Source organism: Aeromicrobium sp. MLTX1 (assembly GCF_046452335.1).
In the GTDB taxonomy this organism is placed as follows: Bacteria; Actinomycetota; Actinomycetes; order Propionibacteriales; family Nocardioidaceae; genus Aeromicrobium.
On sequence record NZ_JBKFDN010000001.1, the window covers coordinates 1,015,137 to 1,071,072 of the forward strand.

The window sequence follows — 55,936 nt, forward strand, 5'->3', positions numbered from 1 at the left end:
AGAAGGCCGTCAACAAGGCCGTCACGAAGTACGTCGGCGACACCGACAAGGCGATCGGCTCGCTGGCCCTCGTCGAGCCCGGCACCGGCAAGGTGCGCGCCATCGGCCAGTCGCGCTCGATGGGCAAGGGCAAGGGCGAGACCTACATCAACTTCTCGGTGCCCCGCCGGTACGGCGACTCGAACGGCTTCCAGGCCGGCTCGACGTTCAAGATGTTCACCGCCGCCGCGGCCCTCGAGGACGGCATCCCCGCGAGCAAGTCCTACAACTCGCCGCAGACGATGAAGATCCCCACGGGCACCTACTTCGACTGCGACGGCAACGGCACCGGCCAGTGGGAGGTCAAGAACTCCACGGGTGCGGGCGGCTTCAACATGGTCACCGGCCTGCGCCGCTCGGTGAACACCTACTTCGCCCAGCTCGAGCGCGACGCCGGCCTGTGCGAGACGGTCAAGATGGCCAAGCGGATGGGCATCCCCACCGCCGAGCCCGACATCGACAAGGGCAGCCCCGGCAGCTACATCCCGTCCTTCACGCTGGGCCCGATCGACGTCAGCCCGCTCGACATGGCGGCCGCCTACGCCACCCCCGCCGCCGGCGGCATGTACTGCGAGCCCGCCCCGGTCGCCGAGATCCTCGACCGCAGCGGCAAGACGATCAAGAAGTACAAGCCCGAGTGCAAGCGCGCGATGAGCAAGAAGACCGCCGCCACGGTGAACGCGATCCTGGTCGGCCTCCAGCAGCCGGGCGGCTTCGGCTACAGCAACGGCACCGGCCTGAGCATCCCGTCGGCCGCCAAGACCGGTACCACCAACGACAGCAAGGCCGTCTGGTACACCGGCTACACCCCCGAGATCTCGGCGGCGTCGATGATCGCGGGCATCAACAAGAAGGGCCAGCCGGCGGGCCTCGTCGGCACCACGCTGCGCGGCACCCCGGTGTCGTTCTCCCAGGCAGGCGGCTCGTCGCTGGCGGGTCCGCAGTGGAAGGCGGCCATGGGCGAGATCGAGAAGTCGCTCACCCCGGCCAAGTTCGACGCGGTGACCCTGCCGTCCGCGCCCCGCGCCACGAAGAAGAGCGGCGGGGACGACGACGATCGCCGGGGCCGCGGGCGCGGCCGCGGCGGGGACGACGACTGAGCGAGGGGCTCAGGCGCCGAGCTGGCGCCTGACCTCGGCGGCCACGGCGCCGCCGTCGGCACGATCCTTGGTCTGCGCCGAGACGGCGCCCATGACCTTGCCCATCGCCTTCATGCCCTCGCCGGCGGCGCCGGTCTGGTCGATGACGCCCGCGACGATCGCGGCGATCTCCTCGTCGCTGAGCGGCTCGGGCAGGTACTCCGCCAGGATCGCGGCCTCGGCGCGCTCCTTCTCGGCGAGCTCGGGGCGGTTGCCCTCGTCGAACGCGGTGGCCGACTCGCGGCGCTTCTTGGCCTCCGACGACAGCACCGTGAGGACGTCGTCGTCGGTCAGCTCGCGCGCCTCCTTGCCGGCGACCTCCGCGTTGGTGATCGCGGCGAGCACCATGCGGATCACCGAGGTGCGCAGGGCGTCACGGGACTTCAGGGCGGTGTTGAGGTCGTCGCGCAGGCGGTCCTTGAGAACTGACATGTCGCCATTCTCCCACCGCCTGCGCGACGAGCGATCTCAGTGCCGCGGCTCCCAGCGGAACAGGCGCTTGGACAGGTCGTACCCGAAGTACGTCCACAGGGCGAGGCCCGCGACGGCCACGCCGACGTTGCCGTAGACGTCCATCTCGTACGCGGCGCGCACGAGCGTCACGAGGGCGCCGCCCGGCGTGAGGTCGAGCCAGCGGTTCTCGGTCATCGGCGAGGCGATCAGCGTGCCGAGCGCGAGGGCCACGTAGGGCATGCTCGAGATCTGCGCGGCGCTGGCGTTCGGCGTCAGCGCCGCGGTCGCGGTGGCTGCCGTGACCGACGAGGCCAGGAGTCCCACGAGCGCCACCAGCAGCCACCACCAGGCCCCCGGCATGCCGTTGCCCAGCGCCACCATGGCGACCAGGACCAGGAGCGTCTGGCCCAGGCACAGCAGGACCGGCGGCACGAGCAGGCCGGTCAGGATGACGAGGTCGGAGGACTCGCCCGAGCGGAGCCGCTTGAGGAAGAGGTCCTGGCGCCGGGTCACGAGGGTCGTCGTGGCGGTGATGTAGACGGTGAACATCACGAAGAACATGACGACCATCGAGACCATGCCGACCGACGCGGTCGTGTCGTCGGACGCCTCCACGGCGGTCTCGCGCTGGACGAACAGGAACGCGGCGAACATCAGCGGCAGCGCGGTGGCGCTGAACAGCACGGCCTTCGAGCGTGCGATGAGCCGGAACTCCGAGCCCGCGATCGCGCGGACGCGGGCGAGGGCGGTCGGCGAGGTGGGGGTGGTCGTGGTGCTCATGAGGCATCCTCCAGACGGTTGCTGCTGTGGCTGACGCGGGTGAAGATCTCGGAGAGGCTGGCCTCCGAGGCGTTGAGCCGCTCGAGTCGGTGGCCGTGCTGGTCGGCCCAGCGCAGCAGGCGGCCCAGCGAGGACTGCAGGTCGGCGACGTCGAGGCGGACGCGGTCGGCGCTGATGCGCAGCGAGACGGGATCGACGACGGTGCGCAGCTCGCGGTCGAGGTCGGCGCCGGCCAGGCCGACGGTGGTGAACTCGATCGCCGCGGGCGCCGTGCCGACGACGTCCGAGAGCGTGCCCTCGGTGGCGACACGGCCCTCGTGCATGATCGCCACGTGGTCGGCGAGCGCCTCGGCCTCCTCCAGGTAGTGCGTGGTCAGCACGACCGTGGTGCCGCCCGCCTTGAGGTCGGCGACGAAGCGCCACGCGGCCTCGCGGGACTCGGGGTCCAGCCCGGCCGACGGCTCGTCGAGGAACAGCACCTCGGGGTTGTTGAGCGTCGCGAGGATGAGGTCGAGCCGGCGACGCTGGCCGCCGGACAGCTGGACCACGCGGGTCCCGGCGCGGTCGGCCAGCCCGAGTCGCTCGAGCGCCTCGTCGGTGCGGCGCGGGTGGGTCGTGAGCGAGGCCCACAGGTCCACGGTCTCGCGCACCGTGAGGTCGCCCGCGAATCCCGACTCCTGGAGCATGATGCCGAGCCGGGGCCGCAGCCGGGCGCGGTCGGCCACGGGGTCGAGGCCCAGGACGCGGACCCTCCCAGCGTCCGCGGCCCGGTGTCCCTCCAGGGTCTCCATCGTGGTGGTCTTGCCCGCGCCGTTCGTGCCCAGCAGGGCGAACAGCTGGCCGCGCCGGACCGTCAGGTCGAGGTCGCGCACGGCGGTGAAGTCGCCGTACGTGCAGGTCAGGCCGCGAACGTCGATCACGGCGTCGTCTGTGGTCTCCATGTCTCCACCCTCGCGGCCGGGGACCGGTGCCCACCAGCGCGTGGAGTCACCAGAACCGATGACATCTGTCATGCGCCTCCTCGGCTACGGTCGGGACCGTGAGCTCGAACCCCGACGGCTTCGTCGCGACCTGGCGCTACACCGCCTCGAGCCTGTGGATCTACGTCGTGTTCGGGACGATCGGACCGGTGGCGCGGGCGACGGGCGACCTGGTGCAGGGCACCGCGGTCGTGCGCAGCGTCCTGCTGCTCGTGGTGATCGCCGGCGTCGTGTGGTTCTCGTGCCGGCCGCTCATCGCGGCCGCACGCACGGGCCTGGGCCACGAGCAGATCGCGTGGTCGCAGCGGGCGACGTACCTCGCCCCGGCCCTGCTGGTCTACCCGCTGGCCTGGCTGCCGCCGACCTTCCCGCCGGGGATCGTGCTGGTGCCGTGGCTCGTCGTCTCGCTGCTGGCGATCGACGTCGCGCCGCGGCGACGCAACACGCTGCTCGTGCTGGCGGTGCCCGTGCTGCTCGGCCTCTACGCCGTCGCGGGCTGGGACCAGCTGCTCGACCTCGACTTCCAGGGCGCGTACGTCATCGGCTTCATGGCGCTCTTCCTGCCGGCCGTGTCGGTGTTCCAGGTCTGGCTGTGGCAGCTCATGCTCCAGGTGCGGTCCGCCGGCGAGGCCGAGGCCGACCTGGCGGCCGTGCGCGAGCGACTGCGGCTCGCGGCCGACCTGCACGACGTCCAGGGCCACCACCTGCAGGTGATCGCGCTCAAGGCCGAGCTCGCCGAGCGCCAGCTCGACCGCGATCCCGCCGCCGCGAGGGCGTCGATGGGCGAGGTCCAGCAGATCGCGCGCGATGCGATGACCGAGACCAAGGAGATCGTGCGCGGCTACCGGCGCACGAGCCTGCGCGAGGAGATGGCCAACGCGGCGGCCGTCCTCGAGGCGGCCGGCGCCGACGTCACCGTGGAGTGCGACGAGGGCCTCGACCAGCCGCTGTTCGCGCTGGCGCTGCGCGAGGCGACGACGAACATCCTGCGCCACAGCGCCGCGACCACCGTGCGCATCGAGGCGTCACCGGAGCGCCTGGCCATCACGAACGACGGCGCCCGCGAGGCCACGGGGTCGCCCGGCTCGGGCCTGGCGTCGCTGACCGAGCGGGTCGCGGCGGGCGGCGGCCGCTTGGCGGTCCGGCGCGAGGACGACCGCTTCACCGTCGAGGTGGTCCTGTGATCCGGGTCGTGGTCGTCGACGACGAGGAGATGATCCGCAGCGCGATCGTGGCCCTGCTCGCCCTGGAGGAGGACCTCGAGGTCGTGGGCGAGGCCGGCAACGGCGCCGACGGGCTCGACCTGGTGCGGACGCACGCGCCCGACGTCGTGCTGCTCGACCTGGAGATGCCGCCGACGGACGGGATCGAGGTCGCGACCCAGATCGACGGGCTCGCGCGGTCGGTCCTCATGACCCGCCACGCGCGCCCCGGGGTGCTCCGCCGTGCGATGGCCGCGGGGATCGCGGGCTTCGTGCCCAAGTCGAGCCCCGTGTCCGCCCTCGCGCAGGTGATCCGCGAGGTCGCGGCGGGACGGCGCTACGTCGACTCCGAGGTCGCCGCGGCCGCGCTGAACGCCGAGGCCTCTCCGCTCTCGGACCGCGAGCTGGACGCGCTGCGGCTCACCCGGCGGCACCTGTCGGTGGCCGAGATCGCGGGCACGCTGCATCTCGCCGAGGGCACGGTCCGCAACTACCTCTCGAGCGCGATGACCAAGACCGACACGTCCTCGCGGTACGAGGCCGCCGAGCACGCGTACGAGCACGGCTGGATCTGACGGCGGTCGGAGCCGGCCACTAGGCTTCCGGCATGCGACTGACCCGGCTGCTGGGAGCGACCACCGCGCTCGGACTGGGCACGCTCGCGTACTCCTACGTCGAGGCCACGCGCCGGTTCGTGGTGCGCGAGTTCACCGCGCCGGTGCTGCCCGCGGGCCATGAGCCCATCCGCGTGCTGCACCTGTCGGACATCCACCTCACGCCTGGCCAGCGCGCGAAGCAGGAGTGGCTCGAGTCCCTCGCCGGCCTGCGTCCCGACCTCGTCGTGGACACCGGCGACAACCTGGCCCATCGCGACTCGGTCGTGCCGCTCGTGACCGCGCTCGCCGACCTGCTGCAGGTGCCCGGGGTGTTCGTGTTCGGGTCCAACGACTACTACTCGCCGCGGCTGAAGAACCCCGCCACCTACCTGTCCGGCGGCACCGGCGTCGACACCGGGGGCGACTGGGAGCGCCCGCGCGACCTGCCCTACGAGGAGCTGCGCGCCGTGCTCTCCCACCAGGGCTGGCGCGACCTCAACAACCGCCGTGACGAGCTCACGGTCAAGGGCACCCGCATCGCCTTCACGGGCGTCGACGACCCGCACCTGCGGTTCGACCGGCTCGACCACCAGCCCTCCGACGCCACGGCCGACCTGCGCATCGGCGTCGCGCACGCGCCCTACCTGCGCGTGCTCGACTCGTTCAACGCCGCCGGCAACGAGCTGATCCTCGCGGGGCACACGCACGGCGGCCAGCTGCAGGTGCCCGGCTTCGGCGCGCTGGTCACGAACTGCGACATCGACCGGGCCCGCGCGAACGGCCTGCACACGCACCGGACCCCGGGTCACGACCCCTCGTGGCTGCACGTCTCGGCGGGCTGCGGAACCTCGCCGTTCACCCCGTTCCGGTTCTCTTGCCGCCCCGAGGCGACAGTCCTCACCCTGACCGGGTAGAATTTCTGAGGTTGCACACGGGGTGTGGCGCAGCTTGGTAGCGCGCGTCGTTCGGGACGACGAGGCCGCAGGTTCAAATCCTGTCACCCCGACCCACTCACGAAGCCCGGACTCCCTCGGAGTCCGGGCTTCGTGCCGTTCCGGGGGTGCGCGCGGCGGTCTTCCTCCGATTGGCGCGTAACTCGCAGTTAGGGCACACTGACCGGGTGCCCGGATCGCTCCGGGCGCTCGGCAGCTCCGGTGAGCGGGTCCACCCGCGTGTGTGCACCGGGGCAGGGAAGCCGAGGAGCCGCCCCGCCCGGTCCTTCACCGAGCGGGGTGCGCCGGCGTGCTGGGGGGCAGGCCGGCGCGAGCGAGGCGGTCGTCGGTCTGGTGGGGAAGCCATGGCCGGCGGCCGCCCCGTGATCCGCGCGGTCCCGGCTCTCGTGCGTCGTGGGTCACACCTAGACTGCCGACATGCCTGCCGACGTCCTCTGGGAACCCGCCCTCTCCGGCACCTCCGCGATCGAGCGCTTCGCCGCCTGGGTCGCTCGCACGAGGGGAGTGGACGTCCCCGACTACGAGGCGCTGTGGCAGTGGTCGGTGGATGATCTCGCCGGGTTCTGGGGCGCCTGGGTGGAGTACCTCGACCTGCCACACGACGGCACCGCCGAGCCCGTGCTGCCCGACGCCTCGATGCCCGGAGCGCGCTGGTTCCCCGAGTTGCGGCTCAACTACGCCGAGGCGATGCTGCGGATCCCGGGGCGCGCCGACGACGACGTCGTGGTGATCGCCCGGTCGCAGAGCCGCGACGAGGTCACGCTGACCGCCGCCGGGCTGCGCGAGCAGGTGGCGCGGGCGCGGCAGGGACTCCTCGCGGCCGGCGTCGGCCCCGGCGACCGTGTGGCGGCCTACGCGCCGAACATCCCCGAGACGCTCGTCCTGCTGCTGGCGTCGGCCAGTCTCGGCGCGATCTTCTCCTCGTGCGCGCCCGAGTTCGGCACGCAGAGCGTCATCGACCGCTGGCAGCAGATCGAGCCCGTCGTGCTGCTCGCCGTCGACGGCTACCGCTACGGCGACAAGGGGATCGACCGGCGCGACCAGGTCGCCACCATCACCGAGGCGCTCCCGTCGCTGCGCCAGGTCGTCTGGCTGCCGTACCTGGACCCCGCGGCGGCCGCTCCCGACGGCGCGACCACGTGGCAGGAGTTCACCGCGGCCACCGGACCGCTCGAGTTCGCCCGGCTGGCGTTCGACGCGCCGCTCTACGTGCTGTTCTCCTCGGGCACCACGGGCCTGCCCAAGCCGATCGTGCACGGCCACGGCGGCATCACGATCGAGCATCTCAAGGCGCTCAGCCTCCAGAGCGACCTCGGCCCCGAGGACCGCTTCTTCTGGTTCTCCACCACCGGCTGGATGATGTGGAACTACCTCGTCTCCGGCATCGGCGCGGGCTCCACCGTGGTGATGTTCGACGGCAACCCGGCCCACCCAGGGCTCGAGGCGCTGTGGCAGCTGGCCGCGGAGGTCGGCGTGACGTACTTCGGCACCAGCGCGCCGTTCCTGCTCCAGTGCCGCAAGGAGGAGCTGCACCCCGCGCAGGTGGCCGACCTGTCGGCGCTGCGTGCGCTCGGGTCCACCGGCGCGCCCCTGCCCGAGGCCGGGTTCCGCTGGGTCTACGACGAGTTCGACTCGCAGGTGCAGCTGGCCTCGGTCTCCGGTGGCACCGACACGTGCGCCGCGTTCGTCGGCGCGGCGCCCACCGTCCCGGTCTACGCGGGCGAGATCTCGTGCCGCTCGCTGGGCTGCGACGTGGACTCCTTCGACGAGCAGGGCCAGCCGGTGCGCGACCAGCTGGGCGAGCTCGTCATCAAGCAGCCGATGCCCTCGATGCCCGTCGGCTTCTGGGGCGACGACGACGGTTCGCGCTACCGCGCGGCCTACTTCGAGGACTTCCCGGGAGTCTGGCGGCACGGCGACTGGATCAACCTGACCTCGTACGGCTCGTGCACGATCACCGGCCGCAGCGACGCCACCCTCAACCGCGGCGGCGTGCGGCTGGGCACCTCGGAGTTCTACTCGGTCGTCGAGTCGATGCCCGAGGTCGCCGACAGCATCGTGGTGCACCTCGAGGACTCCGAGGGCGGCGCCGGCCGGCTGCTGCTGTTCGTGGCGCTCGTCGAGGGCGCCGTGCTCGACGACGACCTCACGAGGCGGATCGCCACCGAGCTGCGCTCGAAGCTGTCGCCGCGCCACGTGCCCGACGAGGTCCACCAGGTCCGCGGCATGCCGCGCACCCTCTCGGGCAAGAAGCTCGAGGTGCCCGTCAAGAAGATCCTGCGCGGCACGCCCGTGGACGACGCGGCGGCCAAGGGCGCGCTGCAGAACCCCGAGGTCCTCGACGACTTCCTCGCCTTCCGCCCCTGACGAGATTTGCTCCCATTTCTACCTTTCAAGCCCTCTGAAAGGTGGCAATGGGAGCAAATCTTGGGCGGGCTGGCAGGTCAGACCAGCAGCTCGGCGATCTGGATCGTGTTGAGCGCGGCACCCTTGCGCAGGTTGTCGCCCGACACGAACAGCACGAGGCCCTGGTTGCCGTCGAGCGACTGGTCCTGGCGGATGCGGCCGACGAGGCTCTCGTCGCGCCCCGCCGCCTCGAGCGGGGTGGGCACGTCGGTGAGCGTCACGCCGGGCGCCGACGCGAGGATCTCCTCGGCCTGCTCGGGTGTGATGTCGCGCGCGAACTCCGCGTGGATCGACAGCGAGTGGCCCGTGAACACCGGGACGCGCACGCACGTGCCCGCGACCCGCAGGTCGGGCAGGCCGAGGATCTTGCGCGACTCGTTGCGGAGCTTCTGCTCCTCGTCGGTCTCGTGCGAGCCGTCGTCGACGATCGAGCCCGCCAGTGCGATCACGTTGAACGCGATCGGCGCGACGTACTTGACCGGCTCGGGGAACTCGAGCGCGCGACCGTCGTGGGTGAGCGCGTCGGCCTTCTCGACCGTGGCGAGGGCCTGCGAGTGCAGCTCCTCGACGCCGGCCAGGCCCGAGCCCGAGACCGCCTGGTAGCTGCTGACGGTGAGCCGGACGAGGCCGGCGGCGTCGTGCAGGGGCTTGAGCACCGGCATCGCGGCCATCGTGGTGCAGTTCGGGTTCGCGATGATGCCGCGGCCGCGGGGACCGTCGCCGGCGGGGATGTCGCCGGGGTTCACCTCGCTGACGACCAGCGGGATGCTCGGGTCCTTGCGCCACGCCGACGAGTTGTCGATGACGGTGACGCCGGCCTCGGCGAAGCGGGGGGCCTGGACCCTGCTCATCGTGGCGCCGGCGCTGAACAGTGCGATGTCGAGGTCGGAGACGTCCGCCGTGGCGGTGTCCTCGACGACGATCTCCTCGCCGCGGAACGGCAGGGTCTTGCCGGCCGAGCGGGCCGAGGCGAAGAAGCGCACGGACTCCGCGGGGAAGCTCCGGTCCTCGAGCAGCTGACGCATGACGGCGCCGACCTGGCCGGTCGCGCCGACGACTCCGATCTTCGTCATCGTCCGGTCCCTCCGTACACGACGGCCTCGGTGTCCTCGCTGCCGAGGCCGAAGGCCTCGTGGGCGGCGTTGACGGCGGCGTCGACCTCGTTCTCGGCCACGACGACCGAGATGCGGATCTCGGAGGTGGAGATCATGCCGATGTTGACGCCGGCCGCGGCCAGCGCCTCGAAGAACGTGGCGGTGATGCCGGGCTGCGAGCGCATGCCGGCGCCGACGATCGAGACCTTGCCGACGCTGTCGTCGTACTGGAGGCGCTCGAAGCCGATCTGGTCCTTGAGGCGGGCCAGCGCGGTCATGGCGGTCTGGCCGTCGTCGCGCGGGAGCGTGAAGGAGATGTCGGTGAGCGCCGTCGCGGCGGCCGAGACGTTCTGGACGATCATGTCGATGTTGATCCGGGCCTCGGCCAGGGCGCGCAGGACGGCGGCGGCGTAGCCCACCTTGTCGGGCACCCCGACGACGGTGATCTTGGCCTCGCTGCGGTCGTGGGCGACCCCGGAGATGATGGCGTGCTCCATCGCCTGTCCTTCTTCCGTGTACTTGCTGACGTCTTCGGCGGCCACGACCCACGTGCCCGTCTTGTCGCTGAACGACGACCGCACGTGGATGGGCATGGTGTTGCGGCGGGCGTACTCGACGCACCGCAGGTGCAGGATCTTGGCGCCGCTGGCGGCCATCTCGAGCGTCTCCTCGTAGGAGATCGCGGGGATGCGCGTGGCCGTGGGGACGATGCGCGGGTCGGCGGTGAAGATGCCGTCGACGTCGGTGTAGATCTCGCACACGTCGGCCTTGAGCGCCGCCGCGAGCGCGACGGCGGTGGTGTCCGAGCCGCCGCGGCCGAGCGTGGTGATGTCCTTGGTGGTCTGCGAGACGCCCTGGAAGCCCGCCACGATGACGATCGCGCCGTCGGCGATCGCCGACTGGAGGCGGCCGGGCGTGACGTCGATGATCTTGGCCTTGCCGTGGACGTCGTCGGTGAGGACGCCGGCCTGCGAGCCGGTGAAGCTGCGCGCCTCCTGGCCCAGGGTCTCGATCGCCATCGCCAGCAACGCCATCGAGATGCGCTCACCGGCGGTGAGGAGCATGTCGAGCTCGCGGCCCGGCGGGAGGGGAGAGACCTGGTTGGCCAGGTCGATCAGCTCGTCGGTCGTGTCGCCCATCGCGGACACGACGACGACCACGTCGTGACCGGCCTTCTTGGTCGCCACGATGCGTTGGGCGACTCGCTTGATGCTGGTGGCGTCCGCCACCGACGAGCCGCCGTACTTCTGCACGACGATGCCCATGGACATTTCCTTGCTCTGGGGGATCTGCTGGCACAGGGAGATGACGCCACGTTGCGCCTCGGCCAGTCTAGCGCCTGCGCTTCCAGCCTCCGGCCCGCCGTCCGGGCGCTGGACCGGGTCCGCGACCGTCAGCCGACGGCGGTGCGGCCCTCGAACGCGCGACCGAGGGTGACCTCGTCGGCGTACTCGAGGTCGCCGCCCACGGGCAGGCCGCTGGCGAGCTTGGTGACCTTCAGGCCGATGGGCACGAGCATCCGCATGAGGTACGTGGCCGTGGCCTCGCCCTCGAGGTTCGGGTCGGTGGCGATGATGACCTCGGTGACGGCGCCGTCCTGCAGGCGGCCGAGCAGCTCCTTGATGCGCAGCTGGTCGGGACCGATGCCGGCGATCGGGCTGATCGCGCCACCCAGCACGTGGTAGCGGCCGCGGAACTCACGGGTGCGCTCGATCGCGATGACGTCCTTGCTCTCCTCGACCACGCACAGGACCGAGTCGTCGCGGCGCGGGTCGGAGCAGATGCGGCACGTGGTGTCGACCGTGACGTTGCCGCAGACCGAGCAGAACAGGACCTTGGTCTTGGCGTCGACGAGGGTCTGCGCGAAGCGCTTGACGTCCTCGGGGTCGGCGTCGAGGAGGTGGAACGCGATCCGCTGGGCGCTCTTCGGGCCGATGCCCGGCAGTCGACCGAGCTCGTCGATGAGGTCCTGGATCACGCTTTCGTACACACCGACAGCGTAGTCGGCCGCGGCCAGCCGGACCGCCTCCGACGAGGCGAGTCCGGCGGCCGCGTGCGTGACTCAGTGCGCGAGCTTGAGGCCGACGACGCAGCCGATCAGCCCGCCGATGAGCAGGAACTTGGTGATCGAGATCGGCTCGGTGCCGGTGTACATGGCCCAGCCGACCGTGGCGGCGGCGCCGATGCCCACCCACACGGCGTAGGCGGTGCCGATCGGCAGGTCCCGCATGGCCCACGCGAGGCCCGCCATCGAGATGGCGCAGGCGACGACGAAGACGATCGAGGGGCCGAGCTTGCTGAAGCCCTCGCTGCGACCCAGGGCGGTGGCCCACACGGCCTCGAACAGACCCGAGACGACCAGAACGATCCACGACATGGCGAACTCCTTCGTGGCCGTCTTGTCGCGCTCCGGGTACGACTCCACTCGTCCGGTGGCCGGGGATCCCGGCTCGGATTCCAGCCTTTCACGTCCGGGGTCGGGGGCCAAATCGGATGCAACGTCGGTGACACCTTCGCGGACTAGCGTCGGTGGTGGAGAGGACGAACCATGACCGACATCCCGCGCACGATGCGCGCCGCCGTCAGCGCCGAGGCCGGCGCCCCCCTGACCATCGACGAGGTGCCGGTGCCGACGCCCGGCCCGGGCCAGGCGCTCGTGCGCCTAATCACCTCCGGCGTGTGTCACACCGACCTGTACGCCGTGAACGGCGACTGGCCCGTGCCGCCGAAGCGCCCGCTCATCCCCGGCCACGAGGGCTTCGGCGAGGTGGTCGCGCTCGGCGAGGGCGTCACGCAGCTCGCGGTCGGCGACCGGGTCGGCAACGCCTGGCTGTGGTCGGCGTGCGGCGCGTGCGAGTACTGCCGCCAAGGCTGGGAGACGCTGTGCGAGCAGCAGCAGAACGGCGGCTACGGCGTCGACGGCTCGTTCGGCGAGTACATGCTCGTGGACGAGCGCTTCGCCGCGCGAGTCCCCGACGGGGTCGACGAGGTCGAGGTCGCGCCCATCCTGTGCGCGGGCGTCACGGTCTACAAGGGCCTCAAGGTCGCGAACACGCACCCGGGGCAGTGGATGGTCATCAGCGGCATCGGCGGCCTCGGCCACATCGCGGTCCAGTACGCGGTGGCGATGGGCATGCGGGTGATCGGCGTGGACGTCGACGACGCGAAGCTCGAGCTGGCGCGCAAGCACGGCGCCGAGCACGTCGTGAACGCGGCGAAGGACGACCCGGTCGCCTTCGTGCAGGAGACGGTGGGAGGGGCGCACGGCGTCCTCGTCACGGCTGTGCACCCCGAGGCCTTCGGCCAGGCCACCGGCATGACCCGGCGCGGCGGCACGATCGTGTTCGTGGGCCTGCCGCCGGGCGACTTCCCGGCCAACATCTTCGACATCGTGCTGCGCGGCCTGACCGTGCGCGGCTCGATCGTGGGCACCCGTCAGGACATGGTGGAGGCGCTCGAGTTCTTCGCGGCGGGGAGGATCCACCCGACCGTGTCGACCCGGTCGCTGGACGAGATCAACGACATCTTCGACGAGATGGAGCACGGCCGGATCGACGGCCGCGTGGTCATGCAGTACTGAGCCGCAGGAAGCTCGCGAGCAGGTCGTGCCCGCGCGAGGTGAGGATCGACTCGGGGTGCACCTGGACCCCCTCGATCGGCAGCTCGCGGTGGCGCAGTCCCATGACGATGCCCGAGCCGGTGCGGGCGGTGACCTCGAGAACCGGAGGGACGTCCTCGACGACGAGGGAGTGGTAGCGCGCGCAGACCAGGGGTGAGGGCAGCCCGGCGAACACGCCTGCCCCGTCGTGGTGGACGAGCGACGACTTCCCGTGCACCACGCGGTCGGCCCGGACGACGCGCGCCCCGAAGACCTCGCCGATCACCTGGTGGCCGAGGCAGACGCCGAGGACGGGCGTGTGGGCGCCGAACCGGCGGACGACCTCAGCGCTGACGCCGGCGTCGGCGGGCGTGCCCGGCCCCGGGGACACGATCACGTGCGTGAAGTCGCCGGCGAGCAGCTCGTCGACCGACGCGGCGTCGTTGCGCACGACCTCGGTGCTGCCGCCGAGCTCGCCCACGTACTGCGCGAGGTTGAACACGAACGAGTCGTAGTTGTCGATGAACAGCACGCGTGGCCGCCCGGAGGGGGACGGATCCTTCGACCTTCGGGTCGCTGGGACGACATCGTGGTACCACGATGCGTCCCCCCGCAGGGCGTCGGCGAGGCGGGCGGTGAGGGGACCCGGGGGCCAGGCGCCGACGCCCTCGCACGAGGTGACCGGGACGATGCCGCGCAGCGCGTTGGTGACGAAGACCTCGGTGGCGGCCGCGAGGTCGGCGGTGGTGAGGCGGTGCTGGAGGACGGGGATGCCGAGTCCGAGCGCCAGCTCCACCACCCGCGCGCGGGTGGTGCCGGGCAGGAGCCGACCGTCGAGGGCCGGCGTGTGGAGCCCGTCGTCGAGGACCACGAAGAGGTTGGCACGCTCGGTCTCCAGCACCGATCCGTCGGCGTCGAGCAGCAGCGGCTCGGCGTCGGCGGGCGCGATCCGCGAGCGGTCGGCCCACTTGTGCTCTCCGAGGCCGCCCGGGAGCACCTGCGGCACGAGCGTCCACGTGGCGGGCGCGTCATCGAGCGGTGACGCGGTCATCGAGACCCGGACGTCGTCGCCGTGCGGCACGGCGTCGAGGCGCAGCCGGTGCCGGTCGCGGAGACCCACGATGCGCCGGTGCACCGCCTCCTCCAGCCCGGCCCGGACCGTGGTGCCGTAGACCGAGCGGACGCTGGCGTCGAGCCGCGCGAGGTGGGCGTCGAGGTCGTCGGCACGGCCGTCCACGACGAGCACGGTCTCGAAGATCCCGCGCGTCGCGTCGACGGCTCGTCCGACGTCGCCGAGGGGTGTGATCGCCTCGTCCGGCGCGCCGACCGGCGAGGCCTCGAGGTCGAGCCGTCCGCCGATCGCCCGGATCAGCGGCCGCGCCTTCACGAGGCACTCGGCGTACTCGTCGTCGGGATCGGAGTCGGCCACGATGCCGCCGCCGACCCCGAGCCAGACCCGCTGCCGGCCCTCGGCGTCGCGCGCGAACTCGAACGTGCGGATGACGACATTGAGCTCCATCCCGGCGGTGGCGCTGACGTGCCCGATCGCGCCGGTGTACGCCTCGCGGCCGGTGGTCTCGAGCTCGGCGATGATCTCCATCGCGCGCACCTTCGGGGCGCCCGTGACCGAGCCGGGTGGGAATGTGGCGCGCAGCAGGTCGCCGTCGCCGACGTCGGCGGGCAGGTGACCCACGACATCGGAGACCAGGTGCCACACGCTGTGCCGCTCGAGCCGGTTCAGCGCCGGGACCCGCACCGATCCGGGCAGCGCGACGCGGCCGAGGTCGTTGCGCATGAGGTCGACGATCATGACGTTCTCGGCGCGGTTCTTCGCCGAGGCCTCGAGCTCGCGGGGGTCGGCGGTGAGCGGAGCCGTCCCCTTGATGGGCGAGGTCAGCACCTCGTCGCCGGTGCGGCGCAGGAACAGCTCGGGCGAGAGGCTGGCCAGCGCTCCCTCGGGCGAGGAGACGTAGGCGGCGTAGGCGGGGCGCAGCGACTCGACGCCGGTGCAGAACGCGTCGAGCGGGTCGCCCTCGAACGCGGCCTCGAGCCGCGCGCACAGGTTGACCTGGAAGATGTCGCCCGCCTCGATGTGGTCGAGGGCCTGCCGCACGGCCGCGCGGTGGGCGTCGGGCCCGGGCGTCAGCTCGAAGGTGCCGGCGGTGAACGGCCGGGCCGGCGCGGGCGTGCCGATCGCCTCGAGCAGCGAGTCGACGCGAGCCGGGTCGGGCTCGCCGAGCGACTCGAGCCACCATGTGCCCCGCACCCGGCGCAGCACGAGGTCGTAGAGGCCGACGCGGTGGTCGGGCTGGGGGATCGGCCGCGGCGGGCCGTCGGGGAGCTGCTCCACGTGACGCCCGAGGCGGTAGCCCCACGCGCCGATCCAGCCGCCGCCGAAGCCGTCGGCCTCGTGGCGGGGCAGGTCGACGTCGTCCCACGCCTCCAGCAGGCGCACGGGCTCGCAGGCGATGAGGGCCTCGCCCTGGTGCCACGCCCCGACGAGGGCGACCAGCCGGTCGCGACCGCGCAGGCGCCGCAGGACCTCGGTGGGCGACGCGTCGAGGTCGAGTCGCCGCCGCACCGGCGGGCTCGGGTCAGCCGTGGGTGGTCTCGTCAATGATCTCGGCTCCGAGGTGCTCGGCCAGCAGTGCCTCGGCGTCCTGCGTGCCGTCGTCGACGACCGGGTCGTCGGGGTCGACGCCCGCGTCGGGGTCGAGGCGCTCGATCGGCACGGGACCCTGGCGCAGCGCGTCGCGGACCGACTCGGGCACGCGCGACTCCTGCTGCGCGGCCGGGGCCGGCGGTGCGCTGGCAGCGGGCGCCGGCGTGCTGCCGGCGGGCGTGGCCGAGGGATCGACGATCGCCTCGAGGCGCCACTGCACCGCCATCACGTCCGACAGCGCCTGCTGGACGATCTGGTCGGAGCCGCTCTTGACGAACGAGTCACGGGCGCCGGTGTTGACCAGCGCGAGCGTGAGGGTGGAGCCGTCGAGCGCGGCCACCTGGGCGTTCTGGCTGAGCATGACCCACGTGAACCGGCGCAGCTGCTGCACGCGCTCGAGGACCTGCGGCCACATCCGGCGGACGTCGGCGGTGGTCAGCTGGCCGGGCGCCGCGGAGGGCGCGGGAGCCGGCTGGGTGATCTCGGGCTCGGGGGCCGAGGGCGGCTGCACCCGCGGCGCCACGGGAGCGGGCTGCGGCGCGGGCTCCGGGGTCGGCTCCGGAGTCGGCTGGGGCGTCGGCGCCTGAGGCTCGGGTGTCTGAGGCGCAGGACTCACGGCCTCGGTGGTCCAGGTGGTCTCCGGGGCGGCAGGAGGCTCCGGGGTGGGGGCCGGCGCCGCGGGCTGAGGAGCCTCGGCGGCCGCAGGAGCAGGTGCGGCCGCGGGAGCCGGAGCGGCGCCCGAGAGCCGCCGCTCGAGCCGGTCGAGCCGTGCGTGGAAGCCCTCGACCGAGTTGTCGGCGCCGGGCACGAGGATGCGCGCGCACATCAGCTCGAGCATGAGGCGCGGGGCGGTGGCGCCGCGGAACTCGGTGAGCGCCTCGCTGACGAGGTCGGCCGCGCGGGTGAGCTCGGTGGGCTCGAAGCCCGCCACCTGGCGCTGGAGCACCGCCGTGCGGTCGGCGGGCGTCTCGAGCAGTCCGTTCTCGACGGCGGTGGGCACGGCCTTGAGGATCACGAGGTCGCGGAACCGCTGGAGCAGGTCCTCGGCGAAGCGGCGCGGGTCCTGGCCGGACTCGATCACCTTGTCGACGACGCCGAACACGGTGGCGGCGTCGTCGGCCGCGAACGCCTCGACGGCCTCGTCGAGCAGCGAGTCGGGCGTGTAGCCCAGCAGCTGGACCGCGAGGTCGTAGGTGATGCCGTCGGGGCCCGAGCCGGCGAGCAGCTGGTCGAGCACGCTGAGCGAGTCACGGACCGAGCCGCCGCCGGCGCGCACGACGAGCGGGAGCGCGGTGGGCTCGAGGCCGACGCCCTCGCTCTGGCACAGCTGGAGCATGTAGTCGCTCAGCAGCTTCGGCGGGACGAGCCGGAACGGGTAGTGGTGCGTGCGCGAGCGGATCGTGCCGATGACCTTGTCGGGCTCGGTCGTGGCGAAGATGAACTTCAGGTGCGGCGGGGGCTCCTCGACGAGCTTCAGCAGCGCGTTAAAGCCCTGCGGCGAGACCATGTGGGCCTCGTCGATGATGTAGACCTTGTAGCGGCTGCTGACGGGCGCGAAGAACGCGCGCTCGCGCAGGTCGCGGGCGTCGTCGACGCCGCCGTGGCTGGCCGCGTCGATCTCGATCACGTCGATGCTGCCCGGGCCGCCGCGCGCGAGGTCGCGGCAGCTCTGGCACTCGCCGCACGGATCGGAGATCGGCGCGCGCTCGCAGTTGAGCGCGCGCGCCAGGATCCGGGCGCTGGTGGTCTTGCCGCAGCCGCGCGGTCCGCTGAACAGGTAGGCGTGGTTGACCCGGTTGTTCGACAGGGCGTGGCGCAGCGGCTGGGTGACGTGATCCTGGCCGATGACCTCGGCGAACGTCTCGGGCCGATAGCGGCGGTAAAGCGCCAGGGGTGCGTCCACGGAGACCACCCTAGACGCCTGCCCCGACAGCGGTCACCGTCGCCGCACGCGCCCGACCAGCAGGCCTCCGGCGACCAGCAGCGCCAGCCCGGAGGCGAGCCACCAGGCCGACGTGGTGCCGCCGGTGCCGGCCAGCGCCGACTCCTTCTTCGCCGCGTCCTGCGAGGTCTCCTGCTCGTCCGCCGGCTCGTCGGCGTCCGTCGCGTCGTCCACGGGCGTCTCGTCCACCGGGGTCTCGTCGACCGGGACCTCGGCGGCCGGCTCGACCTCGACGACGAGCGTCGCGGTGGTGCCGTTCGCGTGGGTCGCCGTGATCGTGTGCGGTGAGGCGTGCGGGAAGGTGATGCGGTTGCCCTCGATCACGTCGGTGGCCACCGAGCTGGTGAACGTCACGTCGTCCGAGACGTCGCCGAGGTCGTTCCCGGCCGCGTCGGCGCCGGTCGCGGTCACGGTGATCGTGCCGCCCTCGACGGCATCGCCGGTGCGGGTCAGGGTCATCGAGTCGAGCGCGCCGGCCTGCGAGGTGACCTCGAGCGTCGCGGTGTAGGTGCGCGAGCCCTGCTCGACCGAGGCGGTCACGGTGCCCGTGCCGGGGGCCGTGCTGCTCAGCTGCCAGCCCTCGCCGTCGTGCTCCAGCTCGACGCCCGCGGGGGCGGACACGTCCCAGGCGGCCGGATCGACGCTCACGGGGTCGCCCGCGCCGTCGGTCAGGCTGAGGGCGACCGCGGTCGGCTCGGCGTTCGGGACGAGCGTGACCGCGTCGCCGATGTCGAACGCCGCGACGCCCTCGTCCCAGGTGGCCTCGAGCTCGACGCGCACGGCCGAGCCGTCGGCGCTCGCACCCGGCAGGCTCGTCGTGGCGGTGAAGGCGTCGCCGTCGTGGGACCAGCCGGTGAACACGTCGATGCCGCGCGTGGGGTCGGCGGGCAGGGCTCGGAAGCCGCCCTGCACCGAGGGTCCGTAGATCGTGACGGTGCCGGTGGACGCGATGACGTCGTAGTGGTGGCCGGTGACCTCGATGCTCTCGGCGACGTCGGTCAGGGCGATGACGCCACCGTTCGCGATGGTGCCGTCGCCGGTGATCGAGGCGCCGACGGTCGGATCGGCCGTGGTGCCGACGAGGCGACCGGTCGCACCGATCGTGAGGTCGTTGCGGGAGACGTCGATGGCGCCGGACGGCACGCGGACGACGCCGTCGATCGTGACTTCGCCTCGGGCACCCGACTCAGGGTGACCGATGACCGTGGCGGCGCCGGGTCCGCCGATGGAGGTGACGTCCGCGCCGGCGCCGATCTCGACGTTCGACGCGGCGGAGGTCGACTGACCCGAGCCAAGGCCGGGGGCCCAACGGCCACCCGTCGCCGACACGGTGCCGCCGAGGACCTCGACGGACGTGGCTCCCGTGGCGTTGCGACCGGATCCGATGCCGGCGCCACCGTCGGCGGCAGTCGACGTCACCGTCCCTCCGGTGATGCGGACGGTGCCGCCCTGGCTCATCCAGGCTCCGCCGATGCCGGACCCGACGCCCTCGAACGTCGTCGCGGTGACGTCGCCGCCGTGGATCGAGATGTCTCCCGCGGAGGCGCCGGTGCCGCCGCCGATCGCCGCGCCGTCCCACGAGCTGCGCGCCGAGACGGCGCCGCCCTCGATCGTGATCGTGCCGCCGGTTCCGGCGTACCCGCCGCCGATGCCCGCGGCGCCGTGTTGGCCGGCCGAGGCCTCGACGGTGCCGTCGTTGATCGTGGTCGTGCCGCCGGACTGGTGACTGCCACCGCCGATTCCCGCGGAGCCGCTGCCGCCCGTGGCGCGGACGGTGCCACCGTCGATCACGAGGGCGGCGCCGGTGGTGCGGATGCCCGCCGTGTCGGGAGACGTCGAGACGAGCGTGCCGTCGCCCTCGGAGTCGTCCACGGTGAGGGTGCGGTCGGCGTCGATCGTGACGCCGGAGACCGTGAGGTCGTGTCCCGCCAGGTCGAGGGTGACGTCGCAGGCGACGTTCACCGAGGAGCCGACGGTGAGGTCCGCGCCCAGGGCGATGGTCTCGTCGGGGCACGTGGCGAGGGCGGTGTCGAGGTCGGTCGTGGTGCGCACGACCCAACGCGCGGTGAGCGCGACGGTGACGGGCATGCCGTCGGCGGTTCCGTCGCCCAGGCTCGTGGTGGCGTCGAACGGCTCACCGTCGCGCTGCCAGCCGGCGAAGGTCAGACCGGGCTTCGAGGGCTCGGGCAGGGTCGCGAGCCCGTCCTCGACGGTCGGAGCCATGACGGTCAGCGGGTCGAGCGCCGGGCCGCGGGCGGAGTCGAAGGTCAGACGGTAGTGGTGGCCGGCCACGCGCACGCCCTCGGCGAGGCTGCCGGCGACGAGGACGCCCTCGTTGTCGATGCGTCCGCTACCGACGATCGCGGGGCCGTCGGCCGGCGTGGCCTCCGACCCCAGCACCGCTCCCGTCGCGCCGATGCGGAACGACGAGAACGTGGAGGCGTCGAGGTGACCGGAGGCGACGTGCAGTGTGCCGTCGACGGTCAACGGGCCCACGTTGTAGCCGGCCCCGGGCAGCCCGACGGCGGAGGACGACGAGCCGGCCGTCACGCTCACGTGGGCGCCGGCTCCGATCGCGATGGGCGAGCCCCCGAAGTAGCCGTCGCGCGCGGCTCCGATCGCGGAGGCCTCGCTGCCGGCGCGGGCCTCGACGGTGCCGCCGGTGATCGAGATCGACGTGAAGCCCCGGTTGTATCCGCTGCCGATGCCCGCACCGAACTCACCTCCGGTGGCGGTGATGGTGCCGCCGTTGATGGCGATGGTGCCGCCGGCACCCCAGCCGGCGCCACCGATGCCCGCGGCCCAGCTGCCTCCGGTGGCGGTGATGGTGCCGCCATTGATGACGATGGTGCCGCCGTTGCCACCGTTGCGACCGTCGTTGAGACCGCCTCCGATGCCGGCTCCGGCGTGTCCGCCCGTGGCGGTGATGGTGCCGCCGTCGATCGTCAGTCGGGCGTCGGTGGACCGGATGCCGGCCTCGTTGCTGCCGGTGCGGGAGGTGACGATCGAGCCGCCGGTGGCGGAGTCGTCGATCCTCAGGTGGCGGCCGATGCCGATCTCGATGCCGGAGGCGCGCAGCGCCCGTCCGGCCAGGTCGAGGGTGAGGTCGCACGGGACGGCCAACGTGCTCGAGGTGGTGATGTCCGCGCCGAGGGTGATCGTGTCGCCGGGCTCGCAGGCGGCGAGCGCGTCGGTCAGCTCGGTGGCGGAGACGACGGTGCTCGGCGCCGCAACGACGGCCTGGCGGGCCCGCTTCGGCTCGAGCGTGGGGGCGGCCTTCTTCTCCGGAGCCGCGGTGGCCTCTGCCGTGGGCTCGGACTCGGGCTCGGCGGAGGGCTCCGCCGTCGGCTCGGGGTCGGCGGTCGGCTCCTCGGTCGGCTCGGCCTCCGGTGTCGGCTCGGTGGAGGGCTCGACGGTCGCGTCGGCGACCGGGTCGGCGGTGACCGTCTCCTCGGCGAACGCGGGAGCCGAGGCTCCGATCAGCAGGGCGGTGACGAACGGCACGAGAAGGCGCGAGGGCGTGGGCACGCGGGGGCTCCAGAGGAAAAGAGGAGGAGGGGCGGGCTCACCCCGAACGCTCGCACTTTATGTCACATCAGGAACATGCGTCCCGGAAACTGACGGGTTCCTCAGCTTTGGAGCAGGGCGGGGACCTCGACCAACGACGCCACCACGTGCCGCGCGCCGGCCGCCCGGAGCTCCTCGGCCGAGCTCGGTCCGGTGGTCACGGCGAGGCCCCTCACCTCGGCGATCCGGGCCGCGTCCATGTCGTGCACGTGGTCGCCGACGTAGGTGTCGGCGGACTCGCGCACGAGGACCTCGGCCTTCTGCTGGCGCCAGGCGTCGCCCATCACCGCGTCGTGGGGCAGCCCGAGGTGCTCGAGGTGCAGGACGGCATTCGGACCGGCCTTCGCGGTGATGACGATGGCGCGGCCGAGCTCGCGTGCGGCGGCGAGCGCCTCGGCCGCCCCGGGCATCGCGAGCACGCGGGGGATCGCGATCTCGGGGTACATCGCGCGGTACCGCGTGAACATCTCGGGCACGGTCTCGGCGGGGAACCAGTGCTCGAGCTCCCACGTGAGCGGCGGCCCGAGGCGCGTCACCGCCAGCTCGGCGTCGATCGCCACGCCCGTCTGGCGCGACAGCTCCTCGTACACCGCGCGGATCCCCGGACGCGAGTCGATCAGCGTCATGTCCAGGTCGAACCCGATCGTGCGCGTCACGGGATCCAGCGGTCGAGCCACTCGCCGGTGAGCCGGTAGGCCTCGGCGCGCGGGTCGTCGTTCGAGAGGTAGACGTCGTGGCGGGCGTTCCGCACCTGCAGCGAGGTGACGTCGCCGCCGAGGCAGCCCGACCACCGCGCGATCTGGCGCACGTCGAGCACCGCGTCGGACGTGTCGGTCTTCTCGTGGTGCTTGAAGCTGAACCACGACCGGTGCGACCGCAGCACGAGCGAGGGCACGCCGACGTCGAGACCGCGGTGCAGGACCGCGTGGCCGCGCCGCACCGCCGTGAGCCAGCCGTAGGTCACGGGGAAGCCGGCGAGCGGCTTCCACGCGAGGTCGTAGTCCCACAGGCCACCGTGCTCGCGGTAGAGGCTGACGCCGTAGGCCTCGGCGAGCGGCAGTCGCATCCGGTCCTTGGGGCGGATCTGCGCGAACGCCCGGATCGCCTGCGTGCCGATCGAGCGCATCCACGGCGCGCCCTGGAGGTCGAACCACGGGCTGTTGAGCACGAGGCCGGCGATGCCGCGTCCGCGCGCGCCGCCGGGCTCGAGGTTGAGCCGGTCGAGCCACAGCGGCAGCACGAGGCCGCCCGTGGAGTGCGCCGACAGCACGATCGGCACGTCGGGCACCTCGGCGCGCACGGTACGCAGGGTCTCGTCGAGCTCGCGGTCGTACAGCGCGAGGTCGGAGACGTAGTGCGGCGTGTGGCCCTGGCCCAGTGACCGGCCGCACTTGCGCAGGTCGACGGAGTAGAAGGCGAACCCTCGGTCGGCGTAGAACTCGGCGAGCTCGGTCTGGAAGAAGTAGTCGCTGAAGCCGTGCACGTAGACCAGCGCCGCCCGCGGCTCGCCCTCGAACCGGCGGCGGACGAGGGTCGCGGTGATCTCGCCCTCGCCGTCGGGATCGGTGCCCAGGTCGATCGTGCGCCGCTCGTACGGGTCGCCCAGGATGTCCTCGGTCCAGCCGGTCATCGGTCCTCCTCGCGCTGCTCGGACCCCCACCCTAGGCCCAGAAGGCGGACCGGTTCGGGGGTACGCGGCATCCTCGTGGGCGATCAGGAAAGGTGGAGCCATGAGCACCTCGGCGCCGGAGACTCTCCGCATCATGGACCTCGCCCTGCGCGCGGGGGAGATGCTGCTGTCCAACGGCGCGGGCACGGCCGACGTGTCGGCGACGATGTCGTCGATCTGCCGTCACCTCGGTCTGCGCGGCACCTACGTCGACGTCACGCACATCATGCTGACGATGGTCCACGACCAGCAGCTCGACGAGCCTCCGCTGGTCCTGCGTCGCAACGTCGTCCGCCGCGAGACCGACTTCGAGGACGTCACCGCGATCGACCGCCTCGTGAGCGACCTGCTGAACGACGAGGTCGACCTCGACGAGGCGCGCTCGCGGCTGGCCGCGATCGCGACGAGCGGTCACGCGCGGCCGCGCTCGGTCGTGATCGGGGCGGCGGGCGCGGTCGGCGCCGGAGTCGCCCTCATGCTCGGCGGCGGCGCGCTGGTCACGGCGATCGCCCTCCTGGCCGCCGTCGTGATCGAGGTCGTCCGACGGCCGCTCGAGGTCCGGCGGCTGCCCGACTTCTACATCCAGGTGGTGGGCGGCCTGTGCGCCTCGCTCATCGCCGTGTCCGCCGCGGCGCTCCAGGTGCCGTCGCCGCCGTCGCTCGTCATCGCGGCCAACATCGTCGTGCTGCTGGCCGGACTGGGCCTCATGGGCGCGATCCAGGACGCGCTCACGGGCTACCACCTGACGGCCGTGGCGCGGCTGCTCGAGGTCGTGCTCGCGACGGGCGGCATCGTCGCCGGCGTCTCGGGCGGACTCATGGTGGGCCGGATGCTCGGCGTCGACCTCGGCTCGGGCACCAGCTGGCCCGACCTCTCCCACCTGCCGTTCGTCACGATCGGCGCGGCGATCGCGGCCGCCGGCTTCGCGGTGCAGTCGTACGCACCCTGGACCTCGGTGCCGGTCATCGCGGCCATCGGCGCGGGCGCCGGCGCGTTCTCGGCCGCGATGTTCCAGAACGGCCTCGACCGGCCCTGGGCCGCCGGCATGGCCGCGTTCCTCATCGGCGTCGTCAGCTATCCCGCCTCGCGTCGGCTGCGCATCCCCGCGCTGGTGATGGTGGTGCCGGCGATCGTCCCGCTGCTGCCGGGCCTGACGATCTACCGCTCGCTCGCCCAGCTGGCCGAGGAGAGCCTGTCGGGCATCTTCGCCGGCATCACCGCGATGGCGGTGGCGGTGGCGCTGGCCGCCGGTGTCATCCTCGGTGAGTATGCTGCTCAACCGCTCGGACGCGAGACCAAGCGGCTCGAGCGCCGGCTGTCCGGACCACGTCTGGTGGGCCCCTTCCGAGCCAAGTCGAAGCGGAAGTGACTCACTGGTGTCAACGGCAGTTGCACAGTATTCTCGATGCTAAGCAAGCGCTTAGTGCGAAGGGGCACTTCATGAGACTTCAGTTGTCAGCCGAGGACCAGGCATTCCGCGAGGAGATGCGTGAGTTCTTCACCACCCAGGTTCCGCAGGAGATCCGCGACGCCGTGATCAACCGCGGCGAGCTCACGCGCGACCAGATCGTGCGCTCGCAGCAGGCGCTCAACGCCGGCGGACTGGCCGTGCCCGGGTGGCCGGTCGAGTGGGGTGGCAAGGACTGGACCCAGCTCCAGCGCCACATCTGGCACGAGGAGATGCAGCTGGCCGGCGTCATGCCGCCGCTCGCGTTCAACGCCTCGATGGTCGGCCCGGTCATCGCGACCTTCGGCTCGCAGGAGCTCAAGGAGCGCTTCCTGCCCGCGACCGCCAACCTCGACATCTGGTGGAGCCAGGGCTTCTCCGAGCCCGACGCCGGCTCCGACCTCGCCGGCCTGCGCACCACCGCCGTGCGCGACGGTGACGAGTACGTCGTCAACGGCCAGAAGACGTGGACCACGCTCGGCCAGTACGGCGACTGGATCTTCACCCTCGTCCGCACCGATCCCGATGCGCCCAAGAAGCAGATGGGCATCAGCTTCCTGCTGATCGACATGAAGTCGGAGGGCCTCACGGTCCGCCCGATCGAGCTGATCGACGGTGGCCACGAGGTCAACGAGGTCTTCTTCGACAACGTGCGCGTCCCCGCCGAGAACCTCGTCGGCGAGGAGAACAAGGGCTGGACCTACGCCAAGTTCCTGCTCGGCAACGAGCGCGTGGGCATCGCCCGCGTCGGTGACAGCCAGCTGCACCTGGCCTCGGCCAAGAAGAAGGCCAAGGAGCAGGGCGTGTTCGAGCAGTACGCCTCGCGCATCGCCGACATCGAGAACCAGCTCACCGCGCTCGAGCTCACCGCTCTGCGCGTGGCCGCCGGCTCCTCCGGCGACAAGCCGCACCCCGCGTCGAGCGTGCTCAAGATCAAGGGCTCGCAGCTGACGCAGGCCGTCTCGGACCTGCTCGTCGACCTCGAGGGTCCCGCGGCCATCACCAGCCGCGACACCCGCGTCTTCCTCAACAACCGCAAGGTGTCGATCTACGGCGGATCCAACGAGATCCAGCGCCAGATCATCGCCGGCACGATCCTGGGACTGTGACATGGACTTCACCATCGATTCGGAGCAGAAGGCTCTCGTCAAGGCCGTCCGTGGCCTGATCACCAACGTCTACGAGTCCTCCGAGGCCCGTCGCGAGGTCACCAAGACCGAGCCCGGCTTCGCCGCGTGGGACAAGCTCGCCGAGATGGGCGTGCTGAGCCTGCCGTTCGAGGCCTCGCCCGTCGAGGTCTCGCTGGCCGCCGAGGAGCTCGGCAAGGTCATCGCGCCCGACCCGTTCGTCGAGGCGATCGTGCTGGCCGGCGGCCTCATCGAGGCGCTCGGCACCGACGAGCAGAAGAAGCAGTACGTCGACGCCATCGCCGGCGGCGAGGTCCTGCCGATCCTGGCCTGGCTCGAGCCCGGCAAGCGCTGGTCGACGCAGGCGTCGGTGACGTTCGCCGACGGCAAGCTCAACGGCGTGAAGGCCCCCGTGGTCCAGGCCGAGCGTGCCGACCTGCTGCTGGTCACGGCCGCGCTGCCCGAGGGCGGCACCGGCGTGTTCCTCGTCGAGGGCGCCACGGCGGTCGAGACCGTCCGCACCAACGACGGCAGCCGCGCCGCCACCGTCACGTTCGGCGACACCCCCGCGGTGCAGCTGGGCGAGGGCGGCGACCAGACCGCCGCGCTCGAGGTCGCCCTCGACCGCGCGCGCATCGCCTACGCCCACGAGGCGCTCGGCGCGATGGAGACGGCCCTGACCACCACGGTCGGCTACCTCAAGACGCGCAAGCAGTTCGGCGTCACGCTCAACACGTTCCAGGCGCTCAACCACCGCGCCGCGGACATGTACGTCGCCCTCGAGCTGGCCCGCAGCACGATCACGTGGGCCACGATCGTCGCGGCCGACGAGGACACCACGCCCGAGCAGCTGGCCACGGCCGCCTCGCACGCGGCGCTGCAGGTCAGCGTGGCCGGTCGCCACATCGGCCTCGACGCGATCCAGCTGCACGGCGGCATCGGCATGACCGCCGAGTACTCGGTCGGCCACTACGCCAGCCGTCTGCTCGCGATCGAGCACCTGATCGGCGACGGCGAGTTCCACCGGGCGCGCCTGGCCGCCACGGTCGGCGATCACGACGTGTTCGACCCGATCGGCTGATCCAGCCTTCACGACGAGACCCGCCGAGCGCTGCTCGGCGGGTCTCGTCGTCTGTGCTGGCGCGCCCGTCCCCCTCCCCGCACGCCGAGTGGTGCAAACCGGGGTCGCGAGTGGCGCAGAAACGCCCGCCACTCGCCGAGTGGCGGGCCGTTTTGCGCCACTCGCGGAAACTCAGTGGCTCGGGCGGGGCGGGGGCGGGGTCAGGGCACGCGGTGGGTCCACTCGCGCGTCGAGAACTTCTCCTCGACGAGGCGCTTGGCCTCGCTGAGCTCGGCCTCGGTGTACTCCGAGTCGTGCGTGGCGTACCGGCGGCGGAACGTCTCGAGGAAGCTGTCGAGGATCGCCTCGCGGGACAGGCCGGTCTGCGAGCGCATCGGGTCGACGCGCTTGTTGGCCGAGCGGGTGCCCTTGTCGCTCATCTTCTCGCGGCCGATGCGCAGCACCTCGGTCATCTTGTCGGCGTCGATGTCGTAGGCCATCGTCACGTGGTGCAGCACCGAGCCGCCGGCGAAGCGCTTCTGCGCGGCGCCGCCGATCTTGCCGGCGTCGCTGGCGATGTCGTTGAGCGGCACGAAGCGCGCGTTCACGCCGACCTCGGCGAGCGCCTCGATGACCCAGTCGTCGAGGAAGGAGTACGAGCGCTCGAAGCTCAGCCCCTCGACGAGCGACCCGGGGACGACGAGCGAGTACGTGATGCAGTTGCCGGGCTCCATGAACATCGCGCCACCACCGGAGACGCGGCGCACGACGTCGATGCCGTGCTTCGCCGCGCCCTCGGCGTCGATCTCGTTGACGTAGCTCTGGAAGGAGCCGATCACGACGAGCGGGCTGTCCCAGTCCCAGATGCGGAACGTGGGCGGCCGGGTGCCGTCGGCGACCTCGCGGCCGATGATCTCGTCGAGGGCGACGTGCATCGCCGGGTCCATCGTGACGGGGCCGATGACGTCGAACGTGTGGTCGTGCCAGCCGGTGGCCTTGCCGAGCGCCCGGCGGACGGCGATGCCGACGGCCTCGGGCGTGAAGCCGATGAAGGCGGTCTCGGGGCCGACCGCCCCGGTGATGGAGGAGGTGAGCTGGTCGACGGACGCGTCGACCGAGAGGCCGGTCAGCGCCGCGTTGACGTCGAGGAGAGCCTCCTCGGGCTCGAGGAAGAAGTCCCCCGAGACGCTGACGTCGACGAGCCGGTCGTTCTGGACTTCGAGGTCGACCGCGACGAGCTTGCCGCCCGGGACCTTGTATTCACCGCGCATGTCCGGTTCAACACCCCCTGGCGGCAGATGCTTCCGCCAGCTGAACCGGACGTGCGAGGTGGGTGACTCAGCGCGCCGGCGGCAGGTCGTCGCGACGGGTGTCGCGCACGGCGTGGTCGCGGCGGCTGTTGACGATCAGGCTGAGCACGATGCCCAGGGCACCGGCCGCCATGCAGATGTAGCCGACCATGGTCAGGTCGACGCCGTTGATGGCATCGGTCACCGCGAACGCGAGGATCGCGCCGATGGCGATCAGGGCGATGGATCCACCGAAGTACATGTCAGGTCCCTTCCCTCGATGACGGCCGGAGCGGGTGCACCGACCGTTTCGGTCTGCAAAGACGGTGGCACGGATCGAGGGTGTCCGCATTCTGAGCAGGCAGGCGGGCGCCGGGAACCAGCGAAGCCGGCCCCCGGGATCTCGGTGAGATTCCCTGAGCCGGCTTCCGGTGGCGGAGGATAGGGGATTCGAACCCCTGAGAGCTTTCACTCAACCCGCTTTCCAAGCGAGCGCACTAGGCCACTATGCGAATCCTCCGCCGAGGAGTCTACGTGGACCCGGTCGCGCGGGGCGAATCGGGCCCGTCCCTCAGTCGTCGGTCTGTCCCGGGCAGGCCGATGCGTAGTCCGGGACGGTGTCCGTCTCGACCCCGAGGGCCTCGGCGCGGCTGCGGCCGAGGTTCCACTCGAGCCACGACGCGTCGTCGCGACGGTCGGTGGTCAGGGCGCACTCGCTCTCGCTCCCGAGGCGGGACTCGAGCGTGGGGACCGCGTCGTCCGACAGCTGTGACAGGAACCACCAGTCGACCTGTCCGGTGCTCTCATAGCGGTCGAGGTTGTGGTCGGCGATCCACGCGTCGGGGTTGATCGCCGCGATCCCCAGCAGCAGCACCGCGCCGCTGATCAGGCCGAACCGCGGCAGCCAGGTGGCGCGCAGCCGCCAGCCGGCCGCGATCGTGGCGAGCACCAGCAGGCCCAGCCAGCCCTCGAAGACGTCGACCAGCAGTCGCAGCTGCGTGAAGCCGTAGGCCTCCTGGTAGAGCGCCATCCGGTTGAGCGCCGACGCCACCACCAGCAGCGTCATGACGCACAGCAGGCCCAGTGCGACGCGCAGCCACGTCCGGTCCGCGGCCGTCTCGTGCGACGCCTTGCGCGACGCGGCCCAGACCACGAACAGCGTCAGCGCCGTGGCGACCGTCAGCTGGCCGAAGCCCTGGTGCACGTACTCCGCGTAGGTCAGGCCGGTCGTGCGCTCGAAGTAGTCGCGGCCGCCGAAGATCGCCGCGGCCTGGGACACGAGGAAGGCGACGAACACCGCGTCCACCACCAGCACGGGCACGAGCCACTCGAAGCGCTTCGCGACCGGCGAGGTCTCCCAGCGGACCGTGTCCACCTCCGGCGGGTTGAGCGCGAGGTAGGTGCCGGCCAGGGCGATGCCGCCGACGGCGATCGCGACGAACACCTGGACCGCGAAGTCGGCCGAGCCGAAGTCGGGCACGAGGCCGCTGAACCACTCGGCGAACAGCGCGTCGGCCGACATGAACAGGAAGGCGAAGATCGTCAGGCCGAGGACCGACCAAAGCACGGTCCGCACCACGGCGATGCCGTGACCGGTGCCGGTGAGCATCCGCATTGTGCGGCCGAGCCACGGGATGCCGCGCAGTCCGGCGAGCGGCCACGAGATCGCCGAGATCACGAAGCCCGGCACGTTCCGCGCGTCCGTGAGCGCCATGGTGGCGATCGCGCCCCCGGCCATGAGGCACAGGATCACGATCCACTCGGCATCGCGCAGCAGCGCGGTCGAGGCCAGGAGAGTGCACAGGACGGCGCACGCGATCGTGAACGGGCGACGGCGTCGCGGGCTGGCAGCGAACAGCAGCAGGCCGGCCGCCATCAGGACGAGGAAGGTGCCGAGGCCGAGGTCGTGGAACGGCAGGGCGATGCCGGCGAGCACGCCGACCCCGACGGCCCACGCGAGCAGGCGCGGTCGTCCGGGCTCGCCACGGTCGGGCCACAGGCCCCCGAAGAGCGAGTCCGTCATGGACGGGAGGGGCGGCGGGGTGGACGGCGACGGCGGCGTCGGTGTGGAGGTGTCGGTCACGGGGATCTCCTTCGGTGCGGCCACGGGGGCGCGGTCAGGCGTCGGGGGTGCGGCGAGCGGCAGGACGGCGTGGACGCGCGCGCCGGAGTGGCCGGGCTCGGGGTCGACGAAGCGGATCGTCCCGCCGTGCAGGTCGGTGACCCACCGGGCGATGGCGAGGCCCAGGCCGGTGCCGCCGCCGCCCTCGGTCTCGGCGAGGGTGCCGAACCGCTCGAACGCGCGGGCGCGGGAGTCCGGCGCGACGCCGGGGCCCTCGTCGGCCACCTCGAGCAGCCAGCCGGCGTCGACGAGCCGCGCCCGGATCGACACCGTGCCGCCCGCCGGCGAGTGCCGGGTGGCGTTGTCGACGAGGTTCGCCACGAGCTGGCGCAGCCGGGCCGCGTCGGCGTCGACGGTGAGGTCGGCGGGCTCGACGTCCACCGTGACCTCGACGTCGCGGTCGCCGTACTGGAACTCGTCGGCCGCGGACGCGAGCAGCTCGCCCACGACGACCGGCTCCACGTGCAGCGGTACCGCCCCGGCGTCCACGCGGGACAGGTCGAGCAGGTCGGCCACGAGGTCCGAGAGCCGCTCGGCCTGCGCCAGCGCGCTGCGCAGGGTGGCCGGGTCGGGCTCGCTCACGCCGTCGGCGAGGTTCTCCAGCAGCGCGCACATGGCCGTGAGGGGCGTGCGCAGCTCGTGGCTGACGTTCGCGATGAGGTCACGGCGCTGCCGGTCGACCTGCTCGAGGTCGGCGGCCATCCGGTTGAAGGCGCGGGCCAGCTCGCCGATCTCGTCGCGCGAGGTGTCGGTGATGCGGGTGCTGTGGTCGCCGCGCGCCATTCGCGCGGCGGCCGCGGTCATCTGGCGCAGGGGCGAGGTCATGCCGGACGCCAGCAGCTGGGTCACCGCGAGGGCCAGCGCGATCGTCACGGGGATGCTCAGCCAGATCGGCACGCCACCGGCGGCGCCCACGGTGGCCACGATCGAGGCCACCAGGACACTCGCCGCGACGAGCAGGCCCAGCTTGACCTTGACCGATCCGATGGGGTCCAGCGGCCGCGTCATGAGGTGACCTCGAGCGCGTAGCCGACGCCATGCACCGTGCGGATCCGGTCGGCGCCGATCTTGGCGCGCAGGCCCTTCACGTGACTGTCGACGGTGCGGGTCCCGGAGGCCTCGGCCCAGCCCCACACCTCGGCCAGCAGCCGCTCGCGCGAGAGCACGTCGCCGGGCGCGGCGGCCAGGCAGACCAGCAGGTCGAACTCCGTGGGCGTCAGGTGGATCTCCTCGTCCGCCACCCACACCCGCCGGGCGCCGACGTCGAGGCGCAGGTCGCCCCACTCGCGCACCGAGCCCTGCGCGGACGCGGCCAGCTCGGCCGCCCGGTCGACCCGCCGCAGCAGCGCGGACACCCGCGCCACCAGCTCGCGCATGCGGAACGGCTTGGTCAGGTAGTCGTCGGCCCCGACTGCGAGGCCCACGAGCACGTCGGCCTCGTCGTCACGCGCCGTGAGCATGAGGACCGGCACCGGCCGCACGGCCTGGATGCGGCGGCACACCTCGTGCCCGTCGAAGCCCGGCAGCATCACGTCCAGCACCACGAGATCGGGGTCGTGCTGCTCGAACGCCGCCACCGCGCCGGGCCCGTCCCACGCCCGCACGACCTCGTGGCCGTGGGCGGTCAGCCGGTCGGTCACGGCGGTCCCGATGGTGGGCTCGTCCTCGACGAGCAGGATGCGACGTCCTGTCATGAGTCCCAACCTAGGAGCCCGGGTCGCCGGATCGTGGGGACGAATCGTGAAGATCCTGTGCAGATCGCCCCGGCGAGTTCGGGCTCCCGCCTCGGGCGCTCACGTCCGGACTCGTATAGTGGTGACCAGCCCCTCGCGTGGCGGCACATCACCCAACTCCCCCAGGGCAGGAATGCAGCAAGGGTCAGTGGTCCCTGCCGGGTACGCGAGGGGTCCTTGCGTTCCTAGGGGTGCACGCGCGCCGCGCGCATGATCGCGCGGCTGGCCCCCTTCACGTAGCCCGAGGACGGCTTCGCCCCGTACTCCACCGTGATCGCCGTGCCGTGCTTCGCGAGGTAGCGGTTGTACCAGCCGGTGAGCGTGGGCGAGGTGCCCTTGCCCTGCGCGACGCCGAAGTGCTTGCGCTTGAGCTTGAGCTCCTTCGCCAGCCGCTTCTCGAAGGCCGCATCCTTGCCCGACCTGCCGACGCCGTGCAGCGGCTGGTGCAGGGAGACGATGTAGTCCGGCCGCTGGCTCTTGAGGAACTTCATCATCGTGCGTGTCTCGCGCTCGCTGGCCTTCTTCGGACCGCCGTAGGTGCGCGAGCCCTTCGTGCCGCGGATCCAGCCGCTCGTCGGCCAGTTGCGGTTGAGGTCCACGCCGCGCGCGTTCGTGCGCGTCTTGCGGGCGGCGCCGTCGGGGTTCATCGTCGGGATGATCCACAGCCCCGTGCCGGCCTTCGGCCTGACGCGCTTGACGGCGTGCTGGGCGGTCTTGCGGCCGGCCGGCTCGTCACCGTGCATCTGCCCGAGGATGAGCAGGACCCGCTTCGGCTTCTTCGCGCCGCGGTAGAAGGCCACGATGCTGCGGCCCTGGTGGCTCGTGCCGATGACGACCTTGCGCGTCGTGTAGTCCGAATCCGCCGCCTGCGCCGGCACGCTGACCAGCGCCGGGGCGACGAGCCCCATCGACAGGACGACTCCCGCTGCTGCCTTCACTGCCCCCGACATGTGATCACCGCTTCTTCTTGAAGATCGCCTTGATGATTTCGCGGGCGGCGGTGCGACTCGCCTCCCCGATCGCCCGGTCCATGGGCGACATCCGGTTCGAGCCGCGGCTGCGGCTCTTCGCGCGCGTGCCGGTGGGGCGCTCGCGGGCCAGGTCCTTCTCGAGTCTCTCGGCCTCCTCGGCCGCGCGCTTGCGCTCGGCCTCGGCGGTGGCGGCCTCCGTGGCGGCGCGGGTGCGCTCGGCCATCGCCTCGGCCGCGCCCCCGGTGGACGCGACCGCCGCGTACTTGGCGGCGAGAGGGGAGGCGGCCACGGCGGTGGTCATCGCGGCGGCGTCGGTCGGCTCCATCGACCCCTGCGGGGCGCGGACGCGCGTCCATGCGACGGGCGACGGCGCGCCCTTCTCGTTCATGACGGTCACGATCGCCTCGCCCGTGGCCAGCTGGGTCAGGACCTCCTCGAGGTCGTAGCCCGAGTGCGGGTAGGTCGAGACCGTCGCCTTGAGCGCCTTCGCGTCCTGCGGCGTGTGGGCGCGCAGCTGGTGCTGGACGCGCGAGCCGAGCTGGGCCAGCACGTCGTCGGGCACGTCCTTCGGCGTCTGGGTGACGAAGAAGATGCCGACGCCCTTCGACCGGATGAGCCGCACGGTCTGCACGACGATCTCGAGGAAGTCCTTCGACGCGCCCTTGAACAGCAGGTGGGCCTCGTCGAAGAAGAAGACCAGCTTCGGGCGGTCGGTGTCGCCGACCTCGGGCAGTGTCGAGAACAGCTCGCGCAGCAGGTACATGAGGAAGGTCGAGAACAGCTGCGGCTGGTCCTGCACGCCCGGGACCTCGAGCAGCGAGACGATGCCGCGGCCGTCGGCGTCGGTGCGCAGCACGTCGGCGACCTCGAACGCGGGCTCACCGAAGAACACGTCGGCGCCGGAGTCGGCGAACGTGACGAGCTCGCGCAGGATCACGCCCACGGTCGCACTGGAGAGGCCGCCGATCGCCTTGAGCTCGGGCTTGCCCTCGGCGCTGTCGAGGAACGCCACGACGGCCCGCAGGTCCTCCAGCGTCACGAGGCGCAGCCCGGCCTTGCGCGCGTAGTGGAAGACCAGCGACAGCGAGGACTCCTGCGTGGTGTTGAGGTCGAGGACCTTCGACAGCAGGATCGGGCCGAACGACTCCACGGTGGCGCGGATCGGGACGCCCGTGCCCTTCGCGCCGAGGGCGTAGAACTCGGTGGGGAACGCGGTGGCCTGCCAGTCCTGTCCGATGCTCGCGGTGCGGGCGAGCAGCTTCTCGTTCGAGGCGCCGGGGGTCGCGATGCCCGAGAGGTCGCCCTTGATGTCGGCCGCGAAGACCGGGACGCCGCCGGCCGAGACCTGCTCGGCCAGCACCTGGAGGGTCTTCGTCTTGCCGGTGCCCGTGGCGCCCGCGACGAGTCCGTGGCGGTTGAGCATGCCGAAGGGGATGCGCACCGGGACGTCGGCGCGCGGCTCGCCGTTCTCGACCAGCGCGCCGATCTCCAGCGCCGGGCCCTCGAACGCGTAGCCGGCGCGGATCTGCGCTGCCTGCTCGCTGTCCGTGGCCGGAGCCTCGGGCGCGGGAGCCTCGACATGCTCGGCGGCCCTGGCCTGCGCCTGCTCGGCCGCGGCGGCCAGCTCGTCCGCGCGGCGCTGGGCCTCCTCGGCGGCGGCCTTCGCCTCGGCGGCGGCCCGGGCGGCCGCGGCGACCTCGTCGGCGGAGGGATCGGTCTCGGTCATGTGCTCAGGCTAGTTCCCCACGGCCGTCGCGCCAGGGCTCCGCGCGGTGCGGGAGGCACACCACGGATCCCGTGGTGACCGGGCGGCTGTGAGGCGCCCCTTAGACTGACCGGGTGATCTTTCGCCGCGTGGGGGACGGGCGGCCGTACCCCGACCATGGACTGACCCAGAGTGACTGGGCTGCCATCGCGCCGACCCAGGTGCGCCTGGACGATCTCACCACCACCAAGACCACCCTCGACCTCGAGACGCTGCTGGACACCGACTCGACGTACTTCGGCGACCTGTTCGCCCACGTCGTCGGCTGGAAGGGCGAGCTGTTCCTCGAGGACGGTCTGCACCGGGCCCTGCGTGCGGCCCTGCAGCAGCGCACCATGGTCCACGCGCGCGTCTTCACGATCGGGAAGCAGTCATGAGCAAGGCCGTGGAGCGTCTGGTCGTCCTGGGCACCGCGGGCGTGTTCGTCGCGGGCACCGCGCTGGGGCTCAACCTGGCGTTCTCCAAGCCCGACCCGGTCGCCGCCGAGCCGACGTGCGAGATCAAGAAGATCGCGAAGGGCGAGGTGCTCAGCAGCAACCTCGTCATGGTGCACGTCTACAACGCCAGCCAGCGCGCCGGCGTCGCCAACCGCGTCAAGATCAACCTCGAGCGCCGCGGCTTCCTCGGCGGCGTCGCCCAGAACAACCCCGGCCAGCTCAAGCCCAAGAACGTCATGGTGCTGAGCCAGGACCCGGCCGACCCCCGCGCGCGCCTCGTCGCCCGCCAGTTCAAGGGCAAGGTCGAGCGCGTCCAGGCCGACTTCGAGACCGAGGACGGCATCTCGGTGCTGATCGGGCCCGACTACCAGGGCCTCAAGAAGGCGGGCACGAAGCTCAAGGCCTCGCAGGACGTCACCGTGTGCGTCCCCACGATCACCCTGCCGTAGTCACGCGTCGCGGCGTCGCGGGTCGACGTCCCAGCCGGCCAGACGGCCGTGGCGCGCCACCGAGCGCAGCCGTCGCTCCACGTCCTCGCGCAGGTCGCGCGTGGTCACGATGAGCAGCTCGTCGCCCACGCGGATGCGCGTGGTGCGGTGGGGCACGAGCGTCGAGTCGCCGCGGACCACCATCGTCACCGAGGCGCCCTCGGGCAGCCGGAGCTCGCCCACCTCCACGCCCGCGAGGCGTGAGGTGGACGGCACGTGGATCTGCAGCAGGTCGGCCGAGATCCGCTCGAGGGGCGCCGCGTCGATCTCGACGTCGCGACCGCGGTCGCTCTCGACCCCGCACCAGCGCGCGAGGCGGTGCAGCGGCGCGGCCTGCACGATCGTGTAGACCACGACCGCCACGAAGGTGATGTTGAACAGGTCGATGGACTGGGTGACGCCGTTCGCGAGCGGGATCGTCGCCAGCACGATCGGCACCGCGCCGCGCAGGCCGGCCCAGCCGATGAACAGCTGCTCGCGCCAGCCGACGCGGAACCACGCGGCGCACGCCGCGACGGACGCCGGCCGCGCCACGAAGGTCAGCAGCGCGCCGATCCCGATGCCGGCGCCGATGTGCCACGCCTGGATGTCGCTCGGGTGCACGAGCAGGCCCAGCATCACGAACAGGCCGATCTGGGCGAGCCAGCCGATCCCCTCGACGAACGAGCGGGTGGCCGAGCGGTGCGGCAGCTCGGTGTTGCCCAGCACGACGGCGGCCACGTAGACCGCCGCGAAGCCACTCGCGTGGATCAGCGCGGCCGAGGCGTACGCGAGCACCGTGACCGCGAAGACGACGAGCGGGTACAGGCCCGCCGCGGGCAGCGCCGCGCGGCGCAGCAGCCGGGCTCCGCCCCAGCCGACCAGCAGGCCCAGCAGCGCGCCGATCACGAGCTCGAAGACGATCAGGGCGAGGAACCCGCCGACGCCGTGGTCGTTGATCTCGCCCACGCTGATCGCCGTGACGAGGACGACGATGGGCGCGTCGTTGAGGCCGGACTCGGTCTCCAGCACGCCCGACACCCGCGACTTCAGCGGGACCGAGCGCAGCACCGAGAAGACCGCGGCGGCGTCGGTGGGCGAGAGGACGGCCGCGATCAGGACGGCCAGCTGCCAGTCGAGGCCGAACAGGTAGTGGGCGCCGGCGGCGACGATCCCCACCGAGATCGACGTGCCCACCGTCGCCAGCAGCACGCCGAGTCCCAGTGCGGGCCGCATCGTCGACCAGTTCGTCGTCAGGCCGCCCTCGGCGAGGATGAGGATCAGCGCCGAGAGGCCCAGGACGAGTGCGATGTTCGCGTCGGCGAACTGGACGCCGGCGCCGTCGTAGCCGATGAGGATGCCCAGCCCGAGGTACATGAGCAGGGACGGCAGCCCGATGCCCACGGACAGGCGCACGGCCAGGACGGCCAGGATGAGGACTCCGGACCCGGTCAGGAGGATGACGTCGAGGTCATGGGAGGTCACACCATCCCCTTCCCTCGCGCCGGTGGGGTGATCCTATCGGCCCTCGACGTGGTCGATCAGCCGATCCGTGGCGGCGCGGTAGCCGGGCACGCCCTCGCCGATCACGTGCACGACGGCCACGTCGGCGACGTACGAGTGGTGGCGGAACGACTCGCGCGCCATGACGTCGGAGATGTGCACCTCGGCCACCGGCAGCGCCACGCCGGAGAGCGCGTCGCGCAGTACGACCGAGGTGTGGGTGAGGCCGCCCGGGTTGATGACGATGCCCGCGCAGTCGTGGCGGGCCTCGTGGATCGCGTCGATGAGGACGCCTTCGTGGTTGCTCTGCACGGCGCGTACCTCGTAGCCGCGGGCGGTGGCGGCCTCGGCGACGAGCGCCTCGACGTCGGCCAGCGTCTCGGAGCCGTAGATGTCGGGCTCGCGCGCGCCGAGGAGGTTGAGGTTGGGCCCGTTGACGAGCAGCAGCCGGCGGGTGGTCACGCGGCCAACCTACCGTCGCGAGCGCCAGCCCGAGGCGTGCAGGCGCTCCACCCCGTCGAGCAGCAGGTCGAGCGCGAAGTCGAACTCGAGGTCGGCGTCGCACCGGCCGCCGTCGCGCGTGGTCTCGCGCACGACGGCCACGATGTGCGGGAACGTGCGCGCGAAGGCGTCGAGCGCCTCGGGGGAGGGGGTGTCGCCGCCGGGCTCGTCGAAGGCCTCGGGGCTGAAGCCCCAGATGCGGTGGCCGAGGGCGTGCATGACGTGATGCGCGAGGTCCACGGAGAGGCCGCCGTCGATCAGCTCGCCGGTCACCGCGTCCTGGTGGGCGAGCACGGCGGGCGTGCGCGACGTGCGGCTCTCGATCGCCTGGCGCAGCCAGGGATGGCGGACCAGCTCGGCGCGGGCGGCGAGGATGCGGGCGCGCACGCGGTCGGGCCACGATCCGCCCGGAGCCGGCTGCTCGTAGCCCGCCACGATCGCCTCCACCATGCCGTCGAGGAGGTCCTCCTTGTGCGCGACGTGCTTGTAGAGCGCCATCGGGACGACGTCGAGGCGGGCGGCCACCTGGCGCATGCTCACGGCGGCCAGGCCCTGCTCGTCGGCGAGCGCGATCGCGGCGGCGAGCGTGCGCTCGCGGCTCACGGCGGGTCGCTCGGCTGCGGCCACGTCGCTCCTCCTGCTTGACGGGTGTACGCCGTAAGCCTAGTGTCAGGCCTGAGGTGTACGCCGTACACCAGTGAAGGAGCACTGACCATGACCGCGCGCCGGACGGCCTTCTGGGCCGGCGTCCTCTACCTGCTGACGTTCGTGACGTCGATCCCCGCCGTCGCGCTCAAGGGCGGCCTGCTCGACGATCCCGGGTCGGCGTCCGCGATCGGGCCGGCGCGGGCCGGGGCCGCGCTCGAGCTCGTCCTGGCCGTCGCCTGCGTCGGCACCGCGGTCGTCCTGTACCCCGTGGTGCGGGCCCACGGCGAGCGCGCGGCGCTGGGGTTCGTCGCGGCGCGCGTGCTCGAGGCCTCGATGATCCTCGTCGGCGTCCTGGTCGTGCTGGCGTTCGCCGAGGGCGTGGTGGGCGATGCGGTGGCGCCGGCGTTCGTCGGGATCCACGACGCCGCCTTCCTCGTCGGACCCGACACGGTGCCGGCGCTCAACGCGCTGCTGCTCGCGCCCCTGCTGCTCCGCGGCGGGCTCGTCCCGCGTGCCATCCCGCTGGTCGGACTGGTCGGCGCACCCCTGCTGCTGGTCTCGGCGCTGGGTGCCGTCGCGGGCTGGATCGACCAGGTCTCGGTGCTGGCGGGCCTGCTCGCGCTGCCCATCGCGGCCTGGGAGCTGTCGCTCGGCCTGTGGCTGCTGGTGAGGGGCTTCGCGAGCGCCCGGGTGACCCCCGCCGCGGCCTAGCCTCGGAGCGTGCCCCTCGTCGTCCACGCCTCCAAGTACGGGTCCGCCGAGCGATACGCGAGCTGGATCGGCGAGGCGCTCGGCGCAGCCATCGCGGCCGACGACGAGGTCACCGCGCAGCAGCTCGCCGCGAGCGACGTGGTCGTGCTGTGCGGCGCGATCTACGGCCCGACCCTGCGGGGCAGCGGACTGCTGAGGAAGGCGATGGAGCTCGGCACGGCGACCCGGTTCGTCCTGGTCACCGTGGGGCTCAGCGACCCCGAGCTCACGACGAAGCGCGACGAGCTCGTGGCCTCGAAGCTGCCCGCCGCGCTGCGCGAGCGGCTCGAGGTCTTCCACGTGCGCGGCGCGATGGACCGGTCGCGACTCAGCCTGGTGGAGAAGTCGATGATGTCGACGGTGCGCCGGGGACTGGCCGCGAAGCGTCAGCGCACGGTCGAGGAGCAGGCGATGCTGGAGGCGCTCACGCCGGACTCGATCGACCTCACCGATCGTGCTGCGGTCGCACCGGTCGTGCAGGCGTGCCTAGGCTGAGGCATGCGCTTCAGCGTCCACGTCTACAACTTCACGATCCCCGGCGAGCCGCAGACGCTCGCCCCGACCCTCGCCGAGACGGCGCGCCGGGCCGAGCAGGCCGGTGCCGATGCCGTCACCCTGATGGACCACTACTTCCAGATGGAGACCGTCGGCCGCTCCGAGGACCCCATGCTGGAGGGCTACACGGCCCTGGGCTACCTCGCCGCCGTCACCGAGCGGGTCAAGCTGGGCCTGCTGGTCACCGGCGTCACCTACCGCCATCCCGGCCTGCTGGCGAAGATCGCCACGACCCTCGACGTGCTGTCGGGCGGTCGCGCGATCCTGGGCCTCGGCGCCGCGTGGTACGAGCGCGAGCACCTCGGTCTCGGCGTGCCCTACCCGTCGATGAAGGAGCGGTTCGAGCGGCTCGAGGAGACGCTGCAGATCGTCCACCAGATGTGGAGTGACGACGACGGCGCGTACGAGGGCAAGCACTACCAGCTGGCCGAGACGATCTGCCATCCCGCGCCGATCCAGCAGCCGCACCCGCCGATCCTGCTCGGCGGCATGGGCGAGAAGAAGACGCTGCGGTTCGTGGCCGAGTACGGCGACGCCTGCAATCTGTTCCCGGCCGGCGTCGACGTCATCCGGCACAAGCTCGAGGTCCTCGACCAGCACTGTGCCGACGTCGGCCGCGATCCCGCCGACATCCTGCGCACCCTGCAGTCGCCCGGTGACGCCGTGAAGGACCCCGAGAGGTTCCTCGAGGACGTCGCCGCCTACGCCGAGCTGGGGATCCAGTCGGTGTCCGTCTCGCCGCACGGTCCCGACCCGGTGGCCTGGGTCAGCGAGTTCGCGGAGAGGACCGCGCCGCGTCTCGCCGAGATCTGAGGTCGGCGTAGCACCCTGCGAGGTGTGACGGGCTCCACCGCGGGTACCTCTCCGGCGTGGTGGCCCTCGACCTGGTCCAGGCGCTCGCCGGTGAGGACCCGGCGGGGCTGCTGCCCGCGCGGCAGCAGATGGCGCTCTCGCTCGGGTGGCACATCGTGCTGGCGTCGTTCGGGGTCGCGTTTCCCGCGATGATCCTGGTCGCCCACTGGCGGGGCGTGTATCGCGACGATCCGGTGGCGCTGACCCTCGCGCGGCGCTGGGCGAAGGTCTCGGCGGTCCTCTTCGCGATCGGCGCCGTCTCGGGCACCGTGCTCAGCTTCGAGATGGGCCTGCTGTGGCCCGGACTCATGGGGCCGTTCGGCGACGTGCTCGGGCTGCCCTTCGCGTTCGAGGGACTCTCGTTCTTCGTCGAGGCGATCTTCCTGGGGATCTACCTGTACGGCTGGGGGCGGATGCCGCCGCGGGTCCACCTGGTGATGGTCGTGCCGATGGCCCTGGCGGGCGTCGTCGGGACGTACTGCGTCATCGCGGTCAACGCGTGGATGAACATGCCCGTGGGCTTTCGCATCGAAGGCGGCGAGGTCGTCGACGTCGACCCGTGGGCGGTGCTGTTCAACCCGGGGGCGGTGCTCCAGTTCGCGCACATGTGGGTCGCCGCGTACATGCTGGCGGGCTTCCTCGTGGCCGGCGTCTACGCGGCGGGCATGCTGCGCGGACGCCTCGACCGGCACCACCGCCTGGGCTTCACCGTGCCCTTCGCGTTCGCGAGCGTCGCCGCCGTCGTCCAGCCGTTCGTGGGCCACCTCCTGGGCCTGAGGATCGCCGAGCGGCAGCCCGCGAAGCTCGCCGCCTTCGAGCTCGCGACCGAGACCGAGAGCCCGTCGCCCCTGCGGCTGGGCGGCCTGCTGGTCGACGGGGAGGTCCGGTACTCCCTCGACATCCCTGGGCTGGGGTCGATCATCGCGCGGAACTCGTTCTCCGAGCCCGTCGTGGGTCTCGACGAGATCCCGGTGTCCGACCACCCGCCGGTCAACATCACGCACCTCGCGTTCCAGACGATGGTCGGCATCGGCACGATCCTGTTCGTCGCGGTGGTGCTCTACTGGTTCGCGCGCTGGCGCGGTTGGGACGTCACGGCGAGCCGCTGGGTGCTGCGAGCAGCGGTCGCGGCGGGCCCGCTGGCGCTCGTCGCGCTCGAGGCCGGCTGGATCGCCACGGAGGTCGGACGGCAGCCGTGGGTGGTCTACGGGGTGCTGCGCACCACGGACGCGGCGGGCGACAACCCCGACGTGTGGATGCTGCTGGTGGCCACCGCCGTCCTCTACGCCGTCCTCACGGTCGGCGCGATCACGGTGCTGCGCTCGATGGCGCGTCGATGGCGGGCCGGGGAGGAGGACCTGCCGAGTCCGTACGGCCCGGACGTCGACGAGAGTCCGGTGGCGCGATGACCCTCGAGGCCGCCGTCGCGGCCGCGCTGTTCGTCGGCGTGGTCGCCTACGCGCTCTTCGGCGGGGCGGACTTCGGCACCGGGTTCTACGACCTCACCGCAGGCGGGTCGCGTCGCGGCGCCGAGCTGCGCACGCTCGTGGACCACAGCATCGGTCCGGTGTGGGAGGCGAACCACGTCTGGCTGATCTACGTCCTGGTCATGTGGTGGACCGGGTTCCCCGAGACGTTCGCGGCCGCGATGGACACGCTGATCCTGCCGATGCTCCTGGCCCTCCTGGGCATCGTGCTGCGCGGCGCCGCGTTCGCGTTCCGGAAGTTCGCGGCGACGCTGGGACAGGCGCGGCTCTACGGTGCGGTCTTCGCCGGGTCCTCGCTCATCACCCCCTTCTTCCTCGGCACGGTCGCGGGCGCGATCGCCTCGGGTCGGGTGCCGCTGGACGGGCGCGGCGACCGATGGTCGTCCTGGCTCAACCCGACCTCCGTCTACGGCGGGCTGATCGCCGTCGGGACCTGCGCGTTCCTCGCGGGGGTCTTCCTGACCGCGGACGCGAGCCGGGCCGGCCGCCTCACGCTCGCCGAGACGTTGCGGCTGCGCACGGTGATCGTGGGCGTCGGCACCGGCATCGTGGTGTTCGTCGCGCTGGTGCCGATCACCCGCGACGCGCCCACGCTCGCGGAAGGCCTCGCCGGCCGTGCTGCGCCGCTGATCGTGGCCTCGGCGCTCGCCGGAGCCGCGACCCTGCTGCTGCTCCTGCGCCGGAGGTATCGGCCGGCGCGCGTGTCCGCGGTCGCGGCCGTCGCGGCCGTCGTGGCGGGCTGGGGAGTCGCGCAGTATCCGTGGCTGCTGGTCGACGAGGTCCTGATCGTCGATGCGGGCGGCGCGGACGCGACGCTCGTCGGGCTCCTCGTGGTGGTCGGCCTCGCGGCGCTGCTGGTGCTGCCCCCGCTGGCCTACCTGTTCCACCTGACCCAGTCGCAGGAGTGGACGGAGCACTGACCTCGCCGCCCCGCACACGACGCAGGCCCCGGGGATCGCCCGGGGCCTGCGTCGTTCAGGGTCGGCTCAGCGCTTGACCACCCGCAGGGTGACCGCGGTGTTGCGCGCGCCGACCCGGTCGTTGCCGAGGTAGCTGATCACGAGGCGGTGCTTGCCCGCCTTCAGCTTCGGCAGCCGGACGGTGAGCTTCCCGTTCCGCACCGTGCCGTCGGCGACGACGCGGCCCTTGACCTTCACCAGGACCTTGCCGTTGGCCCGGGCCGGAGCGGCGACCCGGACCCGCACCGCGGCGCGCTGCGAGGTCGTGATCCGCTTCTTCGCCAGCGAGGCGCGGACCGTGGCCTTGGCCTTCGCGACGCGCGAGGCCATCGACGTGGCGGTCACCGGCTGGTGGCCGACGGTCGTGGCCGTGACGCGCACGCTGATCGCCCGGCCGATGTCGGCCGACGTCACGCGGTAGTCGCCACCCGTGGCGCCACGGATCGGCTGGCCGTCGCGCAGCCACTGGGCCTCCAGCGTGGCGGCCTCGGTGTTCGACCACGTGCCGATGCTGGCCCGCAGGATCGAGCCGACGCGCATCGCGCCGCTCACCTTCGGCCGGACCGTGTTGACCGGGGCCTTCGCGCCCTTGACCTCGACGACCCGCGTGACCATCGACTGGTTGCCGTTGGCGTCCGCGACCGAGTAGGTGAGCGCGTAGGTGCCGGGCTTGGCCGTGTCGACCTCGCCCAGGACCTGGACCTTCTCGGTGACGTCGCCGTCCACCGCGTCCTGCGCCGAGACGCCGGCCATCGGGTCGAACACCTCGTTGAGCTCGACCGAGCCGTTCTTCGGGACGGTCAGGACCGGCGCGGTCGTGTCCGTGCCGCTCGAGCCCGCCGTGAAGAGCGAGATCTGGCTGACCTCGCCGGGCAGCTCCTCGCCCGAGGCGGCGTCGACGCTCGTGGCGTGCCAGGCGTACGTGCGACCCTCCTCGAGGCCGTTCCAGGTGACCGTGGCCGGCCAGCCCGATCGCACCGTCTCCTCGCCGATCACGCGGTCGGTCGGGTCCACCACGACGAGGCCGTCGGAGCTGAAGCTCGTCTTGCGGGTCGTCAGGTTGATCGGCAGCCGCGTGTCGTCCTCGGTGCCGTTGTAGCGGAAGCGGTCGTCGTACTCGGTGGCGCCGAAGTTCTCCAGCAGCGGCGAGTAGGTGTCGACCGCGACCTCGCCGGCGTCGACGTCGAACTGCAGCAGGCGGAAGAACGACGAGCCGAACTGCAGCGGCGTGTTGCTGTCGTAGCCGACGCCCGTCAGCCCCAGCTCGTCCGAGCTCACCTTGTAGAACTGGTAGTCCGCGAGCAGCTCGACCACGTGGTGACCCTTGCGGGCGACGTCGCGCCGCAGCTCGATGCTGACGCCGTGCTCGTGGCCCGACAGGACGAGGGCGACGTTCGCGTTCTTCTTGATCACGTCGTCCAGCACCTGGCGGCCGTCGTACGAGAATCCGCTGCCGCGGCCGTCGGGGTTGACGCTCGGAGTGAGGTACGCGTGCGTCAGGACGATCGCGTTGCGGTCGGGGAACTGCTTGAGCACGCCGTCGGCCCACGCGGCCTCCTCGGCGTCGACGCCGAAGCCGAGCGAGACGACGACGAAGTCGAGGTCGCCCTCGCTGAACAGCACGTAGTTGTTGCTGTTGTCGCCGGCCTTCCACGGCGTGAACTCGGCCTTCGCGTCCTGCCAGGCCCGGCTCTGCTCGAGCGTGGCGTAGCGGTCCGGACCGAAGTAGTCGTTGTAGAGGGCGTCCGGGCCGGTGTCCGCGCCGTACAGGTTGTCGTGGTTGCCCGGCAGGACCGTGTTGACCATGCCGGCGTCGTCGAGGACCTTCTGCGCCTCGGACGCGACCTCGAACTCGGCCCGCGCGTTCGGCTCGTCGGAGCCGACGTTGTGCCAGTTCTCGATGATGTCGCCGGTGTGGGCCGTGAACGCGATCTTGCGCTCGTCGGCGTTCGCCGCGATCCACTCGGTGATGCCGCGGTACGCGCTGCGCCAGACCTCGCGCTCCTGCGCGGTCTCCTGCTCCACCGCGCCCTCGGAGAGGTACTGCGTGTCGGTGACGTGGGCGATCGAGAAGTCGTAGTCGTCCGGGTTCTCGAACGAGTTCTTGACCTCGTTGGGCAGGTCGTCGGCGAACGGGTCCTCGCCGGTCACCAGGACCGGAACGGTGCCGCCGTGGCGGTGACGGCTCCGCAGGTCGCCGGTCAGCTGGACCTGGCCCTCGGCGTTGCCGCGGGAGCGGGCGAGCTCCTCCCAGGCGCCGCCGTCCCAGACGCGCAGGACGACCTCGCGTGCGGGATCGACGCGTCCGCTCCAGATCACCTGCTGGTCCGAGCTGCCCGTGACCGGCACGTCGAACTGCTGGAACGGCAGCTCGGACGTCGAGGGCGAGTCGAGGAACGTCTCGTCGCCGGGTGCGGCGGCGTCGGAGATCGGCTGCTCGTCGGTGCCCGTGAAGTCGCGCTCCTTCGGGATGCCGGTGAGGACGCCCTGGCGGCCCTGCTGCGCGACGACGACGTCGGCCTCGCGGAACGTCGTGCGCACGCGGTCGCCCGAGGGGTTCGTGGCGTTGGCCGAGAGGCGCACGGAGCCGCCGCCCTGCTCGGTCTCGGTGCCACCCGCGGACGGCACGTTGGCGGTGGTGAAGGTGGTCGTGTGGTCGATCGGCGTGCCGAAGACGTCGTGGCCCTCGACCGTGAGCTCGTGCTCACCGGCCTTGAGCCCGGCGCCGATCTCGTCGCCCGGCTTGATCGCGTCGCCGTCGAGCGCGTAGCGGACGTCGCGGCTCACGCCCTCCGGGTTCGTGAACTCGACGCCGAACCGGGTGCGCTTCGTGAGGCGCTCACCCGCGGCCGGCGTCGTCGAGCTGACCTTGACGTTGTAGTTCGCGGGGCGGCCCGCGAAGGCGTCGCGACCCAGGGCGAGCACGCCCTCCGCGTCCACGGCCTCGCTGAACACGCGCACGTGGCTGATGGTCGAGGGGGAGAAGAACGCGGGCCGGTCGCGTCCGCTCGCGTCGCCACCGACCACGAGGTTGCGCGCCCCGGCGCTCGGCGAGCTGAGCGTGCCGGTCGCGGGGGTGCTGGCGGCGAGGACGCCGTTCACGTAGAGGCGGACCGTCTGGCCGTCGTACGTGCCGACCGCGTGGTACCAGCGCCCGCTCACGATCTGCGTGCTCGTGTTGCGGTACGAGCCACCGATGTGGGGGTTGAACGAGAGCCGGTCGCCGTACATGACGACACCGAAGCCGCCCGCCTCCTTGGCGCCGCACAGGTTGCCGCGCGTCTCCACGCCGCTGGCCTGGAAGTCGTCGTCGTACTTGAACACGCACTCGACGGTCATCTGGTTGGCGAGCTTCGGGAACTGCGCCTCGAACGGGTAGAGGTAGGCCGAGCCGGCGCCGTCGAACTCGGCGACCTTCGTGCCCATCGGGGCGTCGTCGCGCACCTCGGGCGAGCCGAACGTCCGCGGGGTGAGGCCCTGCGCGCCGTCGACCGGTGCGCCGGAGGAGAAGTCGAGGTCGAGGACGTCGGCCTTCGGCGCCGCGGGGCCCTCGCGGTCGGCGTCGGCGAGCGCCGACACCTGCTCGGCGGTGAGCGGATCGCTGTAGATGCGGCTCGTGCGCAGCGTGGTCTGCGCGAAGAACTGGGGCTTGTTCGAGGCGTTGACGTCGGCCGCCAGCATCATCGAGTCGGCGCCGGCGGACGAGTGCTTGAACGCACCCGCGGCGGCGACGTCGCGGACCAGCTCGCCGTCCAGGTAGAGCTTCAGGCGGGTACCGTCCCACGTCGCGACGGTGTGGTGCCACGTGCCGGTGGTGATCGGGACGCGGACGCTCTTGTAGCCGCCGCCGACGTGGATCATGAAGTGCACGTCGTTGCCCGACATGACGGTGGCGAAGCCGCCCGACTCCTTCGACGAGCACAGGGCCGCCTCGGTGCTGGCGGACGTGCGCGGCCCGTCGAAGCGGAACGAGCACTCCAGCGACATGCCCTGCTCGAGCTTGGAGAACTCCGAGCGGATCGGGTAGCCGATCGCGTCGTCGGTGCCGTCGAAGCTCAGGACCGAGCGCCCGGTGCCGAGGTCGGCGCCCGCGGTGGGCTCGCCGTGGACGGTGGGCTCGAGGCCCTGCGCGTGCTCGGTGAGCTTGCCGTCCGTGAAGTCGACGTCGAACACGTCGGCGGTCGGGAGGTCGACCGCCTGGCGCAGCGCGGACGCCGCGGCCGGCGGTGCGGCGATGCTCGACATCGAGCTCACCGCCGCATCAGCCAGTCGGGGCGAGGCCAGGGCGGGCGTGGTGGTGAAGGTGCCGAACCCGACCGCCGCGGCGAGCGCGAGGCTGGAGGTCGTGCGAAGGGATCGCATGGGCAGTGTGCTCCTACGGGGAAAGCCATCAGGACGCCCTGAGACTCTCGGTGAGAGGTTCCTCCCGGTGAACGCCGGGTGAGCGCCCGGAGCACGATGCGTGAGCACTCGGTGCGTTCGGGGTCCGTTCGCCGTCCGTTCGCCCGGCGAGGGCTCGTGAGCAGTGTGCGACGGTGCTCGCACCGCGTTCGGTGACCGAGCACCGTGCTTGAATGCCGAGCATGACCTTCGCCGTCGTCTCGGTGCACTCGCCCAAGCCCGAGCACCGCGCGGCCGTGATCGACTCGATGCAGCGCTACAGCCGGGTCGCGCGCGAGCAGCCGGGCTTGGAGTGGACCGGCGTCGTGGACGACGCGAGTGGTCGCCTCGTCGGCATCGCGCTGTGGGAGTCCGAGGAGGCCGCGGCCGCCGCGCGACCGGCCCTCATGGCCGAGGTCGGCGACGATCCCTTCGCCGAGTGGGACGAGCAGCCGATCGACGGACTGCGCGGGCTGGTCCGCTGACGCCGAGCGCGCGAGATCCGGAGCGACCCTCTCAGGAGGATCTGTCGACCAGGATGTCGATGTCGTCCCGACCCGTGGCGACGTCCAGGGCGGTGTGCCTCAGCGCGTCCCGCACCGCCTCGATCGCCGGTGTCAGGTGTGCGGACGTCCGCGCGACGGAGAAGAGCGTGCGTTGCAGTCGCTCCTCGGCGGGGCGCCGCGCGACTACACCCGGTGGCGCGTCATCGGCGATGAACATCGCCGGGAGCAGGGCCACGGCACGTCCGGACTCGACCAAGGCGCTCAGGACGATCGCGTCGTCGCTGCGGTGCCGCACGCGCGGTGCGAACCGGCCCAGCCGGTTGCAGGTGTTGGCGACGAAGGTGTCCAGGCCGGTTCCGACGTGGCCCGACGCCCAGACGTCGTTCTCGAGCTCCGCGATGCGGACGGGACCGTCCCCGGCGACACAGGGGTGGTCCCGCGGGAGCACGAGCAGCATGTCCTCACGGAGGAGGTCGACGCGGTGGTGCGCAGCGTGTCGCCCGACCGGAAGCGGGTCGTACTCGACGCCCACCACCAGGTCGACGGCTTGCGAGCTGAGGTCCTCCAAGGACGGTCCGGTCTCGCGCTGGAACACGTCGAGCTCCACGTGGGGCGCCACCTGGGCCAGACGCTCGAGCGTGCGCGGAAGCAACGCCAACGCCGGGGTCTGCACGAATGTCATGCGTACCCGCCCGGTCAGCTCTCCCCGCAGGGCTGCGAGCTCCGCCCTGACCGCCTCGTCCGCGGCGAGAGCAGCGGTCGCGTACTCGCTCAGGCGCCGACCCGCGGGTGTCAGCTCGACGTTGCGGCCGACGCGCTTGAGCAGCGGCACGCCGGCCTCACGCTCCAGCGTCGCGAGCTGGACCGAGACCGACGAGTGGCTGAACGACATGGCTGCCGCCACCGACGCGATCGTTCCGCGACGTTCCAGCTCGCGCAGCAGCGCGAGGCGTCGCAGGTCCATACGTCGGATACTACGACGTTTCGATATCGAGAACAGTCGCTTTTCTTGACGCAGCAGGTCTCGCAGACTGGATGCGTGCTCCTGCTGACCGCGCCCCTCGCCTCCCTCGTCATGCTGCTCGCCCTGCGCGTCGAGCAGCGCCTCGGTCCCGTCGCCGGTGGATGGACGGCTGCCCTCCCGCTGGGACTGGCCGCCGCTCTCGCCGCGGTCATGCTGGACCAGGGCAGCGAGGCCGCCGGAGCGGTCGCGCTCTCGGCCGCCGGGCACGCGCCGGCGCAGGTCGCCTTCGGCATCGCGGCCGGCGCGGTCATGGTGCGCGCCGGAGTCGTCGCCGGAGCGCTCGCCGGGATCGGGGCGTTCGCGGCGGCGTCCTGGGGCCTGACCTTCCTGCCCGCCGACGCGGCGATCCTCTCGGGTGCGGTGCTGCTGATCGCTCTCGCAGCGCTTCCGGCGCGCCGGGCCCCGGCCCCGCCCGGCAGGCGTTCGCCGATCGCGACGGCTGTCGTGTGCGGATGCGCGGCGGCCATCGTCGTGGCCACCACGCTCACGGCCGGCGCCCTCGGATCGGATGTGGGCGGGACCGTCGGCGCGTTTCCGACGATGTGCCTCGGCCTGACACTCGTCGTCGCCACGCTCGGCCGGCCGGTGGACGGCGCCCACGTGGCCTACGGCCTGCTGCGGAGCCTGCCCTGCTACCTGACGTTCGCCCTCGTCTTCGGACTGACGGCGACGCGGTGGGGACCACTCGCCTTCCTCGCGGCCGGCGTGAGCGCCGTCCTCGCGGCCTGTGTCTCCTGGTTCGTCATGAGCCACCAGCTGAACCGAGCTGCGCGACGGCACGCCGACACCACCACCGACGAGCGACCTGCGATGGTCGTCGCCGGCTCATGACCGATTCGACACCGACGCAGATCGAGGATGACGAGACGATGACGCTCGACGTGACCTGCCGACTCGCCACGTACGGCACGCTCGCACCGGGACGCGCCAACGCCGCTCAGCTGGAGGAGCTCGATGGCAGGTGGACCGATGGCGTGGTGCGTGGGCGCCTGATCGAGGAGGGGTGGGGAGCGGCTCAGGGCTTCCCGGCGCTGCTCCTCGACCCACCCGCCGGAACGATCGACGTCGTCGTGTTCGAGTCCGCCGACCTCCCCGAGCACTGGGCCCGGCTCGACGAGTTCGAGGGTCCGGAGTACCGGCGTGTGGCGGCGCCGATCGACATCGGCACCGCCGTCGTCGACGCCTTCATCTATGTCGCCGCGTCCGGCGTCGCCACGACGAGCGACCTCGACGACGTCTGAGTCGGCTCCGGGAAGGCGAGAACCCCGCCGAGCTCGCGCTCGACGGGGTTCCGATCCTGCTGGCGGTGGCGGTGGGATTTGAACCCACGGTGGGCGTGAACCCACACACGCTTTCGAGGCGTGCTCCTTAGGCCGCTCGGACACGCCACCGCCGAGGAGTTTACGTCAGTCACCCCGCCGCGGCCCAATCGGGGCCGTCAGGGCGTCGGGGGCCTAGGGTTCAGGCGTGGGGTGGGCACTCGTCGCGCTGCTGGCGCTCGCTGCCGGGGTGACCGCGTGGCAGGACCCGCGACGGCTCCGCATCGGCGTCTACCTCACCCTCGCGATCGGCCTGGCGGCCGTCGGGCTGCTCGGTCGCCTCGCACTCCTGATCGCCGGGTCCGACGATCCGCTGCGGCTGGCGTGGGCGCTGCTGATCGCCCTGGGCGTCGCCTTCTCGGCCGTGGTGGTCCTCGGTCTGGCGAGCGTCGCGAACGGGGTCCTCATGATCCGGCGCGAGGGCCGCCGCCCGGCCAACCTGCTCTCGCTCGTCTTCGGGATCGGGGTGCTGGGCTACTGCGCGCTGATCGTCGTTTTGTGGTGGATCGACCGGAACCACACCGAGGTCGCCCGCGAGCTCTTCTACTGGATCGTCGCGGTCGGCGTGCCGCTGGGCTACCTGGCGTTCGTGTTCGTGGCGTTCGTCGGCTACGGACTGCTCTACGGCTGGGCCGCCGATCGCTGGGCCCGGCCGGTCGACGCGGTCATCGTCCTCGGCGCCGGGCTGAGCGGCGAGCGGGTGACGCCGCTGCTGGCCTCGCGGCTCGACCGCGGCCGCCGGGCGCTCGAGCGCTCGCGGTCGCGCGGCAAGGACACCCACCTGATCTGCTCGGGCGGACAGGGGCCGGACGAGGTCGTGCCCGAGGCGGTCGCGATGGCGAACCACCTCGCCGAGCAGGGGGTCGATCGCGAGCTGCTGTGGCTCGAGGACGCCTCGACCTCGACCGAGGAGAACCTGAGGTTCAGCGCGCGCGTCGCCGCCGAGCACGGGGTGGAGTCCGGTCGTTTCGCGGTCGTCACGAACGACTTCCACGTCCTCCGAGCGGCGCTGCTGCTGCACCGGATGGGACTCGAGGGGCATGGCCTCGGCGCGCGCACGGCGCGCTACTTCTGGCCCAGCGCGATCCTGCGCGAGTACGCCGCGATCCTGTGGGAGCACCGCCGCCTCAACGCGGTCCTGCTCGGGGTCTCCTGCGTGCCGCTGGCGCTGCTCCTCGTGCGCGCCGTCACCGCTTGGGCCTGAGACGCCGCCGCCCGCCCCTCCGACTCCACTTCTGGAACGTCTTGCACGCTTTCCAGCAGCGGAAAGGTGCATCCCGTTCCAGAAGTGGGCAGGGGGCGGGCGGCGGAGCGTCCGAGGTCAGCCGGGCTGGCTGATCGAGAGCATCGTCTCGCTGAAGAGGTCGATCTCGTCGTCCTTCGAGCGACCCGAGCCGGCGCCGGCGAGCAGGCTGGCGAGCTCGCCCGCCGCGCGCTCGATGCGCGACTGCAGCGTGCCCTCGCCGGCCGAGCCCCAGTCGTGCGGGCTGGCGAACACGCCCGTCGGCACGACCACGGCCTGCAGGTACGCGAACAGCGGCCGCAGCGCGAAGTCGATCACCAGCGAGTGGCGGGCCGTGCCGCCCGTCGCGGCGAGCAGCACGACCTTGCCGATCAGCGCGTCGTTGTCGAGCGCGTCGACGAACGACTTGAACAGGCCCGGGTAGGAGGCCTTGAACGTCGGCACGACGACGATCAGCGCGTCGGCCTCGCCGACCTGGTCGTACACGTGCTGCAGGCGCGGAGCCGCGAAGCCGGTGAGCGCCGCATCGGTGATCTCGTGCGCGAAGTCGCGCAGGTTGACGACCTCGATGCTGGCGCCGCCGAGGGCGGAGCCGGAGGCGGCGGCGAGCCGGTCGGCCAGCATGCGCGTGGTCGACGGCTCGCCGACGCCGGCGGACAGGGCGACGATGCGGCGGGTCATGCGGTCACTTCCTCGGAGAGGGCCGCGTCGCGGGCGGCGACACGGGCGGCGTGGGTGGGGGCGTCCGGCACGTCGGCCGGGCGGCGCGCGTCGAACTCGGCGCGCATGGTGGGCAGGATCTCGCCGAGCAGGTCGAGCTGCTCGAGCACCGTCTTCAGCGGCAGGCCCGCGTGGTCGACGAGGAACAGCTGGCGCTGGTAGTCGCCGAAGTAGTCCGCGAAGGCGAGCGTGCGCTCGAGGACCTGCTGCGGGCTGCCGACGGTGAGCGGCGTCTGCTCGGTGAAGTCCTCCATGCTGGGCCCGTGTCCGTAGACGGGGGCGTTGTCGAAGTACGGCCGGAACTCGTTGACCGCGTCCTGGCTGTTCTTGCGCATGAAGAACTGACCGCCGAGGCCGACGATCGCCTGCTCCGGCGTGCCGTGCCCGTAGTGGGCGTAGCGCTGCCGGTAGAAGTTGATCAGCCGGATGTAGTGCTCCTTCGGCCAGAAGATGTTGTTGGCGAAGTAGCCGTCGCCGTAGAACGCGGCCAGCTCGGCCACCTCGGGCGTGCGGATCGAGCCGTGCCACACGAACGGCGCGACGCCGTCGAGCGGCGCGGGCGTCGAGGTGTAGCCCTGCAGCGGCGTGCGGAACGTCCCCTCCCAGTTGACGACCGGCTCGCTCCAGAGCTTCTGGAGCAGCTGGTAGTTCTCGATCGTCAGCTCGACGGCCTTGCTGATGTCCTTGCCGAACCACGGGTAGACCGGGGCGGTGTTGCCGCGGCCGAGCATGAGGTCCATGCGGCCGTCGACGAGGTGCTGCAGCGTCGCGTAGTCCTCGGCGATCTTGACCGGGTCGTTGGTCGTGATGAGGGTCGTCGAGGTCGACAGGATGATCTTCTCGGTCTGCGCGCCGATGTAGGCCAGCGTCGTCGTGGGGCTGGAGGGCACGAACGGCGGGTTGTGGTGCTCGCCGGTGGCGAAGACGTCCAGCCCGACCTCTTCGGCCTTCTTGGCGATCTCGACCGTGGCCTTGATGCGCTCGTGCTCGGTCGGGGTCGTGCCGTTCGTGGGGTCGGTGGTCACGTCGCCGACGGTGAAGATGCCGATCTGCATGCTGCTCATGTCCTCAGTCTCCCAGAAGATAGTTAAAGATTCAACTAGTAGAACGCAGGAGTCCCCGGACTATTCCCGGAGGGTCACTGAACGAGGCTTTCTGTCACTTCACGGGGTTCGCAAACCTCGTGAAGTGACGGTTTCCCCGCTTAACCGGGGAAACTGCGGAACCGTCAGCGCCCGAAGAAGGAGCGCAGCAGGACGGAGGAGTCGTCGGGCAGGACGTCGGCGAGGACCTCGGGCCGGTGGTTGAGGCGGCGGTCGCGCACCACGTCCCACAGCGAGCCGACGGCGCCGGCCTTCTCGTCCCAGGCGCCGAACACGAGCCGGTCGACCCGCGAGGACACCACGGCGCCCGCGCACATCGTGCACGGCTCGAGCGTGACCACGAGCGTGCAGCCGTCGAGCCGCCAGCGCCCGAGCGCGGCCGCGGCCGCCCGCAGCGCCACGATCTCGGCGTGCCCCGTGGGGTCGGCGTCGCGCTCGCGGGTGTTGCGGCCCTCGCCGACGATCTCGCCCTCGTGCACCACCACGGCGCCCACGGGCACGTCGCCCTCGGCCGCGGCCTCGCGCGCCAGCTCGAGCGCCCGCCGCATGTAAGGGTCCCAGGTCACCCGACGATCGCCTCGAACTGGTCGCCGAACCCCAGCTTCTCGGCGAGGTCGGCCAGCGCCTCGTCGGGGAAGAGGTCGTCGTCGTCGCACAGCAGGCTCAGCTCCACCGACGCCAGACCGAGGTCGCTGACGATGTCGAGGTCGCCCACGGGCATCGGCTCCTCGTCGGCGTCGGGCGCGTTCACCAGCTCGGCGAGGTCGGCCGCGATGGGCCAGTCCCAGACGGCCGTCGCGTCGGACAGCAGGGCGCGCACGTGCTCGCCGCTGCGTCGCACGATCACGAAGAAGTCGTCGTTGACCGAGGCCAGCCCGAGCACCCCGACATCGGAGGGGAATCGCGAGAGCGCGGCCGTCAGTCCGTCGAAGTCCTCACCCAGCCGGGGCGGGAGCTCGACGACGGTCCACGCACCCTCGTCGCGGTACGCCGCGATCACGAAGTCGACGTCGTCCTCGGCCACTCTGCGATGGTGACAGACGCCCGCGACCGGCCGCTACCCTCGAGGCATGCGTGTTCACGTCGCCGACCATCCCCTGATCTCCCACAAGCTCTCCGTGCTGCGCGACGCGAGCACCGACTCGCCCACGTTCCGGCGGCTCACCGAGGAGCTCGTGACCCTGCTGGCGTACGAGGCCACGCGTGAGGTCAGCGTCGAGCCCGTCGAGGTGACCACCCCGCTCACCACCACCGAGGGCGTCCGGCTCACCAGCCCGGGCCCGCTGGTCGTGCCGATCCTGCGCGCCGGCCTGGGCATGCTCGAGGGCATGCAGCGGCTGCTGCCCACGGCCGAGGTCGGCTTCCTCGGCATGATCCGCAACGAGACCACCTTCGAGGCCGAGACCTACGCCGAGCGCCTGCCCGACCGACTCGACGGCCGCCAGTGCTACGTGCTCGACCCGATGCTGGCCACCGGCGGCACCCTCGCGATGGCGATCGACTTCCTCGTGAAGCGCGGTGCGCGCGAGATCACCGCGATCACGCTGCTGTCGGCGCCCGAGGGCATCGAGCGGCTCGAGCGGGACACCGCCCACATCGACGCGCCCCTCCAGCTGTTCTCCGCCGGACTCGACGAGCGCCTCGACGAGAACGGCTACATCGTGCCGGGCCTGGGCGACGCCGGCGACCGTCTCTACGGCGTCGTGGACTGATGCACGAGTTCATCGCGGCGCTGCCGAAGGCCGAGCTCCACGTCCACCACGTCGGCTCGGCCTCGCCCGAGACCGTCGCCGAGCTCGCCTCGCGCCACACCGACTCGCCCGTGCCGGCCGACCCGGAGGCGCTGGCCGAGTACTTCACCTTCACCGACTTCGCGCACTTCATCGAGGTCTACCTGTCGGTGGTCGACCTGCTGCGCACGCCGGAGGACATCTGGACGCTGACCCACGAGGTCGGTCGTGACCTCGCCGCCCAGAACGTCCGCTACGCCGAGCTGACGATGACGCCCTACACGTCGATCGTGCGCGGCATCCCCGCCGAGGCGTACGTCGAGGCCATCGAGGACGCCCGCCAGGCCGCCGAGCGCGACTTCGGCGTGGCCCTGCAGTGGATCTTCGACATCCCCGGCGAGTCCGGCATCCCCGCCGCCGACGTCACGCTCGACACCGCGCTGCGGCTCGGCCCCGGCGCGCTCGTCGGCTTCGGCCTGGGCGGTCCCGAGATCGGCGTGCCGCGTCCGCAGTTCGCCCCGCACTTCGAGCGCGCGAAGGCCGCCGGCCTGCACAGCGTGCCGCACGCGGGCGAGTCCACGGGCCCCGAGTCGATCCGCGACAGCCTCGACCACCTCGGCGCCGAGCGCATCGGTCACGGCATCGCCGCCGCGCAGGACCCCGCGCTGATGGAGCGGCTCGTCGCCGAGGGAGTGGCCCTCGAGGTGTGCCCCACGTCGAACGTCCGCACCCGCTCGGTGCCGTCGCTGGCCGAGCACCCCCTGCCCGTCCTCGTCGAGGCCGGCGTCACGGTGACGATCAACTCCGACGACCCGCCGATGTTCGGCACCACGCTGAACGACGAGTACGCCGTCGCGGCCGACCTGCTGGGCCTCGACGAGGAGGGTCTGCGCGCGTTGGCCACCGCCGCCGTCGACGCCAGCTTCGCGTCCGACTCGATGAAGGCGCACCTGCGCCAGGAGATCTCCGCCGCCGGCTGACGCGCTCGACAGGACAGGCGGCGCGCGCACCGGCACAGTGGTCGGGTGGGCGACGGAACGACGCGCGGGGGAGCCGGTCCGATCGCCGTCGACGAGCCCGATCCACGGCGCTGGCACATCCTCGCGGTGACCCTCGTGGTCGGGTTCATGACCCTGCTCGACGTCACCGTCGTCAACG

General features: G+C 72.0%; 50 protein-coding genes, 3 tRNA genes, 1 other RNA gene, 1 pseudogene and 1 riboswitch (2 of these 56 only partly in view). Of the genes and pseudogenes, 25 read left to right on the forward strand and 30 right to left on the reverse strand.

What is annotated here, in order from left to right; all coding sequences use genetic code 11:
* Positions 1-1,139, forward strand: the 3' portion of a protein-coding gene (locus ACK99Q_RS04725) for a transglycosylase domain-containing protein (RefSeq protein WP_410185074.1). 1,045 nt of this gene lie to the left of the window's left edge; the window shows 1,139 of its 2,184 coding nt (coding positions 1,046-2,184); its start codon lies off the left edge, out of view; the stop codon is at positions 1,137-1,139.
* A gap of 9 nt (positions 1,140-1,148) precedes the next feature.
* Here the strand turns inward: ACK99Q_RS04725 and ACK99Q_RS04730 are convergent, their stop codons facing one another.
* Genes ACK99Q_RS04730 through ACK99Q_RS04740 form a run of 3 tightly spaced genes read right to left on the reverse strand, consistent with a single transcriptional unit; the run spans position 1,149 to position 3,352 of the window.
* Positions 1,149-1,610, reverse strand: a complete 462-nt coding sequence (locus tag ACK99Q_RS04730; RefSeq protein ID WP_410185075.1) for a GatB/YqeY domain-containing protein — start codon at positions 1,608-1,610, stop codon at positions 1,149-1,151.
* Between the two features lie 36 nt (positions 1,611-1,646).
* Positions 1,647-2,411 (reverse strand): hypothetical protein, encoded by a 765-nt coding sequence (locus ACK99Q_RS04735; RefSeq protein ID WP_410185076.1) that lies wholly within the window; start codon positions 2,409-2,411, stop codon positions 1,647-1,649.
* Positions 2,408-3,352 (reverse strand): ABC transporter ATP-binding protein, encoded by a 945-nt coding sequence (locus ACK99Q_RS04740; protein ID WP_410185077.1) that lies wholly within the window; start codon positions 3,350-3,352, stop codon positions 2,408-2,410. The genes ACK99Q_RS04735 and ACK99Q_RS04740 overlap by 4 nt, the downstream gene beginning before the upstream one ends.
* A gap of 98 nt (positions 3,353-3,450) precedes the next feature.
* Here ACK99Q_RS04740 and ACK99Q_RS04745 point away from each other — a divergent pair, with 98 nt between their 5' ends.
* From ACK99Q_RS04745 to ACK99Q_RS04765, 5 genes are all read left to right on the forward strand, one after another.
* Positions 3,451-4,575, forward strand: coding sequence for a sensor histidine kinase (locus tag ACK99Q_RS04745; protein ID WP_410185078.1), 1,125 nt, complete (start codon positions 3,451-3,453; stop codon positions 4,573-4,575).
* On the forward strand, positions 4,572-5,168 hold the full coding sequence (locus tag ACK99Q_RS04750; protein ID WP_179427544.1) for a response regulator transcription factor: 597 nt from the start codon (positions 4,572-4,574) through the stop codon (positions 5,166-5,168). Before ACK99Q_RS04745 ends, ACK99Q_RS04750 begins: the two co-directional genes overlap by 4 nt.
* 32 nt (positions 5,169-5,200) lie before the next feature.
* Positions 5,201-6,103, forward strand: a complete 903-nt coding sequence (locus ACK99Q_RS04755) for a metallophosphoesterase (protein ID WP_410185079.1) — start codon at positions 5,201-5,203, stop codon at positions 6,101-6,103.
* A gap of 18 nt (positions 6,104-6,121) precedes the next feature.
* Positions 6,122-6,195, forward strand: a tRNA-Pro gene (locus ACK99Q_RS04760).
* 364 nt (positions 6,196-6,559) lie between these two features.
* Positions 6,560-8,509 (forward strand): acetoacetate--CoA ligase, encoded by a 1,950-nt coding sequence (locus tag ACK99Q_RS04765; protein ID WP_410185080.1) that lies wholly within the window; start codon positions 6,560-6,562, stop codon positions 8,507-8,509.
* Positions 8,510-8,586: 77 nt separating this feature from the next.
* Here ACK99Q_RS04765 and ACK99Q_RS04770 read toward each other — a convergent pair whose 3' ends face one another.
* From ACK99Q_RS04770 to ACK99Q_RS04785, 4 genes are all read right to left on the reverse strand, one after another.
* Positions 8,587-9,621, reverse strand: a complete 1,035-nt coding sequence (locus ACK99Q_RS04770) for an aspartate-semialdehyde dehydrogenase (RefSeq protein WP_410185081.1) — start codon at positions 9,619-9,621, stop codon at positions 8,587-8,589.
* Positions 9,618-10,907, reverse strand: coding sequence for an aspartate kinase (locus tag ACK99Q_RS04775; protein ID WP_410185082.1), 1,290 nt, complete (start codon positions 10,905-10,907; stop codon positions 9,618-9,620). The genes ACK99Q_RS04770 and ACK99Q_RS04775 overlap by 4 nt, the downstream gene beginning before the upstream one ends.
* Before the next feature lie 128 nt (positions 10,908-11,035).
* Positions 11,036-11,632, reverse strand: a complete 597-nt coding sequence (gene recR, locus ACK99Q_RS04780; protein ID WP_179427562.1) for a recombination mediator RecR — start codon at positions 11,630-11,632, stop codon at positions 11,036-11,038.
* Positions 11,633-11,704: 72 nt separating this feature from the next.
* Positions 11,705-12,019 (reverse strand): DMT family transporter, encoded by a 315-nt coding sequence (locus tag ACK99Q_RS04785; protein ID WP_410185083.1) that lies wholly within the window; start codon positions 12,017-12,019, stop codon positions 11,705-11,707.
* Positions 12,020-12,029: 10 nt separating this feature from the next.
* Positions 12,030-12,097: riboswitch (guanidine-III (ykkC-III) riboswitch) on the reverse strand.
* Positions 12,098-12,190: 93 nt separating this feature from the next.
* Here ACK99Q_RS04785 and adhP point away from each other — a divergent pair.
* Entirely contained in the window at positions 12,191-13,222 is a 1,032-nt protein-coding gene (gene adhP / locus ACK99Q_RS04790) for an alcohol dehydrogenase AdhP (protein ID WP_410185084.1), read from the forward strand.
* Here adhP and ACK99Q_RS04795 read toward each other — a convergent pair.
* The 6 genes and pseudogenes from ACK99Q_RS04795 to ACK99Q_RS04820 form a co-directional block, all read right to left on the reverse strand.
* Positions 13,209-13,772 carry an anthranilate synthase component II gene (locus ACK99Q_RS04795; protein WP_410186061.1) on the reverse strand — a complete coding sequence of 188 codons (564 nt, stop codon included), beginning with the start codon at positions 13,770-13,772 and terminating at the stop codon, positions 13,209-13,211. The two genes, adhP and ACK99Q_RS04795, sit on opposite strands and share 14 nt — an antisense overlap.
* A gap of 150 nt (positions 13,773-13,922) precedes the next feature.
* Positions 13,923-15,821 (reverse strand): annotated as a pseudogene (locus ACK99Q_RS04800) (aminodeoxychorismate synthase component I); the annotation flags it as partial.
* 13 nt (positions 15,822-15,834) lie between these two features.
* Positions 15,835-17,805 carry a DNA polymerase III subunit gamma and tau gene (locus ACK99Q_RS04805; RefSeq protein ID WP_410185085.1) on the reverse strand — a complete coding sequence of 657 codons (1,971 nt, stop codon included), beginning with the start codon at positions 17,803-17,805 and terminating at the stop codon, positions 15,835-15,837.
* Between the two features lie 33 nt (positions 17,806-17,838).
* Entirely contained in the window at positions 17,839-21,372 is a 3,534-nt protein-coding gene (locus ACK99Q_RS04810) for a hypothetical protein (RefSeq protein WP_410185086.1), read from the reverse strand.
* 101 nt (positions 21,373-21,473) lie between these two features.
* The gene (locus ACK99Q_RS04815; protein ID WP_410185087.1) at positions 21,474-22,067 is read right to left on the reverse strand and encodes an HAD family hydrolase; all 594 of its coding nucleotides are present in this window, start codon (positions 22,065-22,067) and stop codon (positions 21,474-21,476) included.
* Positions 22,064-23,041, reverse strand: coding sequence for an alpha/beta hydrolase (locus ACK99Q_RS04820; protein WP_410185088.1), 978 nt, complete (start codon positions 23,039-23,041; stop codon positions 22,064-22,066). The genes ACK99Q_RS04815 and ACK99Q_RS04820 overlap by 4 nt, the downstream gene beginning before the upstream one ends.
* Positions 23,042-23,141: 100 nt before the next feature.
* On the opposite strand from ACK99Q_RS04820, the gene ACK99Q_RS04825 reads away from it, so the two are divergent.
* The 3 genes from ACK99Q_RS04825 (at position 23,142) to ACK99Q_RS04835 (ending at position 26,735) form a co-directional block, all read left to right on the forward strand.
* Entirely contained in the window at positions 23,142-24,449 is a 1,308-nt protein-coding gene (locus ACK99Q_RS04825; protein WP_410185089.1) for a threonine/serine exporter ThrE family protein, read from the forward strand.
* Positions 24,450-24,520: 71 nt separating this feature from the next.
* Complete coding sequence (locus tag ACK99Q_RS04830; RefSeq protein ID WP_410185090.1) at positions 24,521-25,636, forward strand: acyl-CoA dehydrogenase family protein; 1,116 nt, start codon at positions 24,521-24,523, stop codon at positions 25,634-25,636.
* A 1-nt stretch (position 25,637) separates the two neighbouring features.
* Entirely contained in the window at positions 25,638-26,735 is a 1,098-nt protein-coding gene (locus tag ACK99Q_RS04835) for an acyl-CoA dehydrogenase family protein (RefSeq protein WP_410185091.1), read from the forward strand.
* A gap of 200 nt (positions 26,736-26,935) precedes the next feature.
* Here the strand turns inward: ACK99Q_RS04835 and ACK99Q_RS04840 are convergent, their stop codons facing one another.
* The 5 genes from ACK99Q_RS04840 to ACK99Q_RS04860 all read right to left on the reverse strand — a co-directional run bounded on the left by ACK99Q_RS04840 (position 26,936) and on the right by ACK99Q_RS04860 (position 31,819).
* Positions 26,936-27,985, reverse strand: a complete 1,050-nt coding sequence (locus ACK99Q_RS04840) for a biotin/lipoate A/B protein ligase family protein (RefSeq protein WP_410185092.1) — start codon at positions 27,983-27,985, stop codon at positions 26,936-26,938.
* A 67-nt stretch (positions 27,986-28,052) separates the two neighbouring features.
* Positions 28,053-28,265, reverse strand: a complete 213-nt coding sequence (locus ACK99Q_RS04845) for a DUF6458 family protein (protein ID WP_078699515.1) — start codon at positions 28,263-28,265, stop codon at positions 28,053-28,055.
* A 170-nt stretch (positions 28,266-28,435) separates the two neighbouring features.
* Positions 28,436-28,523 (reverse strand) — tRNA-Ser (locus ACK99Q_RS04850).
* Positions 28,524-28,574: 51 nt separating this feature from the next.
* Positions 28,575-31,133, reverse strand: coding sequence for a DUF4153 domain-containing protein (locus ACK99Q_RS04855; RefSeq protein WP_410185093.1), 2,559 nt, complete (start codon positions 31,131-31,133; stop codon positions 28,575-28,577).
* Complete coding sequence (locus ACK99Q_RS04860) at positions 31,130-31,819, reverse strand: response regulator transcription factor (protein WP_410185094.1); 690 nt, start codon at positions 31,817-31,819, stop codon at positions 31,130-31,132. The genes ACK99Q_RS04855 and ACK99Q_RS04860 overlap by 4 nt, the downstream gene beginning before the upstream one ends.
* 127 nt (positions 31,820-31,946) lie before the next feature.
* Between ACK99Q_RS04860 and ffs the strand changes: the two genes are divergently transcribed.
* An RNA gene (gene ffs / locus ACK99Q_RS04865) (signal recognition particle sRNA small type) lies at positions 31,947-32,037 on the forward strand.
* Positions 32,038-32,043: 6 nt separating this feature from the next.
* Here the strand turns inward: ffs and ACK99Q_RS04870 are convergent.
* Both ACK99Q_RS04870 and ACK99Q_RS04875 read right to left on the reverse strand, forming a co-directional pair.
* On the reverse strand, positions 32,044-32,808 hold the full coding sequence (locus tag ACK99Q_RS04870) for a M14 family zinc carboxypeptidase (RefSeq protein WP_410185095.1): 765 nt from the start codon (positions 32,806-32,808) through the stop codon (positions 32,044-32,046).
* Positions 32,809-32,812: 4 nt separating this feature from the next.
* Positions 32,813-34,555, reverse strand: a complete 1,743-nt coding sequence (locus ACK99Q_RS04875) for a helicase HerA-like domain-containing protein (RefSeq protein WP_410185096.1) — start codon at positions 34,553-34,555, stop codon at positions 32,813-32,815.
* Between the two features lie 113 nt (positions 34,556-34,668).
* On the opposite strand from ACK99Q_RS04875, the gene ACK99Q_RS04880 reads away from it, so the two are divergent.
* Together ACK99Q_RS04880 and ACK99Q_RS04885 are read left to right on the forward strand one after the other, a co-directional pair.
* Positions 34,669-34,971: a type II toxin-antitoxin system VapB family antitoxin gene (locus tag ACK99Q_RS04880; protein ID WP_179427590.1), complete on the forward strand. Its 303-nt coding sequence runs from the start codon at positions 34,669-34,671 to the stop codon at positions 34,969-34,971.
* A complete protein-coding gene (locus tag ACK99Q_RS04885; RefSeq protein WP_179427592.1) occupies positions 34,968-35,480 on the forward strand; it encodes a LytR C-terminal domain-containing protein in 513 nt (170 codons plus the stop codon). The genes ACK99Q_RS04880 and ACK99Q_RS04885 overlap by 4 nt, the downstream gene beginning before the upstream one ends.
* On the opposite strand, the gene ACK99Q_RS04890 is transcribed toward ACK99Q_RS04885, so the two are convergent.
* Genes ACK99Q_RS04890 through ACK99Q_RS04900 form a run of 3 tightly spaced genes read right to left on the reverse strand, consistent with a single transcriptional unit; the run spans position 35,481 to position 38,129 of the window.
* Positions 35,481-36,983, reverse strand: a complete 1,503-nt coding sequence (locus ACK99Q_RS04890; protein ID WP_410185097.1) for a potassium/proton antiporter — start codon at positions 36,981-36,983, stop codon at positions 35,481-35,483. It lies immediately after the preceding gene.
* Between the two features lie 33 nt (positions 36,984-37,016).
* Positions 37,017-37,463, reverse strand: coding sequence for a type II 3-dehydroquinate dehydratase (aroQ, locus tag ACK99Q_RS04895; RefSeq protein ID WP_410185098.1), 447 nt, complete (start codon positions 37,461-37,463; stop codon positions 37,017-37,019).
* A gap of 9 nt (positions 37,464-37,472) precedes the next feature.
* The gene (locus ACK99Q_RS04900) at positions 37,473-38,129 is read right to left on the reverse strand and encodes a TetR/AcrR family transcriptional regulator (RefSeq protein WP_410185099.1); all 657 of its coding nucleotides are present in this window, start codon (positions 38,127-38,129) and stop codon (positions 37,473-37,475) included.
* An 87-nt stretch (positions 38,130-38,216) separates the two neighbouring features.
* On the opposite strand from ACK99Q_RS04900, the gene ACK99Q_RS04905 reads away from it, so the two are divergent.
* From ACK99Q_RS04905 to ACK99Q_RS04925, 5 genes are read left to right on the forward strand one after another with little or no spacing between them, the layout of a single operon-like run.
* Complete coding sequence (locus ACK99Q_RS04905) at positions 38,217-38,861, forward strand: DUF4386 domain-containing protein (RefSeq protein WP_410185100.1); 645 nt, start codon at positions 38,217-38,219, stop codon at positions 38,859-38,861.
* Positions 38,862-38,870: 9 nt separating this feature from the next.
* Entirely contained in the window at positions 38,871-39,395 is a 525-nt protein-coding gene (locus ACK99Q_RS04910) for a flavodoxin domain-containing protein (protein ID WP_410185101.1), read from the forward strand.
* A 3-nt stretch (positions 39,396-39,398) separates the two neighbouring features.
* Entirely contained in the window at positions 39,399-40,268 is an 870-nt protein-coding gene (locus ACK99Q_RS04915) for an LLM class F420-dependent oxidoreductase (protein WP_410185102.1), read from the forward strand.
* A gap of 56 nt (positions 40,269-40,324) precedes the next feature.
* A complete protein-coding gene (locus ACK99Q_RS04920; protein WP_410185103.1) occupies positions 40,325-41,716 on the forward strand; it encodes a cytochrome ubiquinol oxidase subunit I in 1,392 nt (463 codons plus the stop codon).
* Entirely contained in the window at positions 41,713-42,714 is a 1,002-nt protein-coding gene (locus ACK99Q_RS04925; protein WP_410185104.1) for a cytochrome d ubiquinol oxidase subunit II, read from the forward strand. The genes ACK99Q_RS04920 and ACK99Q_RS04925 overlap by 4 nt, the downstream gene beginning before the upstream one ends.
* Before the next feature lie 66 nt (positions 42,715-42,780).
* On the opposite strand, the gene ACK99Q_RS04930 is transcribed toward ACK99Q_RS04925, so the two are convergent.
* Positions 42,781-47,115 carry a LamG-like jellyroll fold domain-containing protein gene (locus tag ACK99Q_RS04930; protein WP_410185105.1) on the reverse strand — a complete coding sequence of 1,445 codons (4,335 nt, stop codon included), beginning with the start codon at positions 47,113-47,115 and terminating at the stop codon, positions 42,781-42,783.
* Between the two features lie 221 nt (positions 47,116-47,336).
* On the opposite strand from ACK99Q_RS04930, the gene ACK99Q_RS04935 reads away from it, so the two are divergent.
* The gene (locus ACK99Q_RS04935) at positions 47,337-47,618 is read left to right on the forward strand and encodes an antibiotic biosynthesis monooxygenase (RefSeq protein WP_410185106.1); all 282 of its coding nucleotides are present in this window, start codon (positions 47,337-47,339) and stop codon (positions 47,616-47,618) included.
* Positions 47,619-47,649: 31 nt separating this feature from the next.
* Here ACK99Q_RS04935 and ACK99Q_RS04940 read toward each other — a convergent pair whose 3' ends face one another.
* Positions 47,650-48,603 (reverse strand): LysR family transcriptional regulator, encoded by a 954-nt coding sequence (locus tag ACK99Q_RS04940; RefSeq protein ID WP_410185107.1) that lies wholly within the window; start codon positions 48,601-48,603, stop codon positions 47,650-47,652.
* Between the two features lie 75 nt (positions 48,604-48,678).
* Between ACK99Q_RS04940 and ACK99Q_RS04945 the strand changes: the two genes are divergently transcribed.
* Together ACK99Q_RS04945 and ACK99Q_RS04950 are read left to right on the forward strand one after the other, a co-directional pair.
* Positions 48,679-49,494 (forward strand): hypothetical protein, encoded by an 816-nt coding sequence (locus ACK99Q_RS04945; protein ID WP_410185108.1) that lies wholly within the window; start codon positions 48,679-48,681, stop codon positions 49,492-49,494.
* Positions 49,491-49,904 carry a gamma-glutamylcyclotransferase gene (locus ACK99Q_RS04950; RefSeq protein ID WP_410185109.1) on the forward strand — a complete coding sequence of 138 codons (414 nt, stop codon included), beginning with the start codon at positions 49,491-49,493 and terminating at the stop codon, positions 49,902-49,904. Before ACK99Q_RS04945 ends, ACK99Q_RS04950 begins: the two co-directional genes overlap by 4 nt.
* A 60-nt stretch (positions 49,905-49,964) precedes the next feature.
* Here ACK99Q_RS04950 and ACK99Q_RS04955 read toward each other — a convergent pair.
* Positions 49,965-50,054 (reverse strand) — tRNA-Ser (locus ACK99Q_RS04955).
* A gap of 76 nt (positions 50,055-50,130) precedes the next feature.
* Between ACK99Q_RS04955 and ACK99Q_RS04960 the strand changes: the two genes are divergently transcribed.
* Positions 50,131-51,186: a YdcF family protein gene (locus ACK99Q_RS04960; protein WP_410185110.1), complete on the forward strand. Its 1,056-nt coding sequence runs from the start codon at positions 50,131-50,133 to the stop codon at positions 51,184-51,186.
* 117 nt (positions 51,187-51,303) lie between these two features.
* Here ACK99Q_RS04960 and ACK99Q_RS04965 read toward each other — a convergent pair whose 3' ends face one another.
* The 4 genes from ACK99Q_RS04965 to ACK99Q_RS04980 all read right to left on the reverse strand — a co-directional run bounded on the left by ACK99Q_RS04965 (position 51,304) and on the right by ACK99Q_RS04980 (position 54,072).
* Positions 51,304-51,906, reverse strand: coding sequence for a CE1759 family FMN reductase (locus ACK99Q_RS04965; RefSeq protein WP_410185111.1), 603 nt, complete (start codon positions 51,904-51,906; stop codon positions 51,304-51,306).
* Positions 51,903-53,000, reverse strand: coding sequence for an LLM class flavin-dependent oxidoreductase (locus ACK99Q_RS04970; RefSeq protein ID WP_410186062.1), 1,098 nt, complete (start codon positions 52,998-53,000; stop codon positions 51,903-51,905). Before ACK99Q_RS04970 ends, ACK99Q_RS04965 begins: the two co-directional genes overlap by 4 nt.
* Positions 53,001-53,173: 173 nt before the next feature.
* A complete protein-coding gene (gene tadA / locus ACK99Q_RS04975; RefSeq protein ID WP_179428386.1) occupies positions 53,174-53,596 on the reverse strand; it encodes a tRNA adenosine(34) deaminase TadA in 423 nt (140 codons plus the stop codon).
* A 14-nt stretch (positions 53,597-53,610) separates the two neighbouring features.
* Positions 53,611-54,072, reverse strand: coding sequence for a tRNA adenosine deaminase-associated protein (locus ACK99Q_RS04980; RefSeq protein WP_410185112.1), 462 nt, complete (start codon positions 54,070-54,072; stop codon positions 53,611-53,613).
* A gap of 46 nt (positions 54,073-54,118) precedes the next feature.
* Here ACK99Q_RS04980 and upp point away from each other — a divergent pair, with 46 nt between their 5' ends.
* The 3 genes in view from upp to ACK99Q_RS04995 are tightly spaced (at most 45 nt apart) and all read left to right on the forward strand, a layout consistent with a single transcriptional unit that may run on beyond the window.
* On the forward strand, positions 54,119-54,760 hold the full coding sequence (gene upp, locus ACK99Q_RS04985; protein WP_410185113.1) for a uracil phosphoribosyltransferase: 642 nt from the start codon (positions 54,119-54,121) through the stop codon (positions 54,758-54,760).
* Positions 54,760-55,758, forward strand: coding sequence for an adenosine deaminase (locus ACK99Q_RS04990; protein ID WP_410185114.1), 999 nt, complete (start codon positions 54,760-54,762; stop codon positions 55,756-55,758). The genes upp and ACK99Q_RS04990 overlap by 1 nt, the downstream gene beginning before the upstream one ends.
* A 45-nt stretch (positions 55,759-55,803) precedes the next feature.
* A protein-coding gene (locus tag ACK99Q_RS04995) for an MFS transporter (RefSeq protein WP_410185115.1) crosses the window boundary here: on the forward strand, positions 55,804-55,936 show its start. It continues 1,322 nt past the right edge of the window; only the first 133 of its 1,455 coding nucleotides appear in the window; its start codon is at positions 55,804-55,806; the stop codon falls past the right edge of the window.

Bases quoted from the DNA above. Each gene is read 5' to 3' on its own strand.
- ACK99Q_RS04730 (WP_410185075.1), bottom strand. From the start codon at position 1,610: ATGTCAGTTCTCAAGGACCGCCTGCGCGACGACCTCAACACCGCCCTG.
- ACK99Q_RS04735 (WP_410185076.1), bottom strand. From the start codon at position 2,411: ATGAGCACCACGACCACCCCCACCTCGCCGACCGCCCTCGCCCGCGTC.
- ACK99Q_RS04740 (WP_410185077.1), bottom strand. From the start codon at position 3,352: ATGGAGACCACAGACGACGCCGTGATCGACGTTCGCGGCCTGACCTGC.
- ACK99Q_RS04755 (WP_410185079.1), top strand. From the start codon at position 5,201: ATGCGACTGACCCGGCTGCTGGGAGCGACCACCGCGCTCGGACTGGGC.
- ACK99Q_RS04765 (WP_410185080.1), top strand. From the start codon at position 6,560: ATGCCTGCCGACGTCCTCTGGGAACCCGCCCTCTCCGGCACCTCCGCG.
- ACK99Q_RS04770 (WP_410185081.1), bottom strand. From the start codon at position 9,621: ATGACGAAGATCGGAGTCGTCGGCGCGACCGGCCAGGTCGGCGCCGTC.
- ACK99Q_RS04775 (WP_410185082.1), bottom strand. From the start codon at position 10,907: ATGGGCATCGTCGTGCAGAAGTACGGCGGCTCGTCGGTGGCGGACGCC.
- ACK99Q_RS04785 (WP_410185083.1), bottom strand. From the start codon at position 12,019: ATGTCGTGGATCGTTCTGGTCGTCTCGGGTCTGTTCGAGGCCGTGTGG.
- adhP (WP_410185084.1), top strand. From the start codon at position 12,191: ATGACCGACATCCCGCGCACGATGCGCGCCGCCGTCAGCGCCGAGGCC.
- ACK99Q_RS04820 (WP_410185088.1), bottom strand. From the start codon at position 23,041: ATGACCGGCTGGACCGAGGACATCCTGGGCGACCCGTACGAGCGGCGC.
- ACK99Q_RS04825 (WP_410185089.1), top strand. From the start codon at position 23,142: ATGAGCACCTCGGCGCCGGAGACTCTCCGCATCATGGACCTCGCCCTG.
- ACK99Q_RS04830 (WP_410185090.1), top strand. From the start codon at position 24,521: ATGAGACTTCAGTTGTCAGCCGAGGACCAGGCATTCCGCGAGGAGATG.
- ACK99Q_RS04835 (WP_410185091.1), top strand. From the start codon at position 25,638: ATGGACTTCACCATCGATTCGGAGCAGAAGGCTCTCGTCAAGGCCGTC.
- ACK99Q_RS04840 (WP_410185092.1), bottom strand. From the start codon at position 27,985: ATGCGCGGTGAATACAAGGTCCCGGGCGGCAAGCTCGTCGCGGTCGAC.
- ACK99Q_RS04845 (WP_078699515.1), bottom strand. From the start codon at position 28,265: ATGTACTTCGGTGGATCCATCGCCCTGATCGCCATCGGCGCGATCCTC.
- ACK99Q_RS04855 (WP_410185093.1), bottom strand. From the start codon at position 31,133: ATGACGCGGCCGCTGGACCCCATCGGATCGGTCAAGGTCAAGCTGGGC.
- ACK99Q_RS04860 (WP_410185094.1), bottom strand. From the start codon at position 31,819: ATGACAGGACGTCGCATCCTGCTCGTCGAGGACGAGCCCACCATCGGG.
- ACK99Q_RS04870 (WP_410185095.1), bottom strand. From the start codon at position 32,808: ATGTCGGGGGCAGTGAAGGCAGCAGCGGGAGTCGTCCTGTCGATGGGG.
- ACK99Q_RS04875 (WP_410185096.1), bottom strand. From the start codon at position 34,555: ATGACCGAGACCGATCCCTCCGCCGACGAGGTCGCCGCGGCCGCCCGG.
- ACK99Q_RS04885 (WP_179427592.1), top strand. From the start codon at position 34,968: ATGAGCAAGGCCGTGGAGCGTCTGGTCGTCCTGGGCACCGCGGGCGTG.
- ACK99Q_RS04905 (WP_410185100.1), top strand. From the start codon at position 38,217: ATGACCGCGCGCCGGACGGCCTTCTGGGCCGGCGTCCTCTACCTGCTG.
- ACK99Q_RS04915 (WP_410185102.1), top strand. From the start codon at position 39,399: ATGCGCTTCAGCGTCCACGTCTACAACTTCACGATCCCCGGCGAGCCG.
- ACK99Q_RS04925 (WP_410185104.1), top strand. From the start codon at position 41,713: ATGACCCTCGAGGCCGCCGTCGCGGCCGCGCTGTTCGTCGGCGTGGTC.
- ACK99Q_RS04930 (WP_410185105.1), bottom strand. From the start codon at position 47,115: ATGCGATCCCTTCGCACGACCTCCAGCCTCGCGCTCGCCGCGGCGGTC.
- ACK99Q_RS04935 (WP_410185106.1), top strand. From the start codon at position 47,337: ATGACCTTCGCCGTCGTCTCGGTGCACTCGCCCAAGCCCGAGCACCGC.
- ACK99Q_RS04940 (WP_410185107.1), bottom strand. From the start codon at position 48,603: ATGGACCTGCGACGCCTCGCGCTGCTGCGCGAGCTGGAACGTCGCGGA.
- ACK99Q_RS04950 (WP_410185109.1), top strand. From the start codon at position 49,491: ATGACCGATTCGACACCGACGCAGATCGAGGATGACGAGACGATGACG.
- ACK99Q_RS04965 (WP_410185111.1), bottom strand. From the start codon at position 51,906: ATGACCCGCCGCATCGTCGCCCTGTCCGCCGGCGTCGGCGAGCCGTCG.
- ACK99Q_RS04970 (WP_410186062.1), bottom strand. From the start codon at position 53,000: ATGCAGATCGGCATCTTCACCGTCGGCGACGTGACCACCGACCCCACG.
- tadA (WP_179428386.1), bottom strand. From the start codon at position 53,596: ATGCGGCGGGCGCTCGAGCTGGCGCGCGAGGCCGCGGCCGAGGGCGAC.
- upp (WP_410185113.1), top strand. From the start codon at position 54,119: ATGCGTGTTCACGTCGCCGACCATCCCCTGATCTCCCACAAGCTCTCC.
- ACK99Q_RS04990 (WP_410185114.1), top strand. From the start codon at position 54,760: ATGCACGAGTTCATCGCGGCGCTGCCGAAGGCCGAGCTCCACGTCCAC.